Origin of the sequence: Roseateles toxinivorans (genome assembly GCF_004362525.1) — a bacterium.
GTDB lineage: Bacteria > Pseudomonadota > Gammaproteobacteria > Burkholderiales > Burkholderiaceae_C > Paucibacter > Paucibacter toxinivorans.
This window is the reverse complement of the sequence record NZ_SNXS01000001.1, coordinates 110,520-168,190: the sequence shown is the minus strand read 5'-3', so window position 1 is coordinate 168,190 and position 57,671 is coordinate 110,520. Positions and strand designations below refer to the sequence as shown.

52 protein-coding genes, 2 tRNA genes and 1 riboswitch (1 of these 55 only partly in view) are annotated in these 57,671 nt (G+C 61.1%); of the genes, 50 read left to right on the top strand and 4 right to left on the bottom strand.

Going from position 1 to position 57,671, the window contains the following annotated elements:
* Positions 1-616, bottom strand: the 5' portion of a protein-coding gene (locus DES47_RS00750; protein WP_133698759.1) for a substrate-binding periplasmic protein. The gene continues 182 nt to the left of window position 1, outside the view; the window shows 616 of its 798 coding nt (coding positions 1-616); its start codon is at positions 614-616; its stop codon lies off the left edge, out of view.
* 201 nt (positions 617-817) lie between these two features.
* On the opposite strand from DES47_RS00750, the gene DES47_RS00745 reads away from it, so the two are divergent.
* The 15 genes from DES47_RS00745 (at position 818) to DES47_RS00675 (ending at position 13,898) form a co-directional block, all read left to right on the top strand.
* Positions 818-1,585, top strand: coding sequence for a sulfite exporter TauE/SafE family protein (locus DES47_RS00745; RefSeq protein ID WP_133698758.1), 768 nt, complete (start codon positions 818-820; stop codon positions 1,583-1,585).
* Between the two features lie 9 nt (positions 1,586-1,594).
* A complete protein-coding gene (locus DES47_RS00740) occupies positions 1,595-3,313 on the top strand; it encodes a nitrite/sulfite reductase (RefSeq protein WP_133698757.1) in 1,719 nt (572 codons plus the stop codon).
* Positions 3,314-3,324: 11 nt separating this feature from the next.
* Positions 3,325-3,834 (top strand): DUF934 domain-containing protein, encoded by a 510-nt coding sequence (locus DES47_RS00735; RefSeq protein ID WP_133698756.1) that lies wholly within the window; start codon positions 3,325-3,327, stop codon positions 3,832-3,834.
* Positions 3,835-3,851: 17 nt separating this feature from the next.
* Positions 3,852-4,613: a phosphoadenylyl-sulfate reductase gene (locus DES47_RS00730; RefSeq protein ID WP_133698755.1), complete on the top strand. Its 762-nt coding sequence runs from the start codon at positions 3,852-3,854 to the stop codon at positions 4,611-4,613.
* Positions 4,610-5,569 (top strand): sulfate adenylyltransferase subunit CysD, encoded by a 960-nt coding sequence (cysD, locus tag DES47_RS00725; protein WP_133698754.1) that lies wholly within the window; start codon positions 4,610-4,612, stop codon positions 5,567-5,569. The genes DES47_RS00730 and cysD overlap by 4 nt, the downstream gene beginning before the upstream one ends.
* Positions 5,569-6,876: a sulfate adenylyltransferase subunit 1 gene (locus tag DES47_RS00720; RefSeq protein WP_133698753.1), complete on the top strand. Its 1,308-nt coding sequence runs from the start codon at positions 5,569-5,571 to the stop codon at positions 6,874-6,876. Before cysD ends, DES47_RS00720 begins: the two co-directional genes overlap by 1 nt.
* Entirely contained in the window at positions 6,876-7,655 is a 780-nt protein-coding gene (gene cobA, locus DES47_RS00715; protein WP_133698752.1) for a uroporphyrinogen-III C-methyltransferase, read from the top strand. Before DES47_RS00720 ends, cobA begins: the two co-directional genes overlap by 1 nt.
* Positions 7,656-7,736: 81 nt before the next feature.
* Positions 7,737-8,060: a ferredoxin FdxA gene (fdxA, locus tag DES47_RS00710; RefSeq protein WP_133698751.1), complete on the top strand. Its 324-nt coding sequence runs from the start codon at positions 7,737-7,739 to the stop codon at positions 8,058-8,060.
* Positions 8,061-8,072: 12 nt separating this feature from the next.
* Entirely contained in the window at positions 8,073-9,173 is a 1,101-nt protein-coding gene (locus DES47_RS00705; protein ID WP_133698750.1) for an NAD(P)/FAD-dependent oxidoreductase, read from the top strand.
* A 124-nt stretch (positions 9,174-9,297) separates the two neighbouring features.
* Positions 9,298-9,396, top strand: a riboswitch (TPP riboswitch).
* An 88-nt stretch (positions 9,397-9,484) separates the two neighbouring features.
* Positions 9,485-11,596: a TonB-dependent siderophore receptor gene (locus tag DES47_RS00700; RefSeq protein ID WP_243748104.1), complete on the top strand. Its 2,112-nt coding sequence runs from the start codon at positions 9,485-9,487 to the stop codon at positions 11,594-11,596.
* A 36-nt stretch (positions 11,597-11,632) separates the two neighbouring features.
* Positions 11,633-11,708 (top strand) — tRNA-Asn (locus DES47_RS00695).
* A gap of 100 nt (positions 11,709-11,808) precedes the next feature.
* Positions 11,809-11,884: transfer RNA gene (locus tag DES47_RS00690), tRNA-Asn, on the top strand.
* 98 nt (positions 11,885-11,982) lie between these two features.
* Positions 11,983-12,372 (top strand): glutathione S-transferase N-terminal domain-containing protein, encoded by a 390-nt coding sequence (locus tag DES47_RS00685; RefSeq protein ID WP_133698748.1) that lies wholly within the window; start codon positions 11,983-11,985, stop codon positions 12,370-12,372.
* A gap of 174 nt (positions 12,373-12,546) precedes the next feature.
* Entirely contained in the window at positions 12,547-13,329 is a 783-nt protein-coding gene (locus tag DES47_RS00680; protein ID WP_133698747.1) for a hypothetical protein, read from the top strand.
* A 56-nt stretch (positions 13,330-13,385) separates the two neighbouring features.
* Entirely contained in the window at positions 13,386-13,898 is a 513-nt protein-coding gene (locus DES47_RS00675) for a hypothetical protein (RefSeq protein WP_133698746.1), read from the top strand.
* Between the two features lie 355 nt (positions 13,899-14,253).
* Here the strand turns inward: DES47_RS00675 and DES47_RS00670 are convergent, their stop codons facing one another.
* Positions 14,254-15,015: a PEP-CTERM sorting domain-containing protein gene (locus DES47_RS00670; RefSeq protein ID WP_166651798.1), complete on the bottom strand. Its 762-nt coding sequence runs from the start codon at positions 15,013-15,015 to the stop codon at positions 14,254-14,256.
* A 233-nt stretch (positions 15,016-15,248) separates the two neighbouring features.
* Entirely contained in the window at positions 15,249-15,425 is a 177-nt protein-coding gene (locus tag DES47_RS28590) for a hypothetical protein (protein ID WP_166651797.1), read from the bottom strand.
* Positions 15,426-16,059: 634 nt separating this feature from the next.
* On the opposite strand from DES47_RS28590, the gene DES47_RS00665 reads away from it, so the two are divergent.
* The 3 genes from DES47_RS00665 (at position 16,060) to DES47_RS00655 (ending at position 18,199) form a co-directional block, all read left to right on the top strand.
* Positions 16,060-16,782: a hypothetical protein gene (locus DES47_RS00665; RefSeq protein WP_133698744.1), complete on the top strand. Its 723-nt coding sequence runs from the start codon at positions 16,060-16,062 to the stop codon at positions 16,780-16,782.
* A 69-nt stretch (positions 16,783-16,851) separates the two neighbouring features.
* Positions 16,852-17,217, top strand: coding sequence for an H-NS histone family protein (locus DES47_RS00660; RefSeq protein ID WP_243748103.1), 366 nt, complete (start codon positions 16,852-16,854; stop codon positions 17,215-17,217).
* A 253-nt stretch (positions 17,218-17,470) separates the two neighbouring features.
* Positions 17,471-18,199 (top strand): DUF3800 domain-containing protein, encoded by a 729-nt coding sequence (locus tag DES47_RS00655; RefSeq protein WP_133698743.1) that lies wholly within the window; start codon positions 17,471-17,473, stop codon positions 18,197-18,199.
* Between the two features lie 262 nt (positions 18,200-18,461).
* Here the strand turns inward: DES47_RS00655 and DES47_RS00650 are convergent, their stop codons facing one another.
* On the bottom strand, positions 18,462-18,755 hold the full coding sequence (locus DES47_RS00650; protein WP_133699665.1) for a helix-turn-helix domain-containing protein: 294 nt from the start codon (positions 18,753-18,755) through the stop codon (positions 18,462-18,464).
* Positions 18,756-18,902: 147 nt separating this feature from the next.
* On the opposite strand from DES47_RS00650, the gene DES47_RS00645 reads away from it, so the two are divergent.
* The 32 genes from DES47_RS00645 to DES47_RS00495 all read left to right on the top strand — a co-directional run bounded on the left by DES47_RS00645 (position 18,903) and on the right by DES47_RS00495 (position 57,292).
* On the top strand, positions 18,903-19,517 hold the full coding sequence (locus DES47_RS00645) for a DUF4230 domain-containing protein (protein ID WP_133698742.1): 615 nt from the start codon (positions 18,903-18,905) through the stop codon (positions 19,515-19,517).
* Between the two features lie 129 nt (positions 19,518-19,646).
* A complete protein-coding gene (locus DES47_RS00640) occupies positions 19,647-20,060 on the top strand; it encodes a hypothetical protein (RefSeq protein WP_133698741.1) in 414 nt (137 codons plus the stop codon).
* Positions 20,061-20,095: 35 nt separating this feature from the next.
* A complete protein-coding gene (locus tag DES47_RS00635; RefSeq protein WP_133698740.1) occupies positions 20,096-20,935 on the top strand; it encodes a hypothetical protein in 840 nt (279 codons plus the stop codon).
* Positions 20,936-21,058: 123 nt separating this feature from the next.
* On the top strand, positions 21,059-21,442 hold the full coding sequence (locus DES47_RS00630) for a hypothetical protein (RefSeq protein ID WP_133698739.1): 384 nt from the start codon (positions 21,059-21,061) through the stop codon (positions 21,440-21,442).
* 342 nt (positions 21,443-21,784) lie between these two features.
* Positions 21,785-22,264 (top strand): hypothetical protein, encoded by a 480-nt coding sequence (locus DES47_RS00625; RefSeq protein WP_133698738.1) that lies wholly within the window; start codon positions 21,785-21,787, stop codon positions 22,262-22,264.
* Positions 22,265-22,451: 187 nt separating this feature from the next.
* Positions 22,452-22,604, top strand: a complete 153-nt coding sequence (locus DES47_RS28585) for a hypothetical protein (protein ID WP_208114874.1) — start codon at positions 22,452-22,454, stop codon at positions 22,602-22,604.
* Positions 22,605-22,776: 172 nt separating this feature from the next.
* Positions 22,777-23,199 carry an antirestriction protein gene (locus tag DES47_RS00620; protein ID WP_133698737.1) on the top strand — a complete coding sequence of 141 codons (423 nt, stop codon included), beginning with the start codon at positions 22,777-22,779 and terminating at the stop codon, positions 23,197-23,199.
* 555 nt (positions 23,200-23,754) lie between these two features.
* A complete protein-coding gene (locus DES47_RS00615; protein ID WP_133698736.1) occupies positions 23,755-26,700 on the top strand; it encodes a DNA primase family protein in 2,946 nt (981 codons plus the stop codon).
* A 325-nt stretch (positions 26,701-27,025) separates the two neighbouring features.
* Entirely contained in the window at positions 27,026-28,210 is a 1,185-nt protein-coding gene (locus DES47_RS00610; protein WP_133698735.1) for a site-specific integrase, read from the top strand.
* Positions 28,211-28,638: 428 nt separating this feature from the next.
* Complete coding sequence (locus DES47_RS00605; RefSeq protein WP_133698734.1) at positions 28,639-29,622, top strand: hypothetical protein; 984 nt, start codon at positions 28,639-28,641, stop codon at positions 29,620-29,622.
* 708 nt (positions 29,623-30,330) lie between these two features.
* The gene (locus tag DES47_RS00600) at positions 30,331-30,621 is read left to right on the top strand and encodes a hypothetical protein (protein ID WP_133698733.1); all 291 of its coding nucleotides are present in this window, start codon (positions 30,331-30,333) and stop codon (positions 30,619-30,621) included.
* 217 nt (positions 30,622-30,838) lie between these two features.
* A complete protein-coding gene (locus DES47_RS00595) occupies positions 30,839-32,053 on the top strand; it encodes an ABC-three component system protein (RefSeq protein WP_133698732.1) in 1,215 nt (404 codons plus the stop codon).
* On the top strand, positions 32,050-32,565 hold the full coding sequence (locus tag DES47_RS00590) for a three component ABC system middle component (protein ID WP_133698731.1): 516 nt from the start codon (positions 32,050-32,052) through the stop codon (positions 32,563-32,565). The genes DES47_RS00595 and DES47_RS00590 overlap by 4 nt, the downstream gene beginning before the upstream one ends.
* Positions 32,562-34,508 carry a DUF3732 domain-containing protein gene (locus tag DES47_RS00585; RefSeq protein WP_133698730.1) on the top strand — a complete coding sequence of 649 codons (1,947 nt, stop codon included), beginning with the start codon at positions 32,562-32,564 and terminating at the stop codon, positions 34,506-34,508. Before DES47_RS00590 ends, DES47_RS00585 begins: the two co-directional genes overlap by 4 nt.
* 1,036 nt (positions 34,509-35,544) lie before the next feature.
* Positions 35,545-36,105, top strand: a complete 561-nt coding sequence (locus DES47_RS00580; protein ID WP_133698729.1) for a hypothetical protein — start codon at positions 35,545-35,547, stop codon at positions 36,103-36,105.
* 324 nt (positions 36,106-36,429) lie between these two features.
* Positions 36,430-37,080: a hypothetical protein gene (locus DES47_RS00575; protein WP_133698728.1), complete on the top strand. Its 651-nt coding sequence runs from the start codon at positions 36,430-36,432 to the stop codon at positions 37,078-37,080.
* A 5-nt stretch (positions 37,081-37,085) separates the two neighbouring features.
* Positions 37,086-37,634 carry a hypothetical protein gene (locus DES47_RS00570; protein WP_133698727.1) on the top strand — a complete coding sequence of 183 codons (549 nt, stop codon included), beginning with the start codon at positions 37,086-37,088 and terminating at the stop codon, positions 37,632-37,634.
* Positions 37,635-37,748: 114 nt separating this feature from the next.
* Positions 37,749-38,090 carry a hypothetical protein gene (locus DES47_RS29650; protein WP_341800554.1) on the top strand — a complete coding sequence of 114 codons (342 nt, stop codon included), beginning with the start codon at positions 37,749-37,751 and terminating at the stop codon, positions 38,088-38,090.
* A gap of 423 nt (positions 38,091-38,513) precedes the next feature.
* Positions 38,514-39,686, top strand: a complete 1,173-nt coding sequence (locus DES47_RS00560) for a tyrosine-type recombinase/integrase (RefSeq protein ID WP_166651795.1) — start codon at positions 38,514-38,516, stop codon at positions 39,684-39,686.
* Positions 39,687-39,813: 127 nt separating this feature from the next.
* Positions 39,814-40,758 (top strand): hypothetical protein, encoded by a 945-nt coding sequence (locus DES47_RS00555; RefSeq protein WP_133698725.1) that lies wholly within the window; start codon positions 39,814-39,816, stop codon positions 40,756-40,758.
* Positions 40,759-40,962: 204 nt separating this feature from the next.
* Positions 40,963-42,411, top strand: coding sequence for a site-specific integrase (locus DES47_RS00550; protein WP_133698724.1), 1,449 nt, complete (start codon positions 40,963-40,965; stop codon positions 42,409-42,411).
* Positions 42,408-42,923: a hypothetical protein gene (locus tag DES47_RS00545; RefSeq protein ID WP_133698723.1), complete on the top strand. Its 516-nt coding sequence runs from the start codon at positions 42,408-42,410 to the stop codon at positions 42,921-42,923. The genes DES47_RS00550 and DES47_RS00545 overlap by 4 nt, the downstream gene beginning before the upstream one ends.
* Positions 42,924-43,164: 241 nt before the next feature.
* Positions 43,165-43,563: a hypothetical protein gene (locus tag DES47_RS00540; protein ID WP_133698722.1), complete on the top strand. Its 399-nt coding sequence runs from the start codon at positions 43,165-43,167 to the stop codon at positions 43,561-43,563.
* A gap of 159 nt (positions 43,564-43,722) precedes the next feature.
* Positions 43,723-46,929: a hypothetical protein gene (locus tag DES47_RS00535; RefSeq protein WP_133698721.1), complete on the top strand. Its 3,207-nt coding sequence runs from the start codon at positions 43,723-43,725 to the stop codon at positions 46,927-46,929.
* Positions 46,930-47,147: 218 nt separating this feature from the next.
* Complete coding sequence (locus DES47_RS00530) at positions 47,148-47,930, top strand: NYN domain-containing protein (protein WP_133698720.1); 783 nt, start codon at positions 47,148-47,150, stop codon at positions 47,928-47,930.
* A gap of 4 nt (positions 47,931-47,934) precedes the next feature.
* Positions 47,935-49,503 (top strand): class I SAM-dependent DNA methyltransferase, encoded by a 1,569-nt coding sequence (locus DES47_RS00525; RefSeq protein WP_133698719.1) that lies wholly within the window; start codon positions 47,935-47,937, stop codon positions 49,501-49,503.
* On the top strand, positions 49,493-50,839 hold the full coding sequence (locus tag DES47_RS00520) for a restriction endonuclease subunit S (protein WP_133698718.1): 1,347 nt from the start codon (positions 49,493-49,495) through the stop codon (positions 50,837-50,839). Before DES47_RS00525 ends, DES47_RS00520 begins: the two co-directional genes overlap by 11 nt.
* Positions 50,836-51,537 (top strand): DUF3800 domain-containing protein, encoded by a 702-nt coding sequence (locus DES47_RS00515; protein WP_133698717.1) that lies wholly within the window; start codon positions 50,836-50,838, stop codon positions 51,535-51,537. Before DES47_RS00520 ends, DES47_RS00515 begins: the two co-directional genes overlap by 4 nt.
* 14 nt (positions 51,538-51,551) lie before the next feature.
* A complete protein-coding gene (locus DES47_RS00510) occupies positions 51,552-52,043 on the top strand; it encodes a hypothetical protein (protein WP_208114873.1) in 492 nt (163 codons plus the stop codon).
* A 105-nt stretch (positions 52,044-52,148) separates the two neighbouring features.
* Positions 52,149-55,346: a type I restriction endonuclease subunit R gene (locus DES47_RS00505; protein ID WP_133698716.1), complete on the top strand. Its 3,198-nt coding sequence runs from the start codon at positions 52,149-52,151 to the stop codon at positions 55,344-55,346.
* A 3-nt stretch (positions 55,347-55,349) separates the two neighbouring features.
* Positions 55,350-56,162 (top strand): hypothetical protein, encoded by an 813-nt coding sequence (locus DES47_RS00500; RefSeq protein ID WP_133698715.1) that lies wholly within the window; start codon positions 55,350-55,352, stop codon positions 56,160-56,162.
* 77 nt (positions 56,163-56,239) lie between these two features.
* The gene (locus tag DES47_RS00495) at positions 56,240-57,292 is read left to right on the top strand and encodes a hypothetical protein (protein WP_133698714.1); all 1,053 of its coding nucleotides are present in this window, start codon (positions 56,240-56,242) and stop codon (positions 57,290-57,292) included.
* The last annotated feature ends 379 nt before the right edge of the window (positions 57,293-57,671 follow it).

Genomic DNA, 57,671 nt, shown 5'->3' with positions numbered 1-57,671 from the left:
GCTGGGCGGGCACGCGCGAGGCCCAGAGGCTGTCGCCCAGCGCCTGCGCATGGGCCAACTCGATGCTGAGCTTGTCGTTGGCATAGCAGTCGATCTGGTCACTGGCCAGGGCGGTCAATGCGTCGCGGGTCAGGCGGAACTCGCGCCTGAGCACCTGACCCTGCTTGAAGGCATCGACGAGGGCCTGACTCAGCAGAGAGCCGCGCATTACACCGATGCGCTTGCCGACGAAGTCCTGCGGCCAATGACTGGCCGGCCCGAGCTGGGTCGAGGGTCGGCAGGAAAGCACGATCTCTTCACGATTCACCGGGCCGGCGTAGAGGCCGACCCAGCTGCGCCCGACGCCACGGTAGGGCGGCATGAAGGCATCGACCTTGCCCAATTCGGCTTCCTGCACGGCACGGGCCCAGGGTAGCGGCAAGAGCTTCACCTCCCAGCCCGGCAGTGCCTGGGCGGCGCGCCGCATCAACAGAATGTAGGCACCCATCGATCGCCCGCTCTCGACATAGCAATAGGGCGGGTAAGCGTCGTCGAAGGCAATCGTCACCGGCCGGGTCTCGGCCATCACCAGGGCTGGCACGCAAAGCAACAACGATTGCAGCAACAAGCGGAGCATTCAACTTTTCCCCATGCACCGCTCTACGGCGTTCAGGCATCCCTGTGACACCGAGTTTAGGCTATGACCCAACACCTCAGATTCTTCATATGCATATTCAATATATGCAATCTACGAATCAGTAGTTTGTCTATATATAAAGCCTGCTTACAGTCCGCACCCTAGGGTTGCCACCAGGGTGACCTCCTTCAAGGGGCGGATTTGGACTGGATAGCTGTAGCAAGCGGATTTGGCGTCGGCGCCATCGTCGGTCTGACCGGCGTGGGCGGCGGTTCGCTGATGACGCCCCTGCTGCTGTCGGTGTTCAAGCTGAACCCGGCTGTGGCCATAGGCACCGACCTGTGGTTTGCGGCGCTGACCAAGATGTCCGGCTCGGTGGCCCATGCGCGCCACGGCCATGTCAACTGGCAGATTACCCGCCGCCTGCTGGCCGGCAGCATTCCGGCCTCGCTGGTCACCGTGGCGCTGATGCATTTCACCGGCATCACCAAGGGCTGGGCGGCGGCACTGACCTTCTCGCTGGGCATTGCCCTGCTGCTGACCGCCGTCGTGGTGGCCTTCAAGCAGTCGTGGCAGATCGTCGGCCTGAAGCTGGAGCGCTACATCACCGAGCCGCGCAAGCCGTTGCTGACCGTGCTCTCCGGCGTGCTGCTGGGCGTGCTGGTGTCGCTCAGCTCGATCGGCGCAGGTGCCATCGGCGCGACGCTGATTCTGTTGATCTACCCCCGTTTGTCGGCCCGCCAGATCGTTGGCAGCGACATCGCCCACGCCGTGCCGCTGACCCTGGTGGCCGGCATCGGCCACGCGACGCTGGGCAATGTCAACTGGCCGCTGCTGGTGCCGCTGCTGATTGGCTCCATTCCCGGCATCTGGCTTGGTGCGCAGCTGACGCGCAAGCTGCCCGAGGGCCTGGTGCGCGGCCTGCTGTGCGGCTCGCTGGTGCTGGCCGGCCTCAAAGTCATTCACTAAGAACCCACGATGTATCACTACAACGACTTCGACCGCCAATTCGTCCACGCCCGCGCCGCGCAGTTCCGCGACCAGCTGGAGCGCAATCTGGCCGGCTCGCTGAGCGACGATGAGTTCCGTCCGCTGCGCCTGCAGAACGGCTGGTATGTGCAGCGCCATGCGCCGATGTTGCGCGTGGCCGTGCCCTATGGCGCGTTGAGCAGCAAACAGCTGCGCACGCTGGCGGCAATCGCCCGCGAGTACGACCGCGGCTACGGCCATTTCACGACCCGCCAAAACCTGCAATACAACTGGATTCCGCTGGTCAAGAGCGCCGACGTGATGGACGCACTGGCCGCCGTGGACATGCACGGCATCCAGACCAGCGGCAACTGCATACGCAACATCACCAGCGATGCGCTGGCCGGCGTGGCCGCCGACGAGATCATCGACCCGCGGCCCTACTGCGAGATCCTGCGCCAGTGGAGCACCCTGCACCCCGAGTTCGCCTTCCTGCCGCGCAAATTCAAGATCGCCGTCAGCGGCGCCGTGGAAGACCGCGCCGCGATCGCCTGGCATGACATCGGCCTGCAGCTGCTGAAGAACGAGGCCGGCGAGGTCGGTTTCAAGGTGCTGGTCGGCGGTGGCATGGGCCGCACGCCCATCATCGGCACGGTGGTCAAAGACTTCCTGCCCTGGAACCAGATCCTGGTCTTCATCGAGGCCATCGTGCGCGTCTACAACCGCTACGGCCGGCGCGACAACGCCTACAAGGCGCGCATCAAGATCCTGGTCAAGGCCGAGGGCCAGAAGTTCATCGACGCCGTCCACCTCGAGTTCAAGAACATCCTGGAGCGTGACGAACAGGGCGCCGCCCACATCGTGCCCCAGGCCGAGCTGGACCGCGTGGCCGCGCACTTCGTGACGCCCGCCGCCGTGCAGCCGCTTGACCGCATCGAGCTGCTCAGCGCCGATGCAAGCCAAGCCTACCGCCGCTGGATAGCCCGCAACGTCCATGCCCACCGCGTCAGTGGCTACCGCTCGGTGACGCTGTCGCTGAAGCGCACCGGCCAGGCACCGGGCGACGCCACCGACGCCCAGATGGAGCTGGCAGCCGACCTGGCCGACCGCTTCAGCCAGGGCGAGCTGCGCGTCAGCCATGACCAGAATCTGGTGCTGCCCTGGGTGCGCGAGCGCGATCTGGCCGAGCTGTTCCAGGCCGCCAAGGCCGCCAGCTTCGCCACGCCGAACATCGGCCTGCTGACGGACATGATTGCCTGCCCCGGCGGCGACTTCTGCGCGCTGGCCAACGCCCGCTCGATCCCGATCGCCGAAACGCTGACCGAACGCTACGAAGACCTCGACGAGCTCTACGACATCGGCGACATCGACCTGCACATCAGCGGCTGCATCAACTCTTGCGGCCACCACCACAGCGGCCATATCGGCATCCTCGGCGTCGACAAGGACGGCAAGGAGTGGTACCAGGTCTCGCTGGGCGGCTCGGACGGCTCCACCCTCAGCGGCGCCTCGGTGCCCGGCAAGGTGATCGGCCCGTCCTTCGCCGCCGACGAGGTGGCCGACGTGATCGAGACGGTGGTCCAGACCTACCGCGCGCAACGCAATGCCGGCGAGCGCTTCATCGACACCGTGCGCCGCATCGGCCTGGAGCCGTTCAAGGCACCGGCCAACGCCGTGCGCACCTCCACCGGCGCGGCCAGCCATGTTGCCGCCGCGGTCACCGCCTGAAGGATCACGACATGAAGTTCATTGACACCCATCAAGACGCCTGGCACCAGGTGATTGGCGAAGACGGACCCAAGCCCGATCCCGATCCCCGCCCCCACCTGCTCTTGAGCCTGGAGCAATGGCATGCCGTGCGCGACCATTGGCCCGCGGGCCTGGCCACCGGCGTGATCGTGCCCAATGACGCCGACATCGAGACGCTGGAGCAGGACCTGCCCCGCCTGAGCCTGATCGTGCTGCAGTTCCCCAAGTGGGTGGACGGCCGCGCCTACAGCCAAGCCCGCCTGCTGCGCTCGCGCTACCGCTATGCCGGCGAGGTGCGCGCCATCGGCGACGTGCTGGTCGACATGCTGCAACTGCTGCAGCGCACCGGTTTCGATGCCGTCGTGCTGCGCCATGACCAGAGCATCAACGCGGCCCAGCGCGCGCTGGGATTCTTCCCGGCCCACTACCAGGGCGACACGCAGGACAACCGGCCCTGGTTCCTGAAGTCGGCCGAGCAACCAGCGGCACAGGTGCTGTGATGAGCGAAGCAGTTTCCATGCTCTCCCCCATCGGCGGTCCGGCCACCGCCTCGGCCATTGGGCTGTATGCCCGTGAGACGGCCGGCTTTGCCGAGCGCCTGGCCTCAGCCGTCGAGCGGCTGCAGGCCGCCGCCGCCCGACATGGCGCCGGCCTGGTGCAGTCCACCAGCCTGGGCGCCGAAGACATGGTCATCACCGACCTGATCGCCCGCCACAAACTGCCGATCGCCATCGCTACGCTGGACACCGGCAAGCTGCACAGCGAAACCCTGGCGCTGATTCCACAGATCGAGGCCCGCTATGGCCGCAAGGTCGAGGTGTTCAGTCCCGTGCACGACAGCGTGATCCATTTCGTCCGCGTGCGCGGCGAAAAGGCGATGTACGAAAGCCTGGCCCTGCGCAAGGAATGCTGCGGCATCCGCAAGCTGGAACCCCTGTCACGCATGCTGGCCGGTCGCACCGGCTGGATCACCGGCCTGCGCCGCGAGCAGTCGGCCAACCGCGCGGTCGTGCCCTTCGACGAGCTGGACGCGCAGGGCCGCGTCAAGTTCAACGCGCTGGCCGACTGGAGCTGGGCCGACGTGTGGCACTACATCGAGACCTTCGATGTGCCCTTCAACGCGCTGCATGACCAGTTCATGCCCAGCATAGGTTGCGAACCCTGCACCCGCGCGATCGCCGTCGGCGAGGACTTCCGCGCCGGCCGCTGGTGGTGGGAGGACGAGTCGGCCAAGGAATGCGGCCTGCATGTGAAGAAAACCGAAGGAGCAACGGCATGAACGCCCCCGTGAACATTGACAAGCTGCTGCCCGATCTGGACCACCGTCACCTCGACCATCTGGAAGAGGAAGCCATCTTCATCCTTCGCGAAGTGGCCGCGGCGTTCGAGCGCCCGGCGCTGCTGTTCTCCAGCGGCAAGGACTCCTGCGTCGTGCTGCGTCTGGCCGAGAAGGCCTTCAAGAACCACGTGTCCGGCAAGGAGTTCAAGGGCCGCCTGCCCTTCCCGCTCTTGCACGTCGACACCGGCCACAACTTCCCCGAGGTGATAGCGTTCCGCGACCAGCGCATCGCCGAGATGGGCGAGCGCCTGATCGTCGCCCACATGGACGAGTCGATCGCCAAGGGCACGGTGCGCCTGTCGCACCCACTGGAATCCCGCAACGGCCACCAGACCGTGACCCTGCTCGAAGCAATCGAAGAACACCGCTTCGACGTCTTGATCGGCGGCGCCCGCCGCGATGAAGAAAAAGCCCGCGCCAAGGAACGCATCTTCAGCCACCGCGACTCGTTCGGCCAATGGCAGCCCAAGGAACAGCGTCCCGAGCTGTGGAATCTGTTCAACACCCGCATCCGCCCGGGCGAACACTTCCGCGCCTTCCCGATCTCGAACTGGACCGAGCTCGATGTGTGGCTCTACATCAACCGCGAGAACATCCCGCTGCCCAGCCTCTATTTCAAGCATGACCGCCAGGTCATCCGCCGCAAGGGCCTCTTGGTGCCGCTGACCGAGGTCACGCCGCCCGAGGCCGGCGAGGTGGTCGAAACGGCCGAAGTGCGATTCCGCACCGTCGGTGACATGACCTGCACCTGCCCGGTGGAGAGCGACGCCGAAACGGCCGCCGACATCGTTGCCGAAACCCTGACCGTCACGGTCAGCGAGCGCGGCGCCACGCGCATGGACGACCGCACCTCGGATTCGTCTATGGAACGCCGCAAGAAAGAGGGCTACTTCTGATGAGCGCTGTACTGAACCACTTGATCCACGACCAGGACGTTGATACCAATCACCGCGCCTTGCGCTTCCTGACCGCCGGCAGCGTCGATGACGGCAAGAGCACCCTGATCGGTCGCCTGCTGTTCGATTCCCGCGCCATCCTGGCCGACCAGCTCGACACGCTGGAAAAGCGAGCGGCAGGCCAACCGATCGACTTGAGCCTCTTGACCGATGGCCTGGAAGCCGAGCGCGAGCAGGGCATCACCATCGACGTGGCCTACCGCTACTTCGCCACCAAGCACCGCAAGTTCATCATTGCCGATGCGCCGGGGCATGAGCAGTACACGCGGAATATGGTCACGGCAGCGGCCGGGAGTGACGCAGCGGTCGTGCTGGTGGACATCACCAAGCTGGACACCACCCAAAGCCCGGTCGTCCTGCTGCCGCAAACGCGACGCCACAGCCTGCTGGCCCATCTGCTGCGCGTGCCCAGCATCGTCTTTGCCGTCAACAAGCTCGACGCCGTGGCCGACCCCGGCCCGGCCTTCGAAGCGGTCAGCCTGGCACTGAAGGCCTTTGCACGCCAGGCCGGCATCGAAGTCGCAGCCATCGTGCCGGTGTCCGCCCTGCGCGGCGACAACGTCACCCAGCCGCTGGACGCCACCTGGTACCAGGGCCCGTCGCTGCTGCAGGTGCTCGAAAGCCTGCCCAGCGTGCAGGAGAAGGTCGAATGCAATCTGCTGCAGCCGGTGCAGTACGTCGCCCGCGAGGGTGAAGGCACCGGCAACCAGCCCAGAACCCTGTGGGGCCGCATCGCCCACGGCCAGGTCAAGGCCGGTGACGCGGTGCAGATACTGCCCAGCGGCCAGCAGGCCATCGTGGCCCAGGTGCGCCGGGCCGGCAGCGTCGTTGAGCGCAGCGTGGCCGGCGAGTCGGCCGGGCTGGTGCTGGATCGGCAACTCGACGTGTCACGCGGCGACTGGATCGTCACCCCCGGCACGGCCACGCCCAAGCAGGAGTTCGAGGCGACCCTGGCCTGGCTGGACACCGAGCCGGCCGTCGTCGGCCGCAAATACTGGGTGCGCCATGGCAACCGCTGGACGCAGGCCCGCATCACCGCCATCCGCCATCGGCTGGACATCCACAGCCTGCAGGAGAGCGATGCCGAGCAGCTGGCCGTCAACGAGATCGGCCATGTGCAGATCCAGACCCAGCAGGCGCTGCCGGTGGAGGCCTATGCGGACAACCGCGTTGGCGGGGCGCTGATCGTCGTCGACCCCACCACCAACCGGACCAGCGGCGCGCTGCTGGTGAGCAAGGAGGCGTAATGAGCACCGGACGCGTCGTCTTCGTCGGTGCCGGCCCCGGCGCCGCCGATCTGATCACCGTGCGCGGCGCCCGCGCGCTGGCAGCCGCCGAGGTGGTGCTTTTCGATGCACTGACCGACCCGGCCCTGCGCGACCTGGCCCCGCACGCCCAGTGGATAGACGTGGGCAAGCGCGGCTTTTGCGACAGCACGGCCCAGACCGCCATCAATGCCAAGCTGGTCAAGTACGGCAGCAGCCAGCAGGTGGTGCGGCTCAAGGGGGGCGACCCGAGCGTGTTCGGCCGCCTCGAAGAAGAGCTGCTGGCCCTGCATGAGGCCGACATCGAGTGCGAGGTCGTGCCCGGCGTTACCGCCGCGATTGCCGCCGCAGCCCTCACCCAACGCCCGCTGACCCGCCGCGGCACCGGCCGCAGCGTCAGCCTGACCACGGCGATGACGCGCGAGGGCGAGCTGCAGGCCGCCCGCAGCGCCGACACCGAGGTGTTCTACATGGCCGGGCGCCAGCTGCCGACGCTATCGCGCAAGCTGCTGGAGGCCGGTTGGCCGGCCGACACGCCCATCTGCGTGGTCTCGCGGGCCGGCTGCATGGACCAGATTGCCAGCGACCACACGGTCGCCAGCCTGGCCGCCGCCGCCATGCTGCACCGGGGCCGGCCGGCCGTGGTGACGGTGGGCGCGGGCGCCAAAGCGTTGATTCCGGTGCATTCCGCAGCGCAAAAGCCCGCAAAGTCCCTTCGCCTTGACATGCCTCATGGGTCAAACAGGGCCATCCCCGTCTAAAATCACGCGTTTTCCCTTACGACCCGCGCCAGACCAGGAGGTTTGAGCCGCGGCAACCCAGGCCTCCATCAGAGTTGCTCCATGACCCACGTCGTTCTCGAATCGTGCATCCGCTGCAAGTACACCGACTGCGTCGATGTCTGCCCCGTCGACTGCTTCCGTGAGGGCCCCAACTTCCTCACCATCGACCCGGACGAGTGCATCGACTGCGCCGTGTGCATCCCCGAGTGCCCGGTGAACGCCATCGTGCCCGAGGAAGATGTGCCGGGCAATCAGCAGCACATGATCAAGATCAACGCAGATCTGTCCCGCAAGTGGCCCAGTATCACCAAACGCAAGGGCCCGTTGCCCGATGCCGATGAGTGGAAAGACCGCACCGACAAATTGTCTGAACTGATACGCTGAAACGAGCCGCCGATGGACCTGCAAGTGAACCAAGAAATCAAAGAGACCGCCCTCGCCCATGAAGGCGCGATTGAGACCGATGCCGTCATCGTCGGCGCGGGCCCCGTGGGCCTGTTCCAGGTGTTCGAGCTGGGCCTGCTTGAGATCAAGGCCCACATCATCGATTCGCTGGCCTATCCCGGCGGCCAATGCATAGAGCTGTATCCCGACAAGCCGATCTACGACATCCCGGCCGTGCCCGTGTGCACCGGCAAGGAGCTGACCGACAACCTGATGAAGCAGATCGAGCCCTTCGGCGCGACCTTCCATCTGGGCCAGGAGGTCACCACCGTCGAGGGTCTGGATGACGGCCGCTTCTTTGTGGCGACGAGCAAGGGCACGACCTTCCTCACCAAGACCATCTTCATCGCCGGCGGCGTGGGCTCGTTCCAGCCTCGCACCCTGAAGGTCGATGGCATCGAGAAGTACGACGGCACCCAGCTGCACTACCGCGTGCGCAACCCCGAACAGTTCGCCGGCAAGAACCTGGTGGTCGTAGGCGGCGGTGACTCGGCCCTCGACTGGGCGCTGAACTTCGTCAACGACGGCCCGAACAAGGCCGAGAGCGTGATCCTGGTCCATCGCCGCGACGGCTTCCGTGCCGCGCCGGCCAATGTGGCCAAGATGAAGGAGCTGTGCGACAACTACGAGATGCAGTTCATCGTCGGCCAGGTCACCGACATCGTCGAAGACGGCGGCACGCTGAACGCGGTCAAGGTCACCGGCGGTGACGGCGTGACGCGCGTCGTGCCCTGCGACCAGGTGCTGGTGTTCTTCGGCCTGAGCCCGAAGCTGGGCCCGATCGCCGAATGGGGCCTGAACATCGACCGCAAGCAGATCGTTGTCGACACCGAGAAATTCCAGACCAGCACGCCGGGCATCTTCGCCGTCGGTGACGTGAACGTCTATCCGGGCAAGAAAAAGCTGATCCTGTCGGGCTTCCACGAGGCAGCGCTCGCCGCCTTCGGTGCCGCGCCCTATATCTTCCCGGAAAAGCGCATCCACCTGCAGTACACCACCACCAGCCCGAAGCTGCACAAGGTGCTCGGCGTGGAGTCGCCAGTCTTCGACTGAACCGTTCCTAGCCCGCATGCAATGCGGGGCCCAGCAGAGCCCCGCCGCCAAAGCCCACCCCGCGTGGGCTTTGTCTATTCCAACGCAGCTACAATCGCACCCGCTGCAGGATCAAGTGCCTGCAGCCACTCGCTAGGGGTGTTGAACCGAAAGGTTCGACTGAGAAAGTCCCTTTGAACCTGATTGAGGTAATCCTCGCGCAGGGAAGCACGCATCAAGCCCGCCGTCACTCTGTCCTTTCTCTCGGACGCTCGGGCCCTGTCGAGCCGACCTGCCATCTGTCTGTACCCAAGATGGCACATCACATTCCCATGAAGTCCCTGCTGGCCGCTGCGGCCGGCCTTGTTTGCGGCACGGCTGCATTCGCGCAAACGCTGCCCACCGTGTCGGTCAGCGGCCGCTCGGTCGATACGCCGGTGTCCGTGGGCGGCTTTGGCGACACGCCGATAGCCAAGCTGCCGATGCAGGCCACGGTGTTGAACAGTGAGCGCCTGAACGACCTGGGCATCAGCTCGCTGGCTGGCATCACCACGCTGGACGCCAGCCTCAGCGATGCCTACAACTCGCAGGGCTATGTCTCCTACCTGAAGATCCGCGGCTTCGACCTGGACAACCGCTTCAACTACCGACGCGACGGCCTGCCCATCAACGCCGAGACGGCGCTGCCGCTGGGCAACAAGTCGGCGCTGGAAGTGCTCAAGGGCACCAGCGGCATACAGGCCGGCACCAGCGCCCCCGGTGGCCTGGTGAACATGATCGTCAAGCGCCCGCTGGCCACCGACTTCACCAGCCTGAGCCTGGGCTATAGCGAACGCGGCACGGTCGAGGCCGGGCTGGATTGGAACCATCGCTTCGGTCCGGTGTTCGGCCTGCGCGTCAACGCCAGCGCCGCGCACCTTGACCCGCAGCTCCGCGATGCGAAGGGCGAGCGCCATCTGCTGGCCATGGCCGGCGACTGGTTGCTGTCGCCCGACACCCGCGTCGAGGCCGAGTTCGAGCTGAATCGCCAGAGCCAGCCCAGCCAGCCCGGTTTCAGCCTGCTGGGCAACACACTGCCCGACCCCAAGGCCATCGATCCGCGCATCAACCTGAACAACCAGGCCTGGTCGCAGCCGGTGGTGTTCGACAACCAGACCGCCTCTGTGCGCGTGCAGCAGCGCCTGAGCGCCGACTGGCGCGCCCAGGCGCACCTGGGCGTGCAACGCCTCACCACCGATGACCGCCTGGCCTACCCCTTCGGCTGCAGCGCCGCCGACGGCACCTACTACGCCGACCGCTACTGCCCCAATGGCGACTTCGACATGTACGACTTCCGCAGCGAGAACGAGCGCCGCAACAGCGATGCGCTGGACCTGTCGCTTGCCGGCAAGTTCGTCACCGCCGGCCTGCGCCATGACATCAACACCGGTGTGCTGCTCACCCGCTTCAAGAGCCGCTTCCAGCGCCAGGCGTACAACTGGGCCGGCACCGGCAATATCAGCGGCCAGGTACCCACCACGGCCGACCCCAGCCTGACCGACGAGAACACGCTGCGCGACGAGCGAAGCACCGAGCTGTATGTGCGCGATGCCATCCGCTTCAGCGAGCAATGGCAGGCCTGGCTGGGCCTGCGCCACACCCGCCTGCACCGCGACAGCGTGCGCACCGATGGCTCGCGTGCCACCGGCTACGCGCAAGGCTTCACCACCCCCTGGCTGGGCATCAGCTACGCGCTCAGCGCCCAGCACATGCTCTATGCCAGCTGGGGTCAGGGCGTGCAGTCCGAGGTGGTGCCCAACCGCAGCCGCTACCGCAATGCCGGCCAGGCTCTGGCCGCGCTGAAGAGCGAGCAGTTCGAGTTCGGTCTCAAGGCCGGCAGCAATACGGTGGACTGGTCGGTCAACTGGTTCGACGTCAAGCAGCCGCTGTGGCGCGACATCGGCGCCTGCAGCGCGGCCAACAGCTGCGTGCGCCAGGCCGACGGCGAGGCCCACCACCGCGGCCTGGAGGCGCAGGCCGACTTGAAGTGGACCGGCGGCGGCCTGCTGGTCAGCGCAATGAAGCTGCGGGCACGCCGCCAGGGCAGCATAGACGCCAGCCTGAACGGCCTGAAGAAGGAGAATGTGCCCGAGACGACCCTGAAGCTGCAGGCCCGCCAGGCCATCGCCGCCCTGCCCGGCCTGCAACTCCAGGCCGGCCTGGTCTACGAGGGCCCGCGCCCGGTGCTGCCCGACAACAGCCTCAGCATCCCCGGCTGGACGCGCCTGGACGCCGGCGCCCGCCTCGACCAGACCTGGGGCCGCCAGCTGCTGACCTGGCGCGTGGGCGTGGACAACCTCACCAACCGCCGCGCCTGGAAGGAATCGCCCTACCAGTACGAGCACAGCTACCTCTATCCGCTGGCCCCGCGCACCTGGCGCGCCAGTTTGGAAATCCAGTTGTGAGTCACCAGAAAATCAGTCTATAATGCGAGGCTCTGTTCCTCGATAGCTCAGTCGGTAGAGCGCCGGACTGTTAATCCGTAGGTCCCTGGTTCGAGCCCAGGTCGAGGAGCCACAGAAAAGAAGACGGAAACCCGCTTCACATCAAAGTGAAGCGGGTTTTTCAATTTATGAGGGCCTGCTGTTTTCAGCGCGCCCTAGCACCACCGAACAATTCCTCGATAGCTCAGTCGGTAGAGCGCCGGACTGTTAATCCGTAGGTCCCTGGTTCGAGCCCAGGTCGAGGAGCCAAATGATGAAGCCCTGCATGCCAAGCGCGTGTGGGGCTTTTTTCTTTCTTGGCGCCGAGCAATCAGATCGACGACGCCATTCACCCGACCCCATCCCACATGAAGCCACTCATTCGATTCTTCTTCAGGACCCTGCGCATCCTGCTCGGCCCGGTCATGCTGATGAAAGAGCGCCTGTCTCGCCCCGCTGCCCTGCGGCGCTCTGCCGAACAGCAGGCCGAAGTCGATAGCCAGTGCAATGGCCTGGTGCTCTACCAATTCAAGACCTGCCCGTTCTGCATCAAGGTTCGGCAGGAAATGCATCGCCTGTCACTGCCGATCGCGCGGCTGGACGCTCAGCATGACGCTCTGAATCGAACGGCACTGCTGCAGGGTTCGGGAGCGGCTAAGGTGCCCTGCTTGAAGATCACCAGCGCTGACGGATCGGTGCAGTGGTTGACTGAGTCGGGCGCGATCATTGATCACTTGCGGGGACGGTTTGCTGTGTGACCTGGGTGTAGGAGAGCCAAATGAAGCCCTGCATGCTTGGCGCGAGTGGGGCTTTTTTCTTGGGCGAGCGGTGATGGTCGGCCGAGAAGATCGGCATCGGAGTCGTTGACGTGGTCAGCAATTCAAAATGGGGCGACCGCAGTTTCAGGGAATTCATCCCGTAGAGTCGAGTGCATGACATTTGATGAACTACGTGCCCTGATCGAACTCCATTGTGCCGACCTGCTGGAGAAGCCCGGCGAGGTCTACTTCGGAAGCCTCGATGCGTTGAGCCACCCCAATGGCGTAGCAATCATTGGCCTAAACCCAGGCGGCAGTGAATTGCCACCAATGCGCGAGAACCTCGACCGCTATTCGCAGGAAGGACGAAGGAGGTTCAGCGGCTATCTAGACACGTGTTGGCACGAACCATTCTTTTCTAGGTACGAGACATGTTCAAGGTGCCAATCGAGCTTGGTCGAGTTCAAGAAAGTGCATCAGCAGCGACACCAAAAGACGGTGGACCGCATTGCTACCGAGCTGGGTATTGACCTTCGCCAAACACTTGCGCTGAACGCGATCTGGCTTCAAACCCCAAACACCGCCGCCCTTCGGCAGTTGCTAGCTCAAATGCAATTGCCGAAAATGGAATCGCTGTTCCAAGCCAAGTTCTTTCCGGTGATAGATCAGTTGCTGGAGCGCTGCAACGTCCGACTGGTGCTGTGCCTAGGCAACGGAGCTACCGAAAGCTCCTTCAACTTCTTTCGCGAGGCGCTCGGCGTGCCCAGAACTGACGTTGTACACATCAGCGACGACTACCGAGACGGCCGCTATTTCGTGCATGACCGCAACGGCCAACGCAGAATCTATTTCGGCATTGCACACCCCAGTTTGCACTCGACTCGCCCAGCCGGCTTGGCAGGACTACGAGATCTGTGGGCCACCACTAACAAGGCTGCCAGCAACGCCGCTCGGTAAGCCGCCAGGGTTCAAGCTCAGGTCACCATTAATGCTTTGCCGAGTACTCTTCACACATGACTGATGAATTCTTCCTGCTTGAATCCAGCAAAGTTGGCTTGGAAAGCGACGAGAGCTTTGTCGTCGTCAGAAACCGCACGGCTTTCCTGAGGGTACTTGGGGCTGAGCCTGAGTGGTCACTAATGACCGCGACGGCTGACGAAGACCACGGTCGTGTTCTGGCTTGTGCGGACCAGCGTCGGCTAGTCGAGGCCGCTTTACGTCTTGGAGCGGAGTTGAATACCCGGCCTACAGTCGAAAGAGACCGGAAGGGAAGGGAGTATGTGAAGGTTTGCGTCATCACCCGTGACCCCGGCCAGAGTGACGAAGCATTCGACAAGGACAACCAGCGTGCTTTCGGAAGATTTTTCGAGATCTTTGACAGCTTGCCAAGGCTAAACGACAGACCCGTCGTTGAAAGACGCAACCTTTACGACGAGCTCGCTCTGGGCGATCACGGCGAAGATGTCTACCTCAGTGACGGCGTTTGGCTTGGCAGCGATGGATCGCTCCACGACCGGGGTCGGTAGCCGGTCTTCTAGCCAGCTCCAACCCCTCGCGTTAACCCAGAGCGGCAGCCTGTGGGCCGACTTCGGGGCGACGCATGGCTACCCCCACCCGGGTCACTGGCTGGCTCGCTATGGGGCGGTATGGCGTGCCGTGGAGGAAAACCCAGGCGCGTCGATCAGCGGACCTGGGCTATGGCAAGCCTTCGACGAGGTGGCTGCGACCTCCGTCAGCCCGCGTGCATTGCTGCAATTGCAGCTTGCCCTTTGCCAAGGTGGTCTAGGTAGAAGTCGGCAGCAGATGACGGTGCTTCTGGCATCGGGTCCCCAAGCGCGATGGCCTCATAAAATGGATGCCTTGTCGCAGCAAAAACGATCTTCAACGGCGATTTTTACGAATTGCGAGTAACGTCCAAACCCCTACCAGCATAAGGGTGGTGGTCGTAGGTTCTGGGACAAGAGAAACTCCGACATCGCCGTCATGCAACGTTCGAACAAACATCAAACTGTTGTTCTTCCCGCCAAATCCCGGAGATTGGCTACCGTCAATTGTCGCAAAATACCACGCGTTCCCAGGATTTGCTGCGTCCTCCAGATCAAGCCAGTAAACATCCGTTTGAAGGCCATTGAACGGTCCGGTATTCGATAGTCCAAAGTCTAAAGGATGGGTATCGCAAGAACTGTCGCCGACGGCACAGTAAGCCCTATTTCCTAACGTCACATAGAACAAGTGAGCCATTTCGCTATAGACAATTTGCCCAATCTCATAAGTGCTCAAATTCCCGCTCTTAGTTAGTACGTTGTATCCGCAGTCGGTACCACCGGCATATTGAAAGGATTCGCACCCGGGTGAACCTGAGTCAATCATGGCCGGCATTCGCCACCCTGAAATCCCAAATCTTGTTGCTTGAGCCGCTTGCTTTGCCGCATCGAAACCTTCAAACCCCCCTATGAAATCTCGAAACCAAGTGACATTCAGTGTCGTGTCGTAATACGCTTCGGCGCCATTTGAGAAATTTCCGTCCAAATCCCGTGGTTGCAGGGAACTTTCCCAGGTGCCTTGCCCGAGTACGCCCGCCGCTTGTGCAGAAGTGGCAAAAACTAATGCCGCAACCGCGGCCGATCTGAACACTCGCTTCATGGTATCAACACTCCCAGTAGTCTTTGTGCTTTGGAATACCAGCATTTTGAATGCGTCTGAACATTCGACAAGGCCCATCCTGCAAGCATTTGCACATACCTAGTTCCATCCCCCTTGAATCGAGGCAGGGGAAACCCGCAGATGCTGGCGTTTTCGTACTGCGTTGCCGGCCGGCAGCTTACCAATTCAGCCCCATAACCTTTTATTTGATCAGCAGTGATCCTCAGCCTACGTCAGGCCATGAGCTGTTTAGCTCGCAACTTGGCTGAACTGTCCAGAATGCGCAAGGGCCTGCCGAAGAACCGATGCAACAAGAGCCAAATCACCCAAATTGCAACAACTGAGCCGAAAAGCTTGGGCGGGCTATTGAGAAAGCGGGCGACGCCGTTTTGGCTTTGCTCATTGGTCATCTTGGATCCTCCGTCACACTCAAAGTGTACTGACACGCGTCACCACCACCTTGACGGCCTCGCCCTGGGCCAGAACAGCCACCTGTGGGCCGACCTCGGGGTACGGCATGCCTACCCCCATCCGGACCTTTGGATGGCCGACTATGGGGCGCTATGGCCCGGCGGAACCCTGACACTTCGATCGGCAGGCCCGGGGCGAACTCGGACTGACGTTTGGCAAGGTTAATGCGGCTGCAGGGCAAGACGGGGCGACTTGCCAGAGCGCACCACGCTAAGTGATGTTGCCAGGAAACGAGTCATCTGCTATCACCGAGGCCAGCATCGTCGGTCAGGCATGAGCGGCTCTCGATGATCTTGTCACGCTCCGAGGCGGCATTGCACTCGGCTATTCTGAAGGTGTGAGGTAGCACGTCATACCGAGGCACACCACGAGGCCATCTTCTCCGACTACTTCTGGTCAACAGCCTCTTGGGAAGCGACAGCTAGCCATCGCATTGCCGGAGCAGACGCTGGTGAGCGCGATAGCACGCCTTTCCCCGAAGCGGTAGAAGTGATCAAATGTCAGACGATTTGAGCTATGCACCTAGCTGCGCACTTGCGCACGCACCCAAAAAGGCTACAGAAGGGAGATCAAGTGCAACAAGATAGTGTGACTATTAACCTACTCGATTACTATGCAGAATTGGCTTCTCACCACAGAATAATGATGGTTGGATTCGCAACGGTCTACTTCTTTATCAATCAGGCACTACTACTAACGCCGTTATCCACTCTCGAACAGAGTGCCGGCCGAGTACCCTTCGCAATTGTCCTTAGCGCTGGCTTGCTGACGATATTTACCATTGCCGCAACAATGCACCACGCGTGCCATCTGTGCGCAAATGCGGGAATGAAGGCCGTTATGTCGGCAGATCTTCATTTCATACATTTACCCGACAACCGGGACGATATGGACGAGTTTGAGACTTGGATATCGGGCACCGCAAATAAGACACGCCAAGCCCTAGCTGTGCCAACAGCTTCCGTAGTAATTTTGGGTGTAGCATTCCTGAGTCTCGGCATTGTAAACTCGTATATTTACCTCGGAATCTGCCGAGCTCTGCTCGATAACAAAGACACTTTGTCCTATACGTTCTTTGGCGGATTTGTCGTTCTTATTTTGTGCGTGGCTATCTTCTATCTCGTCATATTTAGCAAACACTTCAAGTACTTTCAGGATGCCAAGCGCGAGTTAGCCGTAGTGCTCAATTCACAATCGAAGGCTGACGTGCTCGGAAAGATCGAAAAGTTTAGGCCTTCAGGTAAGCAAAGCAGGGCAGCCTTAGAGGCCGACTCAGAAGTCCTGTCGCCACGCTAAAGAAAGCTTGCGAGCCAAACTCGGAGTTGAATTCATAAATTAATGACTACCCAAGATTTTGGATCGCCCTTGATCGCGGCCAATATGTTTTCCAACACGCTTCACCAGTCTGAATTCGTCTCAGATAGCCACAACACCCTCAAAGACCTCCTCGCCCAACGCGCCGCACTGGACGCCCAAATCGCTCAGACCAAAGAGGCCGAACTCTCCGGCGCCATCCAGCAGGTGCGGGACCTGATGGCGCGATATGACCTGACCATCGCCGACCTGTCCGCACGGGCACCCAGGGGCAGCAAGATCAAGGAGCCCTCCAAGGTCGCCGCCAAGTACCGCGACAAGGAAACCGGCGCCTCATGGAGCGGCCGAGGCCTGAAGCCCAAGTGGCTCAAGGCGAAGATCGAGGCCGGCGCCAAGATCGACGATTTCGCTGTCTGACGCGGAGCGCCCCAGCGCGTCATCACGACGCACACCACCAGGCCACCCACTGCGGTGGCTTTTGCTATCTGCGCGACATCACCTGAACGGCTGCAAACGCTGACACCCTGGGTCGAGGAATCCGCCCATCTGAGAGCCGCGCCCAAGGTGTCAACGCATCCGGCGCCTGGCAAGTAGGCTATCAACATCTTTCCCACGTAATACACACATTGTTATCCACAGCTGTGGATAAAGTTCTCTGTGACAATGGCTCATGGAAATGCTTGATGTGTATGGCGACGAAAGCTGCACCAATGGCCACAGATATCTTTGCCTCGGTGCACTCGCGATAAGAAGGGCGCTTGTACCACTAGCTTTGGAACAGCTAGCTGCGGTAAGGCAGCGACACAACACTCACGGTGAGGTCAAGTGGAGCAAGGTTAGCGGTGCCAAGCTCGCGTTCTATAGGGACTATGTAGACGTATTCTTCGAAGCAAGTCGCCAAGATGATATGCACTTTAGAGCGCTATACGTTGACACACACACCTTCGATCATCATCGTTTCAATGGTGGGCAAGCAGAGATTGGCTTCAACAAGCTAATCTATCAACTTCTCTTACATAAATTCGGGCGGAAATACGGTGAGCGCCACGGAATTGAGGTTTTCTTGGACGATCGAACTACCAAGCACAACCCGGAAGAGCTTCGGCCGATGTTGAACAATCACCTATGCCAGTTCGACATTACCAGTATGCCGTTTAAGCGAATTCGATTTAAGAATTCGAAAAACTGCGATCTGATCCAGCTAAATGATGTATTGCTGGGTGTGATTGGTTTTAAAAAGAACCTGCATGAGAACAAGCCGGATTGTTCCGTGCACAAAAAAGCCCTCGCTGAACACATTGTCAGGAGGGCACTAGAGAATGAACGTCCTCACCGGCTAAATTCAGCGCAAGCTACGCGCTTCGCCGTCTGGCCGTTCCAGTACAAGAAGAAAAGGTGAGTTCTAAAGGCCTAGGCATACAGCCACGACCCTTGTCGCGCCCTCAACCGTAGGTAGAGGTTTCGGCCCTTAGAAGTCGATTGAACTGTACCTGATCTATGCAAAGGCGCATAGTCGTTTCCGTCAAATACTGTACAAATAAACAGGTTTTTGCCGTTCTCCGGCGGCGTAGCCACCTCGGCACATCCTCAAGACGCACCCGCAAAGCCACCCGCCGAGGTGGCTTTTGCTTTTCCAGGCCCTCTGAGCGCCTTTGTTGGCCCTAGGACCCGCCCTCAGCCAGCATCACGCTGAACTGCCCCACCCTGACTTCACGCTCACCCGCACTCAGCTGGTACAGCGATACAAGAAGGGCGGCCACTGCGTCGTCCTCACAGTACAGATACGCCAATGGCACTTTCAAAGCCTTGGCAATGAGCCTGGCCGTCTGCGTTGGCGGCTCATGGACGCCGGACTCGTAGCGACTGATACGGGTGCGACTGCTGGATTCTTCAATCCCGACCGCCACCCCTACCCGCTCCTGAGACCAGCCCAGCGTCTCCCGGCGTGATCGCATTCGACGACCGACGATAGAGGAGTTGAGAGGGCCGCGAGACATGTTTCGAGTCTCGTAACAGCACGCATAATTGTCGTTACGTTATACGTAACACGGCTGTGCGCTTCGGCTTGCGGCAGGTACACGCCATAGGGAGTCCTCTCGTCGATGAACATTACCCGCCCGCTTCCCGCCGTTGTCGCAGTCTCATTGGCGATCATCGGTTGGCAGTACTTCAACCGCCCTGCCCCTGTGCAGCTGCCACCGCCCCAGCTGTCTGCCGAAAAGGCCGGCGAGCTGGTCACGCTGCGGCTCCATTACGCGAACATCCTGGAGTTCTTTCAGAAGCGCACCCAGGACATTCCGTTGACGCCCTACGAACTTCGATTGGGCGGCACCAAGGTCTTGATGGTCGTGCGCGGTGACTGCGAGATCAGCACCAACCTGCAGGCCGCTCGATACGAGCAAGTCCAGCAGCAAACCAAGTCCTTGCGTGTCGTACTGCCGGTGCCGCGCCTATTGCAGCCCAGGGTCAGCCATGCAGCCCGTGAGGCCGGTGGCTCGTACTTCTACACGCAGACCGAAGAAGGTCTTCAGTACCTCATCCCCAGCTCGGCCCACCAGATCGCCGCCACCAACAACGGCTGGGCCGCCGCCGAGAAGGACATCAGCAGGTATTGCAGTTCACCGCAGTGGATCGCTGAAGCCAAGAAGAACGCCGAGCAAGTCCTGACCCCGATGTTCCACGCGTCCGGCTGGACGGCCACCTTTGTGTGGCAGTGACATCACCCCCTTTCATCTCTTCACCCGGCTTGGCTCCGGCCATTGCCGATTCTTCATCGTCCGGCACAGGAGGAAATCTTCCAAACCAAATCCACAAAGCTATCCAACACCAAACCGGCAGGGAGGCCAATGAGTTCCAAGTTCACCAAGGGCGGCAAAAGCGACCACCAGCGATCACGGGATGTGTATCGCGCCGTGAATAGGGGTGCAGCCCTGCGCGACGAGATCGACGAGATCCAAGAGCGGCAGGCTCAGTTCGAGCGCGACAGCGCTGAAATCGACAAGCTCTTCAAAGTCATCGAGCGCCATCCAGAGGGCAGCCCCGAATACGAAGCCGCGATGAAGCGGGTGGAGTACCTCACCGGCGGGGGGCGCGGGGCGTACCAAGAAACGGCCACCGGACTGAAGATGTTTTTCCGGACTATCGGCCGCGAGGTGCTCGCATTTCTCATGCTGCAGCTCCGGTTTCTTTTCATCGTCTTGATAAACGTTGTGTTCTTCGGCATCGCAATCTGGTTGCTCTACGCCTGGGCAATTTCCTGAATCACCTCAACCACAAATATTCACCCGGAGGATCTATGAAGAAAATATCGATTGTCCTGTTCGTGATTTCGGCCGCCCTCAGTGGATGTGCGACGTCTCAGGGGGAAGCGAAAGACTTGGAAGCGCTACCGGATAAGTTGCGATTCGCGTTGCTGGAGACAAAAAGAGACTCCGAATTATGCAATGCTTACAACAATCCGGCCATCAAGGCTAATACCTCGATTCAGATTGAGCAAATACTGCGAGATCGAAAAATCAGTCAATGCACGGCGCTCGGGAAAGTCAGGAGTATTCCGGCAATGAATGACACCCGCGCTGGAGATGCCGTTGCCAGTCAAATGCAGACTGACTCGTTGAAAGAGACGAAGGCGGCGGAAAATGAACCGGTAGGCCCTCCGTCTCGATTTGATATTTTAGGAATACGTCCCGGAGTTAGTACGGAGCGAGATGTGCTCGCACAGGCGCGGGCCAACCTCGGAAAGAACGGCGATTCGATGCTATATAGATTTGAAATCGGCGGGTTTCAAATGCCATGTGGAGTGCAATATGAGCGAGGTCGAGTTGCGGCATTTATCTGTTTCACAGGAAAGAAGCATTCTGGGGAAAGCAATATTCATAGCCATGAAATCCTGGTGAAGGGATTCACTGAGAAATTTGGCACTCCAACCCGAAGCGAGAAAGTTGCGGTAACCAACGGTTTCGGTGCCGCATTTTCGAACAACCGCGTCACTTGGGAAGACGCCTCGGGAGCTTGGCTCCAACTAAACTCCATCTCTGAAACCATCGACCAAGGGTCGCTTTCGTTATTTTCAGCAGAAAATATTAGAAGAAAGCTTAAAGCGGCAGAGGCCGAAGACGCTAAGAGAAAATTCTAACACCTGCTTGCGCCTATTTGAAGCTAACGTGATACCGATCTAAAGTCCCGCCGCCATCCGAGCCCGCCCTGGAGAAATCCTCGGCGGGCTTTTTGTTTTCGCAAATGCAAAAGGAGTCCTTCTATGCAATGCCTGCGCAATGCAGAGTCGATCACAGTATTTCTAGAAACATGCCCTCACCCCGAACTTCACAAACTCATCTCAGAAAGGATGGCAGAGCTTGCCGAGTATTCAGACTACGATATTTCAGAACTCGTCAATTTCCTGGTGGTCGATCCGGGCGACAGCCTGGCTTCAGTCTCAAAGGAGTTGGGATTTCCTATGGACTACGAATCCAGACCCTGGGAGTCCTTTGTCACCCATGAGTGTTGGCATGAGATTGTTTACGTTCTTGGCGACGACGGTTTCGGCCTAGTCATTTTTATCCCCACCCACGACTTGAAGGACCCTGCTTTATCTGATCTATGCACCCAGTATTCCGTACCTATGGAGGAACTTGATCCATGAGGCCGATACTTTATCCACCAACCCAAGCCACCCTCACGGTGGCTATTTTTTTGCCTGCAGCATATTCGGAGGCCTATTGAACAGCACAAACGAAATCGTCCAGTCCTTCATATCGGTCTTGGATACGGATTTACGGGAAGCCTGGGAAGAGCGTGCCGCCATCATGGAATTCGATGGTGGCATGTCTCGTGAACTGGCGGAGTGCCTCGCGCTTCTGCAAATTATTCGGACTCATCCGGCGCGAGTTCTCAGAGTTTTACAGTAAACCCATTGCGGGATTTTTGGCATCTTATATGAAGGGCTATTTACCTTCGTACCCCAATATCAACCAAAGGAATACCTATGTCTGAAAATGAACACCCGCAGTTTCGTGTTTTGAAAGTTGGCACCAGTCCGTCCCTGTCTGGCCGCTCCACCCTGGGCTACCAGATCGCCTGCACTCTTGATTCCGACGTCTTGGTCAGGCTGGTGTCCAACACCGGCAGCGGCTTCTTCAGCCAGGAGTGGGTCAGGTTCGCTTTGATCCTGGATTTGCTGCCGCCGGCCACGCCGCTGACCTTTTCGACGTTGCAGCCGCTGTTCGAGGGTCGCTCGGTCAACACGGGCGGCTTCTTGGTGGCTGTGTTGAAGGGCTTGGGCGTCATCCGGCCGATGGAAGACAACCCGCGTTGTCACGAGCTGGGCGAAATCGGCGCCTTCGTGGCCGAGGTGCAAGCCCTGATGGCCTCGCCGGTGTCACTGGGCGAAGACGCCCGGCCTGATGGCGGCAAGACCGGCGGAAGGGGCAAGCGCAAGACACTGACCGTGACCAAGAAGCAATAGCTGTGCGCTGGAGTAGTAGTCCGCAGGTGCCTTGAAATTTCTTGCCGTAGTGCTTTGACGCGCAAGGAGTTTTTGCGCCCAGCTTGGCGCCTTTCGCCAATACCGACCTGATACCGACCCAAACCGTTCCGGCGCCGCAATGGCGCCCTCTTCTCTTCTTCAAAACTTCCCTGAAAGGATTTTCACCATGACTTTCCAAGACCGCTTGGCTTTTGTTCTCGACCTTGACCTGCCCGCTGACCTGCTGCCATTGACGATCGCCAACGAGGCGACATTGATGGCCGGCATGGACGGCATGGACGGCATGGACGGCGACAGCTTCGATCCTTCTTGGCACTGAGCTACTCAGCCCGCCAACACCCCTCTCCCGCTTCGCGCCCTCCTTCTCCCCTCGCCCCATCGCATTCAGTCTGATCCGCATCCTGCGGAGGCATACGTGCGTCTGGAGTTTGGGGAGAAGGAGGGCGCGGTCGTGGGCGCGCCTCTTTTTTCCCTTCACTTCAAGGAACACCATGACGACCACATCAACCTCTGTCATCTACTGCGAGCGCCTGAGCGATCAACTGCGCGTCAAGCACACCGCCGACCTGTTCGGCATTCACTTCCCCATGCGGCTTGAACCGACGATCTTCGGCCTGGCCGGTCAGCTGTCTCCCGACTATGACGGCGGCTTCTGGCACTTCCATGCTCTGAGCAATGGCGGCTTCTACATGGCACCGGCGCGGGACACCAAGTTCAGTGTCTTGTCAGAAAACGGCTTCGATGGCTCCATGTCCGCCGATGCGTTCGGCATTACGGTCTGCCTGTACGCATACAGCCTGCTGGCGTTTCGTGAGGATGCGTTCGCTGAAGTTTGTGCCGAGCACTTCCATTTGCTGCGGATGTTGGCCTTGAACCATATCGAGGCCACGAGCATCTTGGCCGCAATTGACTAACGGAGGCCCGGCCAACGGGTGTCATCTCGGGGCGGCGGCCCGAAGCGCGCCCTCCCTCGGCGCGCGTTCCCCACTTTTCCCACTTCCGACCGTTCGGTCATCGCGGCGGAGCCCCTGCCGACCCTACCGAACGTACACAAAGAAGGTCGTCAAAGCATTCCCAGCCGAAGCTCGTTCAGCAGGACTACTCAAGCCACCTCATGAATGCATCTTCAGCTTGAATATGAACGCGGATAAGTTTTATCTCGTTTCACCAGGTGAAGGTCATTGATCCTGTCAAACACATATAAATCAATATAAATCGATCTACCCTAGCGAACGAACCTTAGCCTTATAAATATCTCGCAGCCGGCAGATTGAAATAGTTTTTCCACCAATCATTCGAGAAACTATTGACCTCCTCATTTCGTCACGATACATTGGCGGCAACCGTGTGGCAGCAAGCGCATCGCCAACCGGTTCGAGAGCGGACTTTAGATACGACTCCTGCAAGTGCAGACCAGCGCCCGGCGCTTAAACCGGCCCTAGGAAACCACTTATGCAAGGATAGTATTTATGAATGTTACGCAAGTCGAAACTGCCGATATTTCTTCGGCAGCATATTATTCGATTGAGATTGGCAATACCGCCACTCAGCCTCCCAAAAATCAGCACGCCATCGACGATTACTGGGAGCTGCCGAAGCCGACAGGCACAGTCCAGCCCTACGCTCCGGATGCCGCATCCCCTCTCGAACAGCCTCCGAGTGGTAAAAGTGATGTTTTCGGCCAGGGGGAGGCCGCCGCGCTGGAGGACACACCGCTCCCCGTGCCGTCGCAGCAAGTTTGCGTGGCCCAGGCGGCGGAGCCCAATGGCCTTCCCGCCGAGCTGCTGCTTGGAGCGCTGTGGCCCACCTCTACCCTTAACCATCACATCGGTGTGCTGGATCGCGGAGGCGTCCCCCAGTTCAAGAACATTGCTGTCCCCAACGTCGCATTTGCCATTGATGCGGCCGGCAAGTACTCGGCCGCCGGGGCGGATGCCTACTTCGCCTGTGCTGAGTTCAAGTCGCCCGAAAACCGCAAAGCCGAAAACGCCGTCCAAACCAATGCGTTCTGGCTGGACCTCGACTGCGGGGAGGACAAGGCCGCTTCTGGCAAGGGTTATGCATCCATCAATGTGGCAAAGCGTGCGCTCGCGGACTTCTGCGCTGCGACCGGCCTGCCTGCTTCCACCCATGACGTCGAAAGCGGCTATGGCCTGCATATCTACTGGGCTCTCGACAACCCTGTTTCGGCGGCGGAGTGGACGGCCTTCGCACTCAAGCTGAAAGCGCTCGCCAAACATCACGGACTGCTGGCCGACCCGAGCCGCACCGCTGACATCTCCAGCGTCTTGCGCATTCCTGGCACGCAAAACCACAAGACCCAACCGGGCCGCGCTGTCACCTTGGTCAAGGCCGAACCCTGCCTCGCCCGCGATCATTTCTTGGAAGCCATCAACACCGCCTATCAAGAACTGTGCGTCAGCACGATCAGCACGACTACCCCACCAACGCCGGTCTCGCCTTCTCCGGCGCTAGCTAACTATGGCCCGCTGAGCTTGCCCAAGCTCGAATCGGCACTGATGCATCTGGATCCGGCCTGCGACGAAGCCACATGGAAGCTGAAGCGCCTGGCGCCAATGGCCAACGCCGCCCGCGAACACCCCGCCATGGCCTCGGTCCTTGAAGACCTTGCCAAACGCTGGAGCAGCGGCGAATTGCAAGGCAAGCCCGCAGCCGCTTGGACTGCGCCCGGCGCGAGCAATGGCATCACGGGCGAGAGCGCGTTTGCCACCGAATGGGCTCGCTTTAAGACCGGCAGCTACAGCGGCAAACCCGCAACGCTTGGCACTATCTTCTTTGATGCCAAGCAGGCAGGCTGGGTAGACATGGGTGCGGACCTGAACGCTCCCGTTCTCGCTGATGACCAAGCCCTGCAATTGCAGAAGGCGCGCCAAACCGTGCAGGCGCTGCTCCTCAAGGTCAAGGAAGGCGATTTCTGCGCGCCCCTCGAAGACGAAAACGCTACCGCACTCGCTCAGATATTTAGCGCGAGCGCGGCGGAGTATCAGCGCGTGCGCGCGCAGCTGAAGATGGCAAACAAACAGGTGGCGCTGGGCGCGATCGACATGTCCATGAAGGCGTCCTTGAGCCAAGGCGCAACCGCGCCGACGCACCACGGCTACGCCAAAGCCATCATCAAGGACCTTACCGTTGGCCAATGGGCACCCGTGGGCCACGAGGGCAGCCTCTACGTGGTCAATCCTGTTTCAAACATCTGGGTGCGCAAGGAGCAAGGTGCGCTGGAGCAGTCCGTCGCCGAGGCCCATGACGGCAACGACAATTGCAAGCGTCGCGCCGACTACGCCGCGATCGCGCTGCATTCCGTTTCCATCGTCGGCAGTGAGCGCTTCTTCGCTGATGCGCCGGTCGGCCTGGCGTGCGACGGCAGCTTCTACCGCATGGTTGGCGACAAACCTGTGATCGAGCCGCTCACGCCTGCGCACCGCCAACGCGTCAGCCTGCCTTTCACGCCCGCGCAGCAGCCGACACCGCTGTTCGACGTATTCCTTCACGAGACATTCAAGTCGGCCACTGAGGGCGAGGAAGCCCAGCAGATTGCGCTGGTCCAAGAAATCGCTGGGGCGGTGATGCTGGGCGTCTCGCATCGCTACCAAAAGGCAGCGCTCTTCTACGACCCCTTCGGCCGCGCCGGTAAGGGCACGCTGGAGTCCATCCTTCGAAGCTTGGTCCCGCCCGAGTTCGTCACCGCTGTTTCACCTTTCAACTGGCACCGCGAATATCACCTGGTGTCGTTGGCGGGTGTGCGCCTGAACGTCGTCGGCGAGTTGCCCGACAACGAGCCCATCCCGGCGGCGATCTTCAAGTCCGTGCTCGGCGGCGACCTCGTCACGGGTCGCAATCCGACACATCGCCCCATCTCTTTCAAGAATGAAGCTGCGCACATCTTCACCTCCAACCACCTGATCAACTCCCGCGATCAAAGCGAAGCGTTCTTCGCCCGGTGGCTAGTCGTTGAGTTCCCCAACAGCCGCCTACGCTCTGGCCTGCCGCTTGACCCGAATCTGGCCAATCGCATCATCGAGAACGAGTTGCCGGGCATCGCGCAGTGGGCCTTGGATGGGGCGGCACGCCTGCTGCGCAACGGCGCGTTCTCTGCCTCGGCGGTCCACGAGCGGCTGATGCTCAAGTGGCGCCGCAGCAATAGCTCGCTGGAGGAATTCATCGTCGAGGGCTGTGAACTCGACCCGGGCTTCCAGATGCGCCGCTCTGAGCTTTACGCCGAATACAAGAACTGGTGCGGTGAGGCCGGCCGCAAGCCCTTCGCCAAGAGCCGAGTCAAGGAGCTGCTCGAACACAACGTAGGCCTGGGCATCACCCTGGCCTCGCTGGACGGCTACGAGATCTTTCGTGGTCTACGTCTGAAGCAAGCCACCCCACGCGGCACAAAGCAGTAACCAAACGTCTGAACCAACACCACAGGAGCCGGAGCCCTATCGCCACCCCGGTTTCTTCGAAGTGGGAGAAGTGGGTTTTCAGACGGGGGTGGCCCTCGCCCCCAGCGGAAGACTGAATGAACTTCACACATGCACCGGCACTAGCTCCGGCCGCCGTTGAGTTCCGGTCACGGCAGTAGATCCCCACTTTCTCCACTTCAGCGACTCAGCTGAAGCCCCCAAGCCCTTGGCGTTCTCGCTGTCGGTACGCCAAGCCACTTTCCACCGCGCCGCATGTGCGCCCAAGGCCGCAACCCCTCCAATCAACTTCAATTTAGGACCCTATATGCCCACCGTTCAACTCACCCAAAGCTTCATCAATGCGAATCTGACTTGCCCCTGTGACAAGCGAGTCGAATACTGCGACAAGGAAATCCCTGGCCTGTACGTCCTGGTAAGCCCCGCGTCGCAAGGTCGCGGCACCTTCTATCTGCGCTACAAAGACACCACCAGCAAGACCTGTCACCAGCGCATCGGCAAGACCGGTGAAATTAGTCTTGCCGACGCCCGCAAAGAGGCCAAGAAACTGAAGGCAGAAATTGCCCTTGGTGCCAACCCGGCGGCCGAGGCGAAGGCGCAGAAGGAGGTCCCGACATTGGCCTCGTTCTTCAAGGAGCAGTACTTGCCCCATGCCAAGAGCCACAAGCGTTCCTGGAAGCGCGACGAAGAGCTATACCGCCTGCGCATCGATGCCGCCTTCGGCACGCTACGCCTGAACCAACTGTCCCGTCAGAAGGTGCAGGTGTTCCATGCCGGCCTGGCCAACAGCGGCTTGAGCAAGGCGACCGCAGACCATCACATCAAGGTCTTGCGTCGTGCGTTGAATTTAGCTGTTAGCTGGGGACAGATCGAAAAGAACCCGATCAGCGGGATCGAGCTGTTCCACGCAAATAATCAGATGGAGAACTATATGACCGAGGAGGAACTGCAACGCCTACTTACTGTACTGCGCAACGATGACAACCGCACGGTCTGCAATATCGCTATGTTCTTGCTCAGCACCGGCTGTCGCCTCAACGAAGCTCTACAGGCCGAGTGGCGTCAGGTGGATCGTGCAAATCGGGTGTGGCGCATTCTGGCCATCAACTCGAAGTCAAAGCGTATGCGCTCGGTACCCTTGAACGACAGCGCGCTGCATGTGCTTGATCAGCTCGACACGGAGGGCGAGTTTGACCACCTATTCATCAATCGCCAGACCCGCCTTCCCTATACGACGATCATGAAAGTGTGGGCGCGTCTTCGCACCAAGGCGGACTTGAAGCATTTGCGCATTCACGACTTGCGCCATGCCTTTGCGTCTCTCTTGGTGTCGGCGGGGGAATCGTTGTTCTCCGTCCAGGTCATCTTGGGCCATTCTGATCCGAAGGTCACTCAGCGGTACTCGCATCTATCCAGCAAGGCTATGCAAAGTGCGGCGAGTATGGCGTCGGTGCTCGTCCCGCGCCAGTCTGTTGCGGCGGCGAAGGTGTAGGGGGGGTCAGGTCTCGCCGAGACGGCTCCGGCTTCGCGTGAATTGGCCCACCAGAGGCCAAACGCGGGCCGGGGCTGGCTACCCCCTTCGGCGGCCCGGCGCGAGCGCTATGGGGCGTTTTTGATCTAGTGTCCACACAGTCTCAATGTTTGCAGAAGGGCTCCGCATCCACAACTCTAACTACGTAGGCATGAAATCGTCGTTGACAAATTCGATAGCGAAGTATTAAATCGACAGCAGATCAAAAATTGAAAAATACAATTCATCCACCTTAAATTGGCATGCAACGCTGACTAGTGCAGTCAGGATACTCAAAATAGAGTATACATTTCTCCAATGCCAGAACCCAGGTGAATACAGTGATTTCATCCTCATGGGTCGATCACTATGCTTATTTAAAGCGTCATCAATCGAACAGGGAGAATCACATGAACATAACGAAGTATGCAATCGTCTCGACAATTGCTTTCGTCTCTGCAAATATTGCATTGGCACAAAATCTCCAATGCCCCGATATCGCAAAGACCTTAAAAGAATATTCTATTGACTCCTCATCCAGCAATTTTCTAAACTCTGTTTTTAGTCAACACTGCCAACAAGATGGAAGCAAAAAATCAAGTAGTGCGGGCATTGGGCTAGATGCAGTCGTCAAAGCCATTCCAATAAAATTCACTGGCTCATATGGAAGCAGTGATGACGCATTTACCAATTTCTGCAAAAGTTATGCGTCCTACTCAACTGCCAGTTCCAACAATGATTCATATAAGGAAACCATATCAATCAAGGCGCTCGACACCATTGATCAGTGCCTTCGTCTGCAGTCAAGCGGGGTACAGCTAACACATATTGTCACTAATGTCGAAGCTATGTCGTTCTATATGCGTTCTTCGGTGACTACAACGTTTGAATTACAGGGAATTCAAACAACAGGTAACGTGAAATGTACCGGACAAATAAAAGGTCACACAAAGACATTTGACCAAGCTGTTAGCGCCACAATCAAGGCTACTCAGAGTTTCAGTTGCACTAGGCAAGCGACAAACAAACCGACTGGAGCAAAGCTTTTTGACGAGGCAACTGTTACTGTCCTGACGAATCAAGGCAACTATGCGGTCCTGTGGCCGAGGGACGAACGCCAAAGCATTGACATGGCGACAGATATCGACAAGCGGATTACATCCGTAGCCGCCGACTTATCACTCGCCAAAACTGCATTACAGACTCTTACTGGCGCCAAACCGGTTGTCGTATATCAATGCCCTATCGGAACTCAAGGTTGGAACCCTGGAGGCGCCTGGGGGTACTATGGATGTCAAGGCCAAATTACCACTAATAGTAATTGCACAAATATAGAATACCCAAACAATCAAACTCTTAATTGCACGCCCATCGGATCAATTCGACCTTACTAGGTTCACTCATACCTGGAGAATCACGATTCGTTAATCGCGGCGCCGGCCGGTCTAGATCTGCTGCCGCATCACACCGTCCGAAGCCAGCCGAGCACCACCGTTGTCGGTTTTCGATCGGCATAATTGCAGCCAAGCCGTTGATTTGCATCGAATTTTTGGAAGACTTTGGCGCCCGGCATCTATGGTGGGTTCGGGTTTAGGTCGGCAAACGCCATCGGCCAGGAACGCCATAGGAAAAACTCGTTATGAATCTTCAACTTACGCGACACAAAATGCCACTGTGATCTGTACTGTTAATCCGTAGGTCCCTGGTTCGAGCCCAGGTCGAGGAGCCAACAAAGACAACGCCCCAGCAGCTTTTGCCGCTGGGGCGTTTTCCTTTGTCTGGTCCATCTCTGGTCCTGCCCCGGCACCTCCGCCGCGTTGGGCACGCATGGAGAGCCTCATCGCCGACCAAAGGGCACTAGCCAATCGAAGGTCAGCAGCTCGACATGGGCGCATGGGCAGTTGCCCGGGGAGGGCATCAAATTCGGCCAACCAAATCCCAGCCCGGTGCATTTCCGGCACCGACTGCGGATACTGCTCACGCCTGGCCACCGAGTTGACCTTGACCAAGTCGCTACTCATGGTCTGGCCCCTGCGCAGGGAAAGTTCGATACCCGGTGCGAATTGCTACCATTCGTGGCAAAGCAAGGGAGATCAAAACAAATGCTAGAGCTTTTCGACACCGGTCGGCTGGCACACCGATACGGAAAATGGCGCGGCGTAGCCTACTTGGTGGCAGTTGCAGCACCGCTGGCCGTGGCCTACTTTCTCGGCACGGTATTCACGATACTGCCGGGCGACACGCAGCCTCCGGACGCCCTGCGATGGCTCCAGGTGAGCCTGGGCAGCGTTGCCATGCTCCTCGCCGTCTACGGTTGCTATCGCCTTTATCGCGATCACGAGCACCACGACTACATCGAGGATGCGGACCACTATCGACGCCACGGCTGGTAGCCCTACCTCTAACAGGCCCGAGGCTGCAGTGCCTAGCGGTCACGGAGCTCAGTCCGCTTGAGGGGGGTACATCGCGACTTACAACCGCCGGTCTGGCGCGCTTGCGCGAAATATGGCCAGTGGATGAAGGTCGCGACCCACTACGAGTTTCTCGGCAAGTCCAGCGTGCAATGCTTTGGCATGGACTAACTCGAGTTCAAGACAGGGAGTATCCACAATGATCCCACCCAGCATTTCCACTTTCGGCGCCGCCCCGTCGATGGTGGGCTACCTGTACCAGGTCCGACTCGCCCTGCTGTGGGCAATCCGGCGCAGCCGTACCAGCGACTTCGTTGTCAGTCTGGAGACGCTGGACGACGTGAGTTTCGAACTCGGCGGAGAGCCGCTGGCGGTACTGCAGGCCAAGCATTCGATTAAGGCGGCTGCAAACCTGACCGATCTGAGCGCCGAGCTGTGGAAGACGCTGCGCGTCTGGCTGGTGGGCCTGGCCAGCGGTGAAATTCCGCTTGGCACGGCGCGCTTCCTGCTCACCACCGCTGCTGCTGCGCCCGGAAGCGCATGCGCCGCCCTGAGTATCGAAGGCTGCGACCGCGACGTGGCCGAGGCCGCCAAGCGCCTCAAGCATGCAGCGACCAGTTCCACCAACAGCGAGCTCAAGCCGGCTTTCGAGGCCTACCTCGCACTGGAGGAGGCTGAGCGCGAAGCTCTGCTGGCGCAGGTGTACGTTATCCCGTCGCAGCCCGACGCCGTCGAGATCACAGAACAGTTGCAGTCCGAGCTCTACCACGTCTCGCTGAACCATCAGGCGCTGTCGGTGCAGATGCTCGAAGGTTGGTGGTTCAAGCGGGTGCTGAATGAACTGGTCCACCCGGAGGGCGGCATTCCTCGCGCCGAGATCGACGCGCAGATCTCGGACATCCAGGAATCTCTGAAGCCCGACGCCCTGCCGATCGATGAAGACCTCGACGCGCTGATGGTCGCGCTGGAACAACTGCCGGAATTCGCTGATCGCCCCTTCTACAAACAGGTCGAACTGGTCAGCGGCAGCCAGCTGCGCATCCGCAACGCGATCACCAGCTATCTGCAGGCCTTCCGACAACGCTCTGCCTGGACCCGCCACGACCTATTGTTCGATGCCGACCTGGACAAGTACGACAAACGCCTGCAGGCCGAATGGGAGCTGCAGTACGGCCAGGTCTGCGACGAGCTCGGCCCGGACGCCACCGAGGCGGCAATGGCACAGGCGGGCCGCGCCCTTCTGAAGTGGGCAGAAGACGCCCATATCTCCATCCGTTCGGGTGTCAATGTCCCGTGGGTCTGCCGCGGTTCGCTACACATGCTTGCAGAGGACATGCGCGTGGGCTGGCACCCACAGTTTGAGACCCGGCTAAAAGCCGTCCTCGACGCAGCTGCGCAGGGGAAGACGGCATGACAGCTTGGCAGGATCGCACCATCGAGCAGCGCAACTTGCTCAACCCAGCCTTCTGCGCCGTCGCGGTATGGCATCTCGCGCGCGGCTACACCACCGAGGCAACAACACTCGGCACAGGCCAGGTGGCGCTGCCGTTTGAGCTGGCCTTCGTGGGCGCGAGCCTGGTCCTGCGTGGCCAGACGCGAGAACAATTGCCCCGCACGATCACAAGTTCTCTCGCTACCTGGGTGCACGATCACCCGCTGGAGCGATCGGCCGTCGCCAAGGGCGTGGTCGTGTTGCGGCAGACGGTCCGCGAGGCCTTGCTGTTCGGCGCGCAGCACCAGCTGCTCGCGCTGGATGGCCGCTGGATTGCCGCCGGCGAATCGCACGCCAAGAAGATCAAGACCTACCTGGGCGCATCGAGCACTGAGGTCAGGGACTGCATGCGCCAGGCGGTGTTCGTCGGTCGTTGGCTGTGCAAAGCGGGCGCGCCCCCAACCGTGTTGGCGCTATTGGGAGTTCAAGCATGATTCAGATTCGCGCCGTGGTGATCTACAGCCACGACGGACGTCACCGCGTGGTGCCTTTCGAACCGGGCCGTGTCAACATCATTTCCGGAGACTCGCGCACCGGCAAGTCAGCCATCCTGGGCATCATCGACTACTGCTTCGGGGCCAAGGAGATCGACGTGCCCGAGGGCAAGGTCCGCCGCAATGTGGCCTGGTTTGCGTTGCTGCTGCAGACACCTCGCGGTCAGGCCTTTGTGGCGCGGCAGTTGCCGACGGGCGACGGGAAGTCCAACGAGGCGGTCTATGTGCAGGCCGATACGGTGGTCGACATTCCTCCCGCATCAGTACTGCGCCAGACGACTAACCGAGAGGGGCTGCGTTCGCTGTTGGCCTCCTGGGCCGGCCTGTCGGACTACCTGCATGAACCGCCGCTTGGGCAGACGCGCGACTCGCTGGCTGCCACCATCAGCCATGCGCTCACCTTCTGCTTCCAATCCCAGAACGAGATCGCACAGCGCAAGCACCTGTTCCATGGTTCCAGTGATCGATTCGTAGCGCAGGCGATCAAGGACACCCTACCCTACTTCCTGGGCGCGGTCACCGACGACTACGTCGCCAATCAGCAAGAGCTCAAGCGCGTTCGCGCCGAGATCCGTCAGATCGACCGCCGGCTTGCGGAAGCCGCCGCAATCCGAGGCGATGGCGTGGGCCGCGCGGACACGCTGCTGGCCGAAGCCAAATCGGTCGGAATGAGCGAGCTCCCTGACAGCGCATCTTGGCAGGAAAAGCTCGACACGCTTCGCGAGATTCAGAACAGGCCGGTGCCTTCGGCGGCGGCAGAGGTCGACGGCGACACCGAGTTCCGCCGGCTCTCCGCGGTGCGCAGCGAACTCCTTCAGGAGCAGCGCACCTTGCAGTCCACGCTTGAGCGTGCCCGCAGCTTCGAAGGCAGTTCCAAGGGCTATTCGGCGGAAGCGCGAGAACACACAGCGCGCCTGCAAGCGGTGAGCGTCTTCGAGCATGACAAGCCAGGGCATGCCTGCCCGTTGTGTCTGCAAGGGCTGCCCGAAGCCTCGCAGGTTCCGTCCATCGGCGACCTCCGAGCCGCCCAGGACTACATCGGCGAGCGCAGTGGCGCGATGGATTCGGCGACCCCACGCATCGAGACCGCTATCCAGGATGTCGAGACCAAACTCTCGGATGTGCGGCGCCGCATGGAAGACAACCGTGTCCTGCTCACAGCGGTCAAGCGGGGCAACCAGCGCCTGCAACTGGCCTCGGACATGGAAGCGCGACGGGCCATGGTGCTTGGCCGGATCAGTCTGTACATGGAGAACATCCCGCAAATGCCGGACCTCCGTGAGCAGGAGGAGCGGCTGAAGGAACTGCGACAGCAGGAGGGGCTGCTCGACGAGGCGGTCAGTGCCGACACCATCCAGGCCAAGATGGAGTCCTGCTTGTCCAACGTCAACCGGCATCTCTGGAACTACGCCAAGCAGATCGACTTGGAGTATTCCGATACCCCCTTGCGCCTGGACCCTCGTAACCTGACCATCGTGGCGGACACATTGGAACGGCCGGTGCTGATGCGCGAAATCGGCAGCGGCGAGAACCATGTTGGCTATCACATCGTGGCGCACCTAGCCCTGCATACATGGTTCGCGAGCCGTGGACGGCCAGTGCCATCGTTCCTACTACTGGATCAGCTGTCGCAGGCACACTTCTCTCCGGACGCGGTGCCGGGCGAAGGCGTGACACAAGAGAAGATCGACGCCGATCGCAAGGCCGTGAAGCGCCTCTTCGGCCTGATCTTCGACGTGGTTGCCGGCCTGGAGGGCAAGTTCCAAGTGATCATCACGGATCACCCGGACTTTAGCGATGACGCTCGCTTCCAGAATGCACTACGAGAGCGCTGGCGCGATGGGCTCAAGTTGGTACCCGAGGATTGGCCGCGCCTTTCCTGAACGTCTCTACGCGGACATCTGACCGGCCGGCGGCCACCGACCAGCATCGAGGCGTCGTCACTGAACAACGGCAGCGCTGCGCGCACGCCAGTAGCTGCCACGCAACCGGCCGGTGCGAGCCACGGCCCATTACGGGCCCCGACCGGTCCGGTCGCCTGCAATTCCAGATGGCATTGCTCGTCGGTGTCATTTGTCCCATGGGGGTGTATCCACTGGCGGTTTGACACCGGGCAGGCAACAGCCCGTTGTATCCACCGACGACCGGAGCCACCAGATGCTGCCAGCCTCTACTGTTTCACCACGCCCCCAGCCTGTCCAAGTCCGGCTGGACTGGCTGCAGGCCGCCGCCGCACTTCCCGGTGGAAAGACTCTGCATTTGGCCCTTCTCCTACAGCGGCTGTGCTCGTCGCGCACCGGTCCCCTCGTCAACCTCACTCGGCGAATGCTTGCGCTCGGGCACATCAGCCGTGACGCTAGCTATGACGGTCTGCGTAGGCTGGAGGAAGCCCGGCTAGTTTCAGTTCGACGGCTGCCCGGGCGATCACCGCAGATTCTGCTGTTGGAACCCGGCACAGTTCCAGGTTTTGCGCTAGCCCTTCAACTCAACGGAATCCAAAGCTGAGTGGTGCGACCGATGTCCAGATCCGCCAAGGCCGTCAACTAGTTCACCGTTCTAGACGCTATACCCCATCCCCTCCTTGACCAGAGCCTTGGCTCGCCCTACCGTCGACATATACACACATACATGTGCAACGGAGCGAAATCATGGCCGGGAAGATGTGCCCAAACTGTGGTGAACAGACCTTCTTTCAGACGCCTACGGGCAGGAAGTGTTCCAAGTGCGATCACACGATGACTTTGCCAGCCAATGACGGCAAGGGTGGTCGAGGCTCGAAGTGCGCAAACTGCGGCGAGCTAAAGGTTTTCAGCAACAAATGTCGAGGTTGCGGCGCCAAGTACTCCTAGGCGGCTCGGTGCGCGGCGGTCGTCCGCACTTGGCAGGACGTGATTGAGTCTTCAAGAGGGGAGAAGGGTGATGGGCTTTTTTGACGATTTGAAGGAACTTGGGCGAGGTATCAAGGATGCGACCAAAGAGCTAGGCAAGGACCTTGGTCAAATCGCCAGAGAAACCAAAGACGAGATCAAGAGTGACCCTGGCAAATACCTTCTTGACTCTGCAAAGGACGTTGCTGGGGCCGTAGCGTCCGTTGGCAAGTACGCGATCAACCATGCCGTGCCAGACTTGACTTGGCAGACCATGAAAAAGGTCGAGGAGCAATTGCAGAGTGGCCAGCTGTCGGACGAGCAGCGAGCCGATCTGATGGATCGCCGTAGGAAAGCCGCCATGTCGGAAGTGCGCTTCTTGAGACAGCGCACTGATCGCGACCTCGCTGAAGATATCACTGCAAAAGACGTCGAGTCCCGAATTGACGTCGTCGAAGGTGCTCGGCGACGGCTTAAGTGGTACTTGGATCTCCCCGATCTCGGTCTTGAGCCCGATGATCAGGCCGAGGCGCAAGAGGTGGTGGCGCGATCACGCGAAACCGTCGACGAATGGCGCGCGAAGCAAAGAGAACTGACTGACCGCAGTTCCTGACAAGCGTCACGAGGCGCTGCATCAACCAGATTTCATCTCCTTGGACGTCCCCTAGCGGGCCGTGCCACCAATCCCACTACCAAGGAGATCCAGTGTGTTTTCTACGATCCTGTCCCAGGGCGCCCGGTTTGCGCTTCCTGCTATCGCCGGCCCTGCTTCCGCCGTACTGCTGCCCCTCGCGGTGTACGTACTGATGCGTCGCAAACTCAGCATTCAAGTGAACCTGAGCTGACCCCACCGCGGTAACAGCCGCCCCTCCCTTCATCCCCATTCGCGCCGCCTGGCTCTCCGGAGCCAGGCGGCGCTTTTCATTTGGAGTTCAACATGCCCCGCAAATCCATCCCGGCCGAAACAACGGCCATCGTCGAGACCGCGTTGCCCGCAGGCCCGCAGACCTATCTGCTCTTGCGTGAAGCGCATTCCGCCAAGCTCGGCCCTCGCTCGCTCGGCGCCATCCTCTACCAAGTGCTCACCGACACCGCGCGCCAGGCGCTCTTCCTGCGCATCGCCGGCAACGAGGGCGGCGGCTACGTCTCCGACGAGGCCGTGCCCGTGCGCTCGATCATGCGGTGCGTCAGCGAACACCCGGTCGACCAGCCCCTGCGCGCCACCGTGTTCAAACCGGCCTTCATCGGCAGGTCGAGCAACAACTGGGGCTTCCTGTCGGCCATCCTGTTGACCGAAGGCCTGCTGAGCCGCGACGCGGACAAGCCGCATCTGCTGGTCGATACCGGGCGCTGGGAAGCGTGGTGGGCCGACCACTTGGCAATCGGTGGCGACCTCCCCGAGGTGCGTATCGGCAAAGAGCTACCGCAGGCGATCGCCGAAGAAGGCGGCAGCGCCGGCCAGGTCGAAGCCGTGGAGGGCGCTTCTGATGGCGCAGGGGCCGTCGATACTGACGAGGCTATGCCCGCGTCCGAGCCCGATAAGCCGGCGCGCGGCCGGCGCAAGGCCCGAGTTGCCGAGCAGGAGTAGCCGCCATGGGCGACCTGAACCCCGATCAATGGTTCAAGGCCGTCACCGCCGATGATCTGCGCCTATACGGCGTCGACATCGGCGATGGCGAGACAGCACCGCAGGCCGTCGAGCGCTTGGCCGATGAAATGGGCGTCGATCTGCCAGCCGTGGGTCGATGCCTTGCCCTGCTGCGCTCGGGCCGCTGCATGCTTAGCGGCGGCTCGCCGATGGCCATGCTGTCGTACTCGCCGCGCCGCGGTGTCTACCGCGCAGCCTACGACGGCGACTGCGCCGCGGATCTGAGCTCGTTGTCGATCACCAGCGCCGGGGTGTGGCTCTCGCTGCTGTCTGGCGAGATCGGCTCGTTGCCAGATGCCGAAGACCACTGGCTCATCGCTCGGTTCACGAATGGCGGCGTCGTCGCGTCCAACCGCTATGTCAGCGACTTGGCCACCGACTACGCGCGCCAGGTGGACGTGCCGCAGATCAGGTTCCTGCCGTCTGAACACGGCAGCTACGAGCGCCTGCTCGGCCGGGCGTTCTGGCGCTGTGCAACGCACTGTCTGCGATAGCGCCGGCTCAATGCCGGATCACAGGGCTCCACCCCTCCCGTCCTTCCTTCTCACCAAGCAACCCACGGCCCCATGTGCGCGAGCACATGGGGCTTTGTCATTCAAGGAGAACTCATGTCTACGTCAACCGATGGCCCGCGGGCGGATGCAGATCCGCAGTTGGCCGGAACATCCCAGCCCACCCTGCCCCGCCTGGAACTCGGGCAGCTCGTCAGCACGCCAGGCGCGCTGAAGCTCCTGATGGAGCGCGGCGTCAGCCCCATCAGCCTCTTGGCCCGCCATGCCCGCGGCGATTGGGGGCAGATTCCCGCCGAGGACGCGCGATCGAACCGCGAGGCGCTCATTCAGGGCTTCCGCGTGATGTCGAGTTACGCGCTGCCCGATGGCGGTGTTATCTGGGTCATCACCGAGGCCGACCGCTCAGTGACGACCTGTCTACTGCCGTCGGAGTATTGAATCGTGAATACCCCGAAATACCTACCGCCACTCGACCACGACCTTGCATTGCTGGTCGAGAGCCTGGCCGATGAAGATCGGCAGGAATTTTGGTCCGAGAGGGCAGCGATACGACAGCACTCGGGCGGACTTTCACGCCGTGATGCCGAACGTGCAGCGTGGCAAGACACGGTGCGTCACTTTGGCCTTCAAGCGCACCCCGACACGCCGATGGACGCGTCACCGCGCCAGAGGGTCCAGAAATAGACCGGAGGCATGTCCGGTGCCGCGCTGGTCCGTGCGCTGGCGCTGGCATCGCCCCGCCCTTCTTCAACCTATGCCTACTGGACGCCAGACCAAGCCGGCAGCCCCACGGACTTGTACTTCGTGGGGCTCCGCCCGGGGCAAGATGGTGCCAGGGGGCAAGACATCACGAGTTGCCCGATGAAACGTCAATTCAAGTTCACCAAGAAGGCGCTGGATGCGCTCGCGCCCGATGCAGTCGCACGCGAGGTCGAGTACAGCGACACCGACATTGCCGGCCTGCGCATCGTCGTCAACAGGCTGGGGCGCAAGGCTTGGCTGCTGCGCTACACCTTCCACGGCAGCAAGCGCTCGATGAAGATCGGCGAGTACCCGGCCATCGACATCAATGAAGCCCGCCTGCTTGCCAGCGAGGCACGTGCTCAGATCGCGCGGGGAACTGACCCTCAACTTTCGCGCACCCAAGAGGCCATGCTTCGCGGCATCACCTTGACGCGCTTCATGGAGGAGGACGCTCTCAAGCACTTCAAGGCAACCCAGCGCAGTTACCGCGACTCTCTGGGCAGGTGGAAGCGGCACCTCCAGGAAAAATTCGGGGCGACACCGATCGGTGAAATCCGGACGCAGGACATTCAGCGACACCATGACATGCTCAAGGACCGACTCAGCCCGGCCACGGCCAACCGCGTCTTGGCCTTGCTGAAACGATCCTTGAACTTGGCCATCATGTGGGGCAAGTTAGAGAAGAACCCATGCCGCGGTGTGCGAATGCACCCCGAGAACAACCACAGGCAGCGCTACTTGGCAGGCGATGAACTCAGGCGATTCATGCAGGCACTCGATTGCGAGCCGAATCAGACGGCAGCCTCGCTATTCAAGTTTCTGCTGGCCGTCGGCGTGCGACGTGGGGAAGCGCTGACCGCCAAGTTCAGTGACATCTCCATCGAAACGGCAACCTGGCGCCTTCGCAACGTCAAGAACAACAAGGCTCGCACCGTGTACCTGAATCAAACTGCGCTGGAGATCGTTAAGCGACAGCGGAATGTCTCGCGGTGGGACTGGGTATTCCCTGCGCGCGACGGCCGAGATGCTCATATGGCCGACCCCAGAAAGGCATTCAAGCGTGTCATCGAAAGGGCCGGAATCAGTGACATCGTTGTTCACTCGTTACGCCACTCACATATCACGTTAGTTGCCCAGCACTACCCGCTGCAAGTTGCAAGTTGGCTTGCCGGCCACCAGACACTGGCGGTGACGGCGAAGTACGCGCATGCGCAAGAACATCAGCTGCGCGAAGCATCTGGAATGATCTCCAATATTCTGACCAACGCGGTTGCAGCATCCGGCGCCTGACGAAATTTCGGAGAGCGAATTTCGCTCTCTTTTTTTCCTGCTGCAGGACACCCTTTCTCATCACCCTGTAACCATGCATATCATCGCCAGTTGCCATACCTAATTCCATTTTCAGACGCACTTAGCCATGAGCTCCGTCCCGCCTGAGCACTTGCTTGCTGACCTGATAGCCGCCCTACCCAAACGCGGGAGTCTTGGCGCCGCCAGGGGCTCGGTCATCGAACTTGAGACGCACGACAGGACCGAAGAATTCATCGATCTCTTCAAGCCCTGGGCGGCTGCCGTGGAGAAGGGCATGGCTGCGGATGCCCCTGAGGACATGCGCGAAGAGCGTCTGCGGCGTGCCGACCACGAGCTATGTGCCTATGTCGACGAGTACCCTGCAAAGGGCGAATTGCTGTCGCTGATAGTCGCACTTGAAGATGGCCTGAGAGCGCGCACGAACTCGGCAATGCTGACCGCTCCTGTGTGCCATCGCGAGCGGGCCTTCCTTTTCACAGGATGGATGACCGAAATCCTGCGCGACTACGGGCTTCATCACCACGGACTCTACAAAAAGGAACTGGATCGATTGACCAGCGCCTTCAACCAATCCGCCGCTGCGCTCAAGCGACTCGACAAGCTGATGGAGCAGATCGGTCGTCACGTGCTTGTCGACCAGATGATCGGGCACGGTCATCGCGAGCGCATCTCGGACGTTCGTGAGGACGTCGTTGCCATGGCCGCGCTGTACAGGGACCTGCTGACCCGGGACGATGACGCTGGCATCAAGGCCCTGCTGGTCGACAACGGCCATGAGATCCGTCGCCAGTTCGCCGAGTCCTGCGCGTTGCTGTGCCTGAAGGTGTACGGGCATGTCACCACGCAGATCCTGCAGCAGTGTTTCAACCTCAAGCGCATGCACCACCTGCAGGCGCTGCGGCCGCCCGAGCAAGGGCCCACCGATGCTGAAGCCGAGCGCAAGCGACTGGATCGCGGCATGAGCACGTCCCTGACGCGCGCGCTGAGGCTGGCCCAGCGAGAGCACTGGCCGACGCTGCCCATGCTGCAGGCGCTGGCGCGGTCTCGCTAGGCGTCAGCGTGTCGTTCTCCACGCGGAGGAGCTGCAAGGGGGCGATGCAGCGGAGAGGGGGCCTGAGTCCAAGGGCCATGGTTTCGGGTCGGACATGCACGAGGTGTCGTGCAGTCTTTCCCTGTCCGAGCCCTGTTTTGCGGAAATGACACTCCCTGTTCGAGATCGGCATGTCGCTGATCGAACCGTCGAACAGGAGGATTCATGTCACTCAATGTCGAGGCGACACCGCAGGACGCCACCGAGCGTTCCACCCCGCCGTCCAGCATCGCGGTCTCGGTGCTGGGCGCCCCCGCGCCGCAAGCCGGCGCCGAATCCGGGACCGCCATCGGAGCTGTAGTTTCCGGGGCTACAGCTACCGGCGCCGCTGTTCCTGGCACTGCACCGCGGGGCAGCCCGGCCGGTCGTCTCCGGTTGGTCCCCGCGTCGGGCGCCGCCGCCGAGGGCGAGCCGTCGAGTCCCGTGCCGGCGGCTCGCCGCCCCGTCGAGAAGTCCGTTCCCGGCGTCAAGTACCTGAGGACGCTGCAAACGCCCGGTCAGGACCACGTCACCTACGGCGGTCGGATTCCCTATGAGGGCTGCAACGTCTGGGTCACGCATGGCACGGTGCCGCCCAGCACTCACCTGCAGATGCTGATCAAGCACGAGCGGGCCGTTGCCCTGGCCAAGCACGGCACGGACCCGCGCCTGGGCTCCATGCCCGTCAACGTCGTGATCGAGCAGTACCTGAACGATCGCGCCGACAAGAAGTCAATCGACAGCGATCGATCCCGGCTTCGCCTGCTCGCCCATCAGATCGGCGACATGCCCGTCTGCGAGGTGCGGCCGGCCACGCTCATCCGCGTGTACGACACCCTGTGCGGCGACAAGGACGCGCTGGGCAACAAGCGGCGCGAGCATTCCACCGACAACCGCTACCGCGCGGCTGCCAAGGCCTTCTTCTCCTGGTGCCATCGGCGCGGTCTGATCGATAGCAATCCGGCCAAGGTGCTGGCGATGAAGCCGGAGAACCCGAACCGCACCCGCATTCTCAATGCGGACGAGGTGGCCGATTTCGACGCGAGCCTGCAAGACTCTCCTGTCAAGGTCCGTCTCTTCTGCAAGTTCCTGCTCTTCACCGGCGGTCGTTCGGGCGAAGCGCTCAATGCATTGCACGAGGACATCAACGTCAGCGCCGCGACCTGGGTGATCCCCAACTCCAAGAGCGGCCGGCCGCGCATCGTGCCGTTGTCGGACCTAGCGCTAGGCGTGGTCCGGGAGTTGCAGGCGATCCGCGTCAACCCGTACCTGTTCCCCTCGCGCACTGGACGCAGCCACATGAGCCGCCCTGGCAAACGCTATGCCGAACTGCTGGCCCGCGCCGGCATCGAAGGGCTGCGCATGCATGACTTGCGCCGGACCTTCGCGACCTGGGCCGTGCAGGCTGACGAGCGCGACAGCACCATCCATGACGTCAGCCGCGTCCTCGGGCATAGCAGCGTCAAGGTGACCGAGCGCTACGTCGCCACCTCGCCCCGCTGCAGCCGCCAGGTGGTCGTCGGCGCCGCCAGCATGTACCAAAGCAGCCTGGCCGCAGCCCGGGCCCAACCGTCTGATCCCGCCGGCTCCCTGCCGGCCTATCTGTCCCTGACCTCTTCCATGGAGCAAGCATGATTACTGAAACCTTCGGCGATGAACGTGATTACGAGGACGGCGGCCTGCACATCAGCGGCATGAGGCCTCCGCGCTCTGAATCAAGCGATGCGGCCGACTACACCGACGAGTTCATCGCCACCGCCGACGAGGTGCTGACGCCGAACACCAGTTGGGTCGACCCGGTCTCGGTCGGCAATGAAATCCGTCGTCTCGCGGGCAAGAATGCCAAGTTCTGGAACGGTACGCGGCAAGGCCAGAACGCCACCTTTCACGAGGGCGTGGCGCACATGTCCAGGACGGGTGTGCTCGGCAGCTGGACGCCGCGAGGCGGCGAGGTCCCCAAGCCGGTGAGCACCTTCAGCAATTCGCTGATCGAGGTCGACGCGCTGTCTCTCGGCCAGCTGCTGTCGCGCTGCAAAGACAACAGCAGCGTGGTCTGGATGGACGGCTTCCATGCGATCCATTTCCACTTCGGTATCGCGATCCTCGACACCGAGGAACGCCTGCATTGCTGGCTGCCTTACGCCTGAAGGCGTCCGGCGGTCCTGCTGGCCCCCGCGGCCAGTTCTCAGCGGCCACCGGACGCGGTGGCTTCGCTGAGTGCCCCGCTCGCACCGACGCTCGCGTCGTCCGAGCTTCCGACCCGCAAGACGATGTCTGCGCGGTCGCCCCCCTGCCCGCGGCATTGGCCGGTGCTGTCGACAGGGGCTTCGCGATCTCCGCACAGGGTGTGCGGGGGCGCATTCCACCAACTCATGACCAGGAGCCCCCATGTACAACTTCTCCAAAGCCATCCAGATGCCCGACGGCTCGCTGCTGCGCATCGAGCAGATGGCCCGCGTCTCGCTCTACGACAACGGTGTCGGCGTGCTGGACGACCGCGGTCGCATGATCAACTGGATCGAATGCACCGACGTGGACAAGCGCAACGCCATCGCCGCCATCCTGCTCGACGTGATGAATTCGCCGCGTCGCGCCAAGCAGCCCGACTGGCGGTTCCTGCACGATGCCGAAGCAGCCCCCCAAGCCCCCGTGCCGGCCGAGACGCCAATGCATGCGCTCGTGCCGCCGCGCCGGCAGTTGTCGGCTGACGCGCGCGAAGCATCGTCGTCGCCCCTGGCTTCGGTGCAGGCATCGCCGATGACGAGCACGAGCGCACCCAAGGACTGAAGCGCGGCCCTGGCGAAGTGATGCGTTGATCGCTGCGCCAGGGCGCTCGCTCGCAAGTTCCAAGCAGACCGCCTCGATGGCGGTCTTTTTTTCTTCTTTCGGCAGTGGCGACCTGGATGGCCGCTGCCGGTGTCATTCATCCGATGGGGGACTAAAGACATGCAATTTGACACCGACGAGGTCTTGCACGCAGCGGGCCTCGATCCCGGGCGGGATCCGGTGGCTGGGGGCGTCGCAGCAAGCCGCGCCGCCATCGATGCTTCTGCGATGCCTGGAGGCTTGCTTCGCGCCGCCATCGGCAAGCCCATCCAGCCCGGTCCGAGCCGCGGCGACGAGGACTTGCTGTCCCATTTCGATGCCCGCTTCATGGCCTTGATCCGGCAGGAGTTGGTGGAACCTGGCAACGCTTCCTTGCTGGGCGGTGGCGGGGAGGACGGCGGTGACGGCATGGCCGAGCAGCGTCTGCTCGACGCCCAGGCGCTGGCCGACTACCTGACGCTCCGGCAGGCGGGCCGCCCTGCCGGCCCAACAGACTTGCAGCATGCCTTGAAGCGAGCCGGTCTGGACAGGCAGGGGCGGCGCGGCATCATCCGAGCCCTTGGCCCCCGCGTCGTCGTGGGATTCGATGCTGAGTGGGTCCGCTCCAAGCGCGGTCGGAATTTGATTATTTGCGTCCAGCTTTACTTGATCGGCCCCACCGGCAAGACGCACGTCAAAGTGATCGAGCTGATTGGGCCCGATGGCCAGGGCTACCGTCCTCGTCTGTCCGACGCGCTGGCCGAGTTGCTGGACGAAGCGGATGCTGAGGGTGTCATCGACGAATGGCCACACGAAGTGCTGCTGGCCGGGCACTTCACGCGGGCGGACCTGTCGGCGTTCTCCGATTTCAAGGAGCTGCGAAGCCAGCTGGATGGCGTGAACGGCACCTTCGCCACGGTCGCAGAGCCAGCCGCGCTGAAGCCGAGCGCGAACTTCGCGCGTGAGGCCCGGCTCAAGAGCAAGTACCACTTCCTGGTCGAGAACGGCATCGACCTGACCCAGCTGAAAGTCCGCATCGTGGACACCAGCCGCATCGCCCCGCCCGGCACGCCGCTGGAGAAGATCGGGCAGTGGCTTGGCGAGCCCAAGATTGAGCTGCCACCGGGTTTCGACAAGTCGGACATGCTCGCCTTTGCCCGCAAGGAGCCGGCGCGCTTCCGTGCATACGCAGTTCACGATGCGCGATTGGCGGCGCTGTACGCGATCTGGACGATGTGGTTCTGCGACCGGTTCCTGGGTCTTGGAGGGTTGTCCTCCACGGTCAGCGGCATCGCGGTGCGGCTGGCGGAGCAGTGCATGCGGCGGGATGGCGTTCACCCGGATGTCGCGCTGAACTTCGAGACGCGCAAACGCACGGCCTGGGGCGCGCGCGACGACCGGCCTATCACGATCAGTGAGCGGGTCCCGACGCGCATTCGGCGCTGGCTGGAGCCCTTCGTGTCCGACGCCTTCCTCGGTGGGCGTAATGAGTGCTTCCAGTTCGGCCCCTCCAAGGTCGGGACTTTCTACGACCCGGATCTGGCTGGGGCCTATGTCACTGGCTTGGCCTACGTGCAGGCGCTGGACTACTCGAAGGCCTACACCACGCGCGATCTGCAACACCTGATCGGCCATGTCGCCGCCTTCGCCGAGATGAAGTACAAGTTCCCGCCGGGCACGCGATTCCCCTGTCTGCCGCAGCGGGTCGGTGACTTCGGCCTGTGGTTCGCGCAGGAAGGCATCAGCATCGCCACCGCGCCCGAGATCGAACTGGCCCTCGCGATGGGCGCCGAGATCGAGATCCTGTTCGCGGTGGTGATTCCCTGGAAGAAGCGCGCTGACGTCTTCCTGGAAAGCGCCCAGCGCCTGCGTACGCCCGTCAAGGCTGCGAAGAAGTCGGCCAAGGCCACTGTTACCGGGATCGATGATGGGCTGCTCGATGAAGCTGTGCGCGGCATGTTGGAACTGCCGGGCCTTGCCTTTCCGCCGGTGTCGCACGGTGACACGGGCTATCGGCCTATGGAGAGCTTTGCCATCTACGTGCGGCAGATGCGCCTGCTGTTCCGCCGGAAGTCACTCGCCTTCGAGTTCATGAAGGTGATCGGGAACGGCGTTTATGGCAAGGTCGGCCAGGGGCACAAGGGCAAGCGGCAGTTCGGGCCGCGCGAGATGGAGAGTCGCCTGGTCGGTCCGTCGCGAATGTCTGAAGCCGCGATCGCCGCGCTGGTCTGCGGCTTCATCCGTGCGGTGGTGGGCGAGATCCTGTGGAAGCTGCCAGCCAGCGCCACGGCCATCTCGGTGACGACGGACGGCATGCTCATTGACGTGCCGCCAGAGCAGATGGATCTCAGCGGCGAGATGTGTCGGCGCTACCAGGCCTTGGTTGACCGAGTGGCGCCGGGCACGTCCATGATCGAGCTGAAGCACCAGGTCAGGCAGGTCTTCGCAGCCCGCACCCGCGGGCAGTTCACGACGCTGCCCGATGGCGACCATCCCTTGGTCATCGCCAAAGCTGGGCACAAGGTCGTGCTCGACGGCGACGAGGCCCATCGACAATGGCTGATGAGCCCGGCTGGTCAGTCCGACTTCATGGTGCGCCTGGCCCTGAATCGCTACCCCGGCCAGGTCCTCGTGCGCGACATGCCCTTTTCGGCCCGCCAGCAGTTGGAGAACGACTGGGACTTTCAGAAGGAGCCCAAGGACGTGAAGGTGGCGCTGGAGTTCGATTTCAAGCGCATGCCGGTCGATGCCCGCATGGTCCAGGTGGAGGGCTTCGGCGTGAAGCACCTGGCCTTCGACACCGTGCCCTGGCCCACGGCCGACCAGGGTGAGCTGGTGCGGACGATCTTCGATCGGTGGCGGCAGACGAACTGCCTCAAGTCCATGGACGACTGGAATCGCTGGCGCGCCGAGATGACGCTGCGCCTGCGCAACCGCAGGATCGTGCGCGTCGACTTGGCGGCGTCAGACTCGGCGGCCGTGTCATCCGAGTCCGACAGTAAGGATGGGGCGACTGCGGGCGGCAGCACCACGCGCGGTGTGACAGGCCGGGTCTATGCGCGCGGTGGCGAGGATAAGTACCTGCGCATCGTCGTGCGCACCTTCCTGTCTGCCTTTGTCAAGCGTGCCTGGGGGCTCTCCGAGCCGGGGCTCAGCCAGGCCGAGCTGGCAACTTGGCTCACTGAACAGGGCTATCCGGTGAAGCTCCACGATGTGAAGAACGCCGGCCGGTCGGTGCTCAATGAAAACGTCGCGGTGCACGCGCCCGATGTGCAGCGGTTCCTGACGCTGGTAAAGGGGCGATTCGCGACCCTTGAGGTCGAGCGGTTCCTGGTCGCCGAGGCTTAGGACCGATGGCCTCAGCACCTGGCCGGGGTGTGCAACGCCAGCCCCCGGCAGGTGCCCATGATCAAGCCCCGTTGAGCTGTGCTCAACGGGGCTTCAATGCTTCATGGACGCCGGGCCGTCGTCGTAAGTAGAAACGCCCGCCGCAGATCGAACTTTCGCTAAGTTAGGCCGTACGCACCCCGAATATCATCGATACCCAAATAGGGGAGAAGAATTCGATGGCACAAATCGATTCGGGCATGGATTCCAGGGTGGCGGTCCTGGTGGATTGCGACAACACCACGCCCGAGATTCTGGAATATGCGCTGCGGGTCGTGGCTCAGTTTGGGCGGGTGGTGCTGCGCCGCGGCTATGGCAACCACGCCACCCTGGCCAACAAGTGGCAGGAAGCGCTGGTGCGCCTGGCCTTCACCCCCTGCCTGCAGTACCAGTACGCCGCCGGCAAGAACACGGCCGACATTGCGCTGGCGCTGGATGCGGTCGAGGCCCTGTTCGATCAGCGCGCCGACACCTTCTGCCTGGTCACCAGCGACTCCGATTTCGCCTACCTGTGCCGCAAGCTGCGCGAGCGCGGCGCTACGGTGCACATCGTCGGCGAGGCCAAGACACCGGATGCGCTGCGCAACGCCAGCGACCAGTTCTTCGAATGGCTGCCCCCCGAGCCCCCCGCTGAGCCGGCAGGGTCGGCGGCTGCGGCCAAGGCCGCGCCGCCGCCCACCCCCAAGCCAGCGCCCAAGAAGCGCCCCAAGGCCGTTCTCAATGCCGTGAGCCTGCTCGTAGCCGACACGCCTGACGGTCGCGTCGGGCTGGGCGCGCTGGGGCAGTACCTCAAACGCACCGACCCCGGCTTCTCGCCCAAGGCCTATGGCCACGCCGCGCTGTCCGATATGGTTCGGGCCTATCCCGAACTGCTGCTGACCCAGGAGAACAACTCCGGTCACTGGGTCAGCCTCAAACCCAAGGCCGCCGCCCCGGCGTCGGCCTCCGCTACGGCATCCTGAATTCATGCTCGACGACATCAAGAAAACTCTCTGGGCCACGGCCGACAAGCTGCGCGCCAACATGGACGCGGCCGAATACAAGCACCTGGTGCTGGGCCTGATCTTCGTGAAGTACATCTCCGACACCTTCGCCGCGCGCCGGGCCGAGGTGGTGGCGCGGCTGGCTGACCCGAACGACGAATACTTCTACGGGGACGCCAGCCCTGAAGACCTGGCCGCCGAAGCCGACGACCGTGATTACTACACCGCCGTAAACGTGTTCTGGGTGCCCGAGGCGGCCCGCTGGGAATCCCTGCGCGCTCAGGCCAAGCGCCCCGAGATCGGTAAGCTGATCGACGAGGCCCTGAGCCTGATCGAGGCCGAAAACCCCAAGCTCAAGGGCATCCTGGACAAGCGCTATGCCCGTGCGCAGCTGCCCGACGGCAAGCTGGGTGAGCTGGTGGACTTGGTGTCCACTATCGGCTTCGGCGAGAACCCCAGCAGCGCCCGCGATGTGCTGGGTCAGGTGTACGAGTACTTCCTCGGCATGTTCGCCAGCGCCGAGGGCAAGCGCGGCGGGCAGTTCTACACGCCGGCCAGCATCGTCAAGACGCTGGTTGCCGTGCTGGCACCGCACCACGGGCAGGTCTACGACCCCTGCTGCGGCTCGGGCGGCATGTTTGTGCAGAGTGAGCGCTTCATCGAGGCGCACGGCGGCAAACTGGGCGATGTATCCATCTACGGCCAGGAGGCCAACCCCACCACCTGGCGCCTGGCCGCGATGAACCTTGCCATCCGCGGCATCGACTTCAACCTGGGCCGCGAGCCGGGTGACACCTTCACACGCAACCAGCACCCAGACCTGCGGGCCGACTTCATCCTGGCCAACCCGCCCTTCAACATCAGCGACTGGTGGCACGGCAGCCTGGAGGGCGATCCACGCTGGCAGTACGGCGACCCGCCGCAGGGCAATGCCAACTACGCCTGGCTGCAGCACATGCTGCACCACCTCAAGCCCACCGGGCGGGCCGGCATCGTGCTGGCCAATGGTTCGATGAGTTCCAGCCAGAACAACGAGGGCGTCATCCGCGCCGCCATGGTTGACGCCGACGTGGTGGAGGTGATGGTGGCCCTGCCCGGGCAGCTGTTCTTCAACACGCAGATCCCGGCCTGCCTGTGGTTCCTGGCCAAGCAGAAGCCGGCGGCTCGCAAGGGCCAGGTCTTGTTCATCGATGCCCGCAAGCTGGGTCGCATGATCTCGCGGGTGCAGTGTGAGTTTGCTGACGAAGAGATCGAGCGCATCGCCGGCACCGTGGCCGCATGGCGCGGTGAGGCGGCAGCGGGCGAGGTGGTGGGTGAGTACGCCGACGTGCCGGGCTTCTGCCGCAGCGTGCCGCTCGCCGAGATCGCCCAGCACGGCCATGTTCTGACGCCGGGGCGCTATGTGGGTGCCGAGGAGGTCGAGGACGACGACGAGGTCTTTGCCGAGAAGATGACGCTGTTGACGGAACGGCTGGGCGAGCAGATGGCCAAGGGGGCGGAGCTGGATGCTGTGATTCGAACGAAGCTGGCGGGGCTTGGGTATGAGCTCTGAGTGGCAGCGCTTCCGCCTGGAAGACGTCGCGCTGCCGGGCAAAGATGGCTTGGTAGACGGTCCGTTCGGTTCCAACTTGCCGAGCAGCGCGTATACGCCCGAAGGCATCCCAGTGATTCGTGGCAGCAACCTCACTAAAGGTGAGGAACGCTTTCGAAGCCACGAATTCGTCTACGTCTCTAGCGAGACCGCAGACAAGCTTTCAAGAAGCCTTTGTTTGCCGAACGACATCATTTTTACGAAGAAGGGAACCCTAGGGCAGATTGGATTGGTTCCGGCTGGCCCCCACCCCGTCTACCTTCTGTCCTCAAATCAGATGCGTATGCGTGTCGATGGCAAGCGAGCTGACGCAGAGTTCGTTTACTACTACCTGGCTCAGCGCGAGTCGATCGAAAAGATCATCCGCGACTCCGAGCACACGGGCGTCCCAAAGATCAATCTTGGATACCTGAGGAGTTTTCCAATTGTCTTGCCGGAGGTTTCTACGCAGCGAGCGATTGCATCTGCGCTCTCTACCTTCGACGACCGCATCGCTCTCCTCCGCGAAACCAACGCCACGCTGGAAGCCATCGCCCAGGCGCTGTTCAAGTCCTGGTTTGTGGACTTCGACCCCGTGCGCGCCAAGCGTGAAGGCCGTGCCCCCGAAGGCATGGACGAAGCTACCGCCGGCCTCTTCCCCGACAGCTTCGAGGATTCGGAGTTGGGGAAGGTGCCGAGGGGGTGGGAAGTGCAGGCAATCGGGGACTGCATAAACACGGTTGGCGGTGCAACACCCGACACCAAGAACGCGGCGTTCTGGTCACCTGAGGAGTTCGCCTGGACCACGCCAAAAGACCTATCTGGCGCAACGTCACCCGCGTTGATCTCGACAGAACGCAAGCTCAGCGCCGCGGGCTTGGCCAAGATCAGTTGCGGCTTGCTACCGAAGGGCAGCCTTTTGATGTCATCACGAGCTCCCATCGGCTATCTGGCTATTGCGGACCTACCTGTTGCAATCAACCAAGGCTATATCGGCATGCTGCCCGGCGGAAGGCTGCCACCGCTGTACATGCTGCGTTGGTGCGAAGCTCATATGGATCAGATCAAGGGCCGCGCGAATGGGTCAACGTTTATGGAGATCAGCAAGAAGGCCTTCCGCCCGATTCCCGCTGTCGTCCCGGACAAGGCAGTGATTGCTGCATACATGGCCGTGGCACAACCGCTCTTTGACCGCGTCATCGCAAATGAGTGGCAGGCGCTCACCCTGATCCAAGTCCGTGACACCCTCCTCCCCCGCCTCATCTCCGGCCAGCTTCGCCTGCCGGAGCCGCATTCCTTGCTGGAGGCCACCGCATGAACGAGCGCATCCACATTTACTGCGATGAATCGTGCCACCTGGAGAACGATCACCTGCGTGCCATGGTGCTGGGTGCCGTGTGGTGCCCTGCCTCGCACCGACAGATGCTGGCCCGGCAGATCAAGGACCTCAAGGCCTCCTTCGGCCTGCCCCCGCACTTCGAGATCAAGTGGGTCAAGGTGTCGCCAGGCCAGCTGTCGTTCTATCAGGCTTTGCTGGACCTGTTTTTTGACGAGCCCCTGCTGCACTTTCGCGGCCTGGTGGTGCCCGACAAGCAGGCGCTGGATCACGCGAAATTCGGGCAGGACCACGATGGCTTCTATTACAAGCAGTGGTACACGCTGCTCAATCGCCTGATCGACCCGAGCAAGCGCTACCGGATCTTCCTGGACATCAAGGACACCCGAGGGCAAGTCAAGGTCAACAAGCTGCATGAAGTGCTCTGCAATGCCAACTACGACTTCGACCGCCAGGTGATCGAGTCGGTGGAGTTGGTGCATTCGCACGATGTGCTGATACTGCAACTGGCAGACCTGCTGATCGGCGCACTGTCATACGTCCACCGCGGCCTGCACGACAGTCCGGCCAAGCTGGCGCTGGTGGCGCATGTGCGCCATCGCTCGGGCCTGAGTCTTGAGCAAAGCTCATTGCTGCGCGCCGACAAATTCAACCTGTTCATCTGGAGGCCGCAAGCTTGAGTGCGCCTCCACCCTTGATGCCCTTGTCCGCCTTCGGGGGGGACTGGGCGCGCTATGAAGATGCGATCTACGCGGTCTACCTGGAGACGGTTGCCCACGCCGGCCTGACGCTGTTCGGGCAGCCGGTGAAGGTGCGGTTTAATCCGACGACCAAAAAAAAGGGCTACGGCTTCTGGCACCTAATCTCGGAGGCCCCCGCCCAGGACAACCGCGACGAAGACGACCGCACCCCGGACCTGGCTCGTTGTGAGCGTGTGCGCTGGGTAGCATGGTGCATTGAGCATGCCGAATCTGACGGGTTCTCATGGTGGGAGAACCAGCGCGGACGCGAGACGCATGTGGTGATCTGGGCAGAGGCGCACGACTTTGCCGTGGTGCTTGCCAAGCGTGAAACCGAGGAAGGGACCCGGTATTGCCTACTGAAGACCGCATATTGTCTGCGCGGCCACACCATTCGCAAGTTCACCAAGGAGCGGGATGCCTTCTGGGCGGCCAGAAAAGACTGAAGCCCCGGCACACGGATGTGCAAGGGCTTCGGATACTCCTTCTACACATGGCAGATGAGCTGGCGTGATTATAGGTGATATCGGAACTTTGGGGAGGAACCTTAGTTGACGGAAGACCAACTCGAAACCGACACCCTGTCTTGGCTGGCAGAGCTGGGCTACGTCCACCGCCATGGCGCCGACATCGCGCCCGATAGCGCAACGCCCGAACGCAGCGACTACCGCCAGGTACTCCTGCGCGGCCGGCTCGCCCATGCCATCCATAAACTGAACCCCGACATCCCGGCCAGCGCCCGCGACGATGCACTGGCGCAGGTGATGGATCTCGGCATCCCTGCCCTGCTCTCCGCCAACCGCGCCTTTCACAAGCTGCTGGTCAGCGGCGTGCCGGTGCAGTACCAGAAGAATGGCGAGACCCGCGGTGACTTCGTCCGCCTCGTCGACTGGGGTGACATGGCCGCCAACGAATGGTGGGCAGTCAACCAGTTCACGATCAAGGGCGCGCACCACACGCGCCGGCCGGACATCGTGCTCTTCGTCAACGGCCTGCCGCTGGTATTGATCGAGCTGAAGAACCCGGCTGACACGCATGCCGACATCTGGAAGGCCTTTGACCAGATCCAGACCTACAAGGCCCAGATCCCCGACGTGTTTCAGTACAACGAGGTGCTGGTCATCTCGGACGGCAGCGAAGCACGCATGGGTTCGCTGTCGGCCGATGAAGAGCGCTTCCAGCAATGGCGCACGATCAGCGGCGCGGACCTGGACCCGCTGGGCCAGTTCAACGAGCTGGAGACGCTGGTGCGCGGCGCGCTGGCCCCGGCGATGCTGCTGGACTACCTGCGCTACTTCGTGCTCTTCGAGGACGACGGGCGGCTGATCAAGAAGATCGCCGGCTATCACCAGTTCCATGCGGTGCGAGCGGCCATCGAACATGTGGTCGCGGCATCCCGGCCTGACAGCAGCGCGGCACTGCGCGGCAAGGGCGGCGTGGTGTGGCACACCCAGGGCAGCGGCAAGAGCATCACCATGACCTGCTTTGCGGCCCGGGTGATGCAAGAGCCGGCGATGGAGAACCCGACCATCGTCGTGATCACCGACCGCAATGACCTGGACGGGCAGCTGTTTGGCGTGTTCAGCCTCGCTCAGGACCTGCTGCGCGAGCAACCGGTGCAGGCGACCACGCGGCAGGAGCTGCGGACGCTGCTGAGCAATCGCCCCTCCGGCGGCATCGTCTTCGCGACGATCCAGAAGTTCATGCCCGGCGAGGATGAGGACCTGTTCCCCATGCTCTCCGACCGACGCAACATCGTCGTCATTGCCGACGAAGCCCACCGCACGCAGTACGGTTTCGAGGCCAAGCTCAAGGAGGTCAAGGTCCGCAGCGGGCATGCGTCCAGCGCCCTGACCACCGACGGGGCCGAGCCTGCGCACACGGCGGGGGATTTTGAGTCCCCTGCGTACAAGACCAAGTACCAGGTCGGCTACGCCCAGCATCTGCGTGACGCCCTGCCCCATGCCACCTTCGTCGCCTTCACCGGCACGCCGGTTTCAGCGGCCGACCGCGACACGCGTGCCGTGTTCGGCGACTACATCCATGTCTATGACATGCAACAGGCCAAGGAAGATGGTGCCACCGTGGCCATCTACTACGAGTCGCGCCTGGCCAAGCTGCGCCTGAAGGATGAAGACCTGCCCACCATCGATGACGAGGTGGACGAGCTGGCAGAGGATGAAGAGGAAAGCACCCAGGCCAAGCTCAAGAGCCGATGGGCAGCGCTGGAGAAGGTGGTTGGCGCCGGGCCGCGCGTGGCCAGCGTGGCGGCTGATCTGGTGACGCACTTCGAGGCCCGCGATGCTGCCCAGCGTGGCAAGGCCATGGTCGTCGCGATGAGCCGCGACATCTGCGTCCACCTCTACGACGAGATCGTCAAGCTTCGGCCCGACTGGCACGACCCCGATCCTGAGAAGGGCGCGGTCAAGATCATCATGACCGGCTCGGCCAGCGACAAGGCGCTGCTGCGCCCCCACATCTACAGCAGCCAAGTCAAGAAGCGGCTGGAGAAGCGCTTCAAGGACTCAGCTGACCCGCTCAAGCTCGTAATCGTGCGCGACATGTGGCTCACCGGCTTCGATGCCCCCTGCGTGCACACCATGTACGTGGACAAGCCGATGAAGGGCCACAACCTGATGCAGGCGATTGCCCGCGTGAACCGCGTCTTCAAGGACAAGCAAGGCGGCCTGGTGGTCGACTACATCGGTATCGGCAACGAGCTGAAGGCGGCCATGCGCGAGTACACGGCCAGCCAGGGCCGCGGCCGACCGACCGTGGATGCGCATGAGGCCTACGCCGTGTTGGCCGAGAAGCTGGACGTGCTGCGGGCCATGCTGCATGGCTACGACTGGAGCGGCTTCCTGACCGGCGGCCACAAGACCTTGGCGGGCGCAGCCAACCATGTGCTGGGCCTGAAGACCGAGGGCAACCGTGACGGCAAGAAGCGCTTCGCCGACGCGGCCCTGGCCATGAGCAAGGCGTTCACGCTGTGCTGCACGCTGGACGAGGCCAAGGCTGTGCGCGAGGAAGTGGCCTTTCTGCAGGCGGTCAAGGTGATCCTGACCAAGCGCGACATCTCGCAGCAGAAGAAGACCGACGAGCAGCGCGAGCAGGCCATCCGCCAGATCATCAGCCAGGCGGTCGTATCCGATGCCGTCGTCGACATCTTCGACGCGGTCGGTCTGGACAAGCCCAACATCGGCCTGCTCGATGACGAGTTCCTGGCCCAGGTAAAGAACCTGCCCGAGCGCAATCTGGCGGTGGAACTGCTGGAGCGCCTGCTGGAGGGCGAGATCAAGTCCAAGTTCGCAAGCAATGTCGTCCAGCAGAAGAAGTTCTCCGAACTGCTGGGCAACGTCATCACTCGCTACCAGAACCGCTCGATCGAGACCGCGCAGGTTATGGAAGAACTGGTCGAAATGGCCAAGAAATTCCGCGAAGCGGCATTACGAGGCGAAGCCTTAGGGCTGACCGACGACGAGGTGCGTTTCTATGACGCACTGGCCAACAACGAGTCGGCAGTCAAGGAACTGACCGACGAGACCCTGAAGAAGATCGCCCACGAGCTGACCGAGAACCTGCGCAAGAACCTGAGCGTGGACTGGTCCGAGCGCGAGAGCGTGCGCGCCAGCCTGCGCCTGATGGTCAGGCGCATCTTGCGCAAGTACAAGTACCCGCCGGATATGCAGGACGCGGCGGTCGAACTGGTGTTGCAGCAGGCACAGGCGCTGGGAGAGAGTTGGGGCTGAGGGATGAAGACCGTGTTCCAACGTTTAGAACTAGCGGCAAGACTGCGTTCCCTGAAGTTGGCGCCGCCAAATGAGCCTATTGATGGCGCCAGGGTGGCTACTTGGGCAAACGCGGAACTTATACGGCTGTGGCGTAAGCCACCAACGGACGCGAATCCGTCCTTGCTGGCCTTAATGCCGATGCTTTACCCGCCACTTATGTCACGGGCTGACCTTCTATTCCTCGGATTCAACCCCGCCTTCTCAGAGAAATTCATTCAAAGCAGTAATGAGAAGGTTAAAAACGCAGGGGCGCTGAAGATTTCAGACTTCAAGTGGCCTGCAGGCATCAAATCGAAAAGAAGACTCGTCAAATTCGAGATCCACGCAAAGCAGCACTACACACAGTACTTCGGTTCGCTGGCTCGCTTTGCAGAGGCAATAGAACCCGGATCCAGTTGGGAACACATTGACCTCTTCGCGATGCGCAACTCAACCCAAGCCAACCTGGTGCGCCCTTGGTCGCGGTCAGCCCGCGAGTTTAATGGCATGCCCGAGTTCTTACTGCGTCAACTGAAGATCTCGCTGGAAATGATTTGCATGCTGAAACCGCGTCGAGTCGTGGTTATCAATGCAACAGCCTCTGCCATCATCGAGCAAGCACTACAACTTACTTCACCTGATGGCGGCCGATCCCATCGATGGCACTTAATACCTGATTTACCAATTTTCCTCGGCGGAATGCTTAGCGGCCAGGCCGCCATGGATAGATACTCCAGTCAACGGCTCAAGCTCGACGTACTCGCAACTCAACTCAGCCAAGAAATGCCACATTAGCTGAGATTACAACGTGAACAAGCCTGCATCGACAGTTCAGATTGCTTGACCAGAGTCACCCCTAAAAGGAGGAACACATGCGCATTATCATAATAATGATTGCTTTGCTTTATTATTCAACAGCAGGCGCACAAATATTGTGCGAATCAAAAAGCAACCCAAAGTCGAGCGACGCACGTGCCAATCCAGCATTCGCTGCTATTTGCTCCAACCCGTCGCTGCGACAAGAAAACGATGAGATTACTGCCCTTCGCGACCAAGTTATAAGCCTGGGCTTGCCCATCGGCAAATACACTAGCACGATGAACATTTACCGCATCGAGCTAGGTCGGTGCAAGGACGTCACCTGTATACAGGCGTTGCAAAGTCAGCGAAAAGAACTACTCGCCTCGACACTGGATGGTCGCCAAGGCAAACTTGTCAGCGACCTTTTCGAACAAGCCAAGAATGGCAACGACGAACTGCTGAAAGCACTATTACTTACCAGGATACCAAGAACCGAGCAAGCGATGGCCTACAAAAGCATGCTTGGACTAATTGAGGATCTTAAAAATTCCGGCGGATCCTCAAAAATTGAATCTGAGCATCTTGAATGGGTGAAGCGCGCCTACTCCATCTGCAGCAGCCCACGAGAAGAGTGCTCCAAGGAGTCCTTTAAGGATCGGCTGCAAACTCTTCGATCCCAAATTAGCAATCATCAGCAAAACATCAAGGAAGAAAAATCATACGCCAGCGCGGAAAAATTTGAATGCAACTTCTCATCAAATGGAAAGCCACGATCGAACTTCCTCAGAATAAATACAGACGGAACAGCGCTCATGGTTGAACTCGGCGGCAGCCCATCTCAAATAACCACACGCTATTTCGGGAAGTACGTTGCGACCGGAAACCAGTTCACCGTGACGTTCAACCGGACGCAGCTGCTTTCCAACGATGAAACAACACAACTTCAGCTTGACGGGAACCTACCTGGGGTACCCCTGAACGACGGCAGATTGGATGCGGCAATGAACGAGCACAAGCTTGTGCTGAGCCGCGCGAATAATGGGCTTCGCGGTCAGTATGTGTACGATTCTAGAAAGCGCGGCAGGTTTGAGATGAGCATCCAATGTGCGCCATCCAAGGAGTAACAAGACGGCGCAAGCATTGCGATCACCGAATCACAGGGGGCGACATCATGATGCTGCGCGGTCGATTCCCGGTCCCGTAGACGTGGAAAGTGGCCCGTCTGGTCCTGATCTGGTCCACATTTCTCGTCCTCCAAGCTGCTAAAATTCACTCTAAGTTACTGATTTTCAACACGTTTGGCTTCACGTCCGGTTCCCGCGGCGTAGGACTGTTAATCCGTAGGTCCCTGGTTCGAGCCCAGGTCGAGGAGCCAAATGATGAAGCCCTGCATGCCAAGCGCGTGTGGGGCTTTTTTCTTTCTTGGCGCCGAGCAAGCAGATCGACGACGCCATTCACCCGACCCCATCCCACATGAAGCCACTCATTCGATTCTTCTTCAGA

Coding starts and splice junctions, on each gene's coding strand:
- fdxA (WP_133698751.1), top strand. CDS start 7,737: ATGACCCACGTCGTTCTCGAATCGTGCATCCGCTGCAAGTACACCGAC.
- DES47_RS00600 (WP_133698733.1), top strand. CDS start 30,331: ATGCTAGAGCTTTTCGACACCGGTCGGCTGGCACACCGATACGGAAAA.
- DES47_RS00735 (WP_133698756.1), top strand. CDS start 3,325: ATGAAGTTCATTGACACCCATCAAGACGCCTGGCACCAGGTGATTGGC.
- DES47_RS00575 (WP_133698728.1), top strand. CDS start 36,430: ATGCCCCGCAAATCCATCCCGGCCGAAACAACGGCCATCGTCGAGACC.
- DES47_RS00495 (WP_133698714.1), top strand. CDS start 56,240: ATGCGCATTATCATAATAATGATTGCTTTGCTTTATTATTCAACAGCA.
- DES47_RS00675 (WP_133698746.1), top strand. CDS start 13,386: ATGACTGATGAATTCTTCCTGCTTGAATCCAGCAAAGTTGGCTTGGAA.
- DES47_RS00640 (WP_133698741.1), top strand. CDS start 19,647: ATGAGTTCCAAGTTCACCAAGGGCGGCAAAAGCGACCACCAGCGATCA.
- DES47_RS00545 (WP_133698723.1), top strand. CDS start 42,408: ATGATTACTGAAACCTTCGGCGATGAACGTGATTACGAGGACGGCGGC.
- DES47_RS00555 (WP_133698725.1), top strand. CDS start 39,814: ATGAGCTCCGTCCCGCCTGAGCACTTGCTTGCTGACCTGATAGCCGCC.
- DES47_RS00670 (WP_166651798.1), bottom strand. CDS start 15,015: ATGAAGCGAGTGTTCAGATCGGCCGCGGTTGCGGCATTAGTTTTTGCC.
- DES47_RS00645 (WP_133698742.1), top strand. CDS start 18,903: ATGAACATTACCCGCCCGCTTCCCGCCGTTGTCGCAGTCTCATTGGCG.
- cysD (WP_133698754.1), top strand. CDS start 4,610: ATGAACGCCCCCGTGAACATTGACAAGCTGCTGCCCGATCTGGACCAC.
- DES47_RS00635 (WP_133698740.1), top strand. CDS start 20,096: ATGAAGAAAATATCGATTGTCCTGTTCGTGATTTCGGCCGCCCTCAGT.
- DES47_RS00705 (WP_133698750.1), top strand. CDS start 8,073: ATGGACCTGCAAGTGAACCAAGAAATCAAAGAGACCGCCCTCGCCCAT.
- DES47_RS00650 (WP_133699665.1), bottom strand. CDS start 18,755: ATGCGATCACGCCGGGAGACGCTGGGCTGGTCTCAGGAGCGGGTAGGG.
- DES47_RS29650 (WP_341800554.1), top strand. CDS start 37,749: ATGTCTACGTCAACCGATGGCCCGCGGGCGGATGCAGATCCGCAGTTG.
- DES47_RS00685 (WP_133698748.1), top strand. CDS start 11,983: ATGAAGCCACTCATTCGATTCTTCTTCAGGACCCTGCGCATCCTGCTC.
- DES47_RS00570 (WP_133698727.1), top strand. CDS start 37,086: ATGGGCGACCTGAACCCCGATCAATGGTTCAAGGCCGTCACCGCCGAT.
- DES47_RS00610 (WP_133698735.1), top strand. CDS start 27,026: ATGCCCACCGTTCAACTCACCCAAAGCTTCATCAATGCGAATCTGACT.
- DES47_RS00500 (WP_133698715.1), top strand. CDS start 55,350: ATGAAGACCGTGTTCCAACGTTTAGAACTAGCGGCAAGACTGCGTTCC.
- DES47_RS00630 (WP_133698739.1), top strand. CDS start 21,059: ATGCAATGCCTGCGCAATGCAGAGTCGATCACAGTATTTCTAGAAACA.
- DES47_RS00605 (WP_133698734.1), top strand. CDS start 28,639: ATGAACATAACGAAGTATGCAATCGTCTCGACAATTGCTTTCGTCTCT.
- DES47_RS00730 (WP_133698755.1), top strand. CDS start 3,852: ATGCTCTCCCCCATCGGCGGTCCGGCCACCGCCTCGGCCATTGGGCTG.
- DES47_RS00585 (WP_133698730.1), top strand. CDS start 32,562: ATGATTCAGATTCGCGCCGTGGTGATCTACAGCCACGACGGACGTCAC.
- DES47_RS00580 (WP_133698729.1), top strand. CDS start 35,545: ATGGGCTTTTTTGACGATTTGAAGGAACTTGGGCGAGGTATCAAGGAT.
- DES47_RS00680 (WP_133698747.1), top strand. CDS start 12,547: ATGACATTTGATGAACTACGTGCCCTGATCGAACTCCATTGTGCCGAC.
- DES47_RS00530 (WP_133698720.1), top strand. CDS start 47,148: ATGGCACAAATCGATTCGGGCATGGATTCCAGGGTGGCGGTCCTGGTG.
- DES47_RS00720 (WP_133698753.1), top strand. CDS start 5,569: ATGAGCGCTGTACTGAACCACTTGATCCACGACCAGGACGTTGATACC.
- DES47_RS00700 (WP_243748104.1), top strand. CDS start 9,485: ATGAAGTCCCTGCTGGCCGCTGCGGCCGGCCTTGTTTGCGGCACGGCT.
- DES47_RS00615 (WP_133698736.1), top strand. CDS start 23,755: ATGAATGTTACGCAAGTCGAAACTGCCGATATTTCTTCGGCAGCATAT.
- DES47_RS00540 (WP_133698722.1), top strand. CDS start 43,165: ATGTACAACTTCTCCAAAGCCATCCAGATGCCCGACGGCTCGCTGCTG.
- DES47_RS00595 (WP_133698732.1), top strand. CDS start 30,839: ATGATCCCACCCAGCATTTCCACTTTCGGCGCCGCCCCGTCGATGGTG.
- DES47_RS28585 (WP_208114874.1), top strand. CDS start 22,452: ATGACTTTCCAAGACCGCTTGGCTTTTGTTCTCGACCTTGACCTGCCC.
- DES47_RS00535 (WP_133698721.1), top strand. CDS start 43,723: ATGCAATTTGACACCGACGAGGTCTTGCACGCAGCGGGCCTCGATCCC.
- DES47_RS00550 (WP_133698724.1), top strand. CDS start 40,963: ATGTCACTCAATGTCGAGGCGACACCGCAGGACGCCACCGAGCGTTCC.
- DES47_RS00560 (WP_166651795.1), top strand. CDS start 38,514: ATGAAACGTCAATTCAAGTTCACCAAGAAGGCGCTGGATGCGCTCGCG.
- DES47_RS00590 (WP_133698731.1), top strand. CDS start 32,050: ATGACAGCTTGGCAGGATCGCACCATCGAGCAGCGCAACTTGCTCAAC.
- DES47_RS00655 (WP_133698743.1), top strand. CDS start 17,471: ATGGAAATGCTTGATGTGTATGGCGACGAAAGCTGCACCAATGGCCAC.
- DES47_RS00620 (WP_133698737.1), top strand. CDS start 22,777: ATGACGACCACATCAACCTCTGTCATCTACTGCGAGCGCCTGAGCGAT.
- DES47_RS00520 (WP_133698718.1), top strand. CDS start 49,493: ATGAGCTCTGAGTGGCAGCGCTTCCGCCTGGAAGACGTCGCGCTGCCG.
- DES47_RS28590 (WP_166651797.1), bottom strand. CDS start 15,425: ATGACCAATGAGCAAAGCCAAAACGGCGTCGCCCGCTTTCTCAATAGC.
- cobA (WP_133698752.1), top strand. CDS start 6,876: ATGAGCACCGGACGCGTCGTCTTCGTCGGTGCCGGCCCCGGCGCCGCC.
- DES47_RS00525 (WP_133698719.1), top strand. CDS start 47,935: ATGCTCGACGACATCAAGAAAACTCTCTGGGCCACGGCCGACAAGCTG.
- DES47_RS00740 (WP_133698757.1), top strand. CDS start 1,595: ATGTATCACTACAACGACTTCGACCGCCAATTCGTCCACGCCCGCGCC.
- DES47_RS00515 (WP_133698717.1), top strand. CDS start 50,836: ATGAACGAGCGCATCCACATTTACTGCGATGAATCGTGCCACCTGGAG.
- DES47_RS00625 (WP_133698738.1), top strand. CDS start 21,785: ATGTCTGAAAATGAACACCCGCAGTTTCGTGTTTTGAAAGTTGGCACC.